The organism is Saccharopolyspora sp. NPDC049426, from assembly GCF_040676935.1.
Lineage (GTDB): Bacteria > Actinomycetota > Actinomycetes > Mycobacteriales > Pseudonocardiaceae > Saccharopolyspora.
In genome coordinates, this window is record NZ_JBFAPZ010000013.1 from 162,630 (window position 1) to 209,627 (window position 46,998).

Consider the following 46,998-nt stretch of genomic DNA (forward strand, 5'->3'; position numbering starts at 1 on the left):
CGCCCGCGGGCAGCGTGGAACCGACCGGAAGCGGGGCCTCGTCGAGCGCGGAGGCCGGGTTGAGGTTGTGGGTGTGACCGGTGCTGGCGTTCTGCACCGTCTCGACGACCGGCTTGAGCAGGCCCGCGGCGGGGGTGCCGCCGACGACCTGGCTGACCGGGTCGCCGGAGCGGCCGGTGAGGTGCTCTTCGAGCGGAACCACGTCACCGACGGTCTTCTGCGCCGAGGCGAGGGTTCCGGCGGCGTGGAACGCGGTGTTCGCCGCGCCGTTGTCGGTGGGCAGCGATGCCGGCAGCTGCGGGGTCTCGGCAGCTGTGGCCGTGGCTGCGAAGCCGACGGCGCCGGCGCCACCGACCAGTACGGCGGCCGCCGCGGTAAAGGTGCGCTTCATCGCAATGCTCCTCTCTGCACAGGCCGAGTCCTGTGCGCCCGGCGGAGATTACGGAAGAACGACCTGACACTATTCAGCGATCACGCCAGTAGGAAATATCAACAACCGGTGATCGCCTTGCGCGGCATTCTTTTCACGATCGAGGGATGGCCCACCGATCTTGATTACTGCATGAGCCCGTCGTTGACTCCCGACGGCAATCGCCGAGCCCGTTCGGCGCGCAAAGCCTCGACGGCTTCGGCGAATTCGGCGTACGCCTCGCGCTCGGAACCGAATCGGCGGTAGCGCCCCACTCGCAGTTCCACGGACTCGTACTCGCGCTCCAGCGCGTCGGCCGTCTCCTGCCAGGAGGCGGCGCGGTCGCGGTGCTTGGTGTAGCCCGCGTACGCCGCGGAGACCGCCACCAGCAGGCTCAGCCCGATGGCGAACCAGCGGAGCTCCGGAACCGCGGCCGCGATCGCCGTCGCCGTGGCGGCGACGATCGATCCGCCGATGACGACGGCCTGCAGCGCGCTGTCCTTCCAGCGGTCGCTGCGCGCCTCGTGCCGGTAGCGCTCGATCAGCTCCGGCAGCTGCGCCCGGTAGCGCCGGTGCGCGTCTAGCAGGTCGCCGGTCCCCAGTTCGTCCAACAGCATGTCGCGGTGCGCGCCTTCGAGCGCGCGCAGGTCGGTGTCCACCGCGCGAACCTTAAAGTGCTGCCGGTAGACGTAGACCGCCGCCACGCCCGCGGACGCGGTGGCGATCACGAACGTCACCGCGGCGGGCACCACCGAGGTCGATAACGCCAGCAGCGTTGCCCCCACCGCGGCGAGCAGCAGGTTTCCCGGGACGGCCCACACGAGCAGCAACCGCTGCACGATGCGCTCCCGGTAGAGCTCCTCGGAGCGCTGGGCGATTCGACGCTCCCAGTCCCCCTGCCGGCGGTCCTCGGCGAGCACCCCACCGCCGACGATCCCGGCCGTATCCACTCGCTCCATCACATGTCCTTCCAGCGCGTTAGTGCGATCGAAGTAGCTCCCGGAGTTCCACGACAATCGGCCAGGAGGGTGACTCTCGACTAGCCCTTTGGGTCCATCATCGATTGCGCCGAGTGATCACCGCTGGCCTCGAACGCCGCGAACCTCGCAATACCCGGCAGTGATAACAGTGAGTGGCGCGATGCCGGAGAGTGCTGGGCGGTTCCGGGTCAGGACACTGTGGCAGCGCCGCCGGATCACCGTTCAACCGGGTGGCAGAACGGTGATCCGGCGGCGCGCCGATGCGATGGAGCTACTTCACCAGGGTTAACGCGCTGGACGCTCGCGTTCCTATTCCGCGGGCCAATGGGTCAGCAACCGCGGCTCCCCGTAGAACGAGACGGGGTCGACCGCTTGCCCTTTGATCTCGATCTGGAAGTGCAGGTGCGGTCCGGTGGATTGACCTCGGTTGCCCATGGCGGCGATGAGATCACCGGATTGAACCTTTCGGCCCACCGGCACGTAGGCCGAATCGATGTGGCCGTAGGTGGAAACGGTGTCGTTTGGATGCGCGATCCGGATCCACAGCCCGTAGCCGCTGGCAGGACCGGAATCGATGACCGTGCCCGCGGAGGCGGCCCTGATGGGGGTGCCGACGTCGTTGGCGATGTCGACGCCCTTGTGCATCTCGCCCCACCGCATCTCGAACCCGCTGCTGATCACGCCGCGCGTGGGGGCCAGCCAGGGGTCGGGTCGGGGAGCTGGTGGTCCGGATTCGATCGGGGGGACGGCCGCGGTGTGCGCGACCTCGCGCACGGCCGGGATATTCCGCTCGGGGTGGGCATCCTGCACAGCGACCGTCGCTGCGGTTATTCCACCGGCGCAGAGTCCGGCGGTGATCAGGAAACCAAGAACATCATTGAGTACGGGTCTTCTTCGCAATGCCATTGTGTTTTCACTCCTGGCGCCATCGGCGCCCTGCGCCTCCGGCTCGGTGAATCCTGTTGGCATACGCCGGACGAATTCATCCGGCGTCGGGGCAGCCCGGAAAAGATTGAAGCGGAGCGAGGCATTCAGCGCATTCCCGAATAACCGTTCTCCGGAGCCCGACTTGTGTTCATCGACAATGGGTGGACCGGTCCGCGCATCCACCACAAGAATCGATTCGAGCACCCAGGGTCCACTGTGGTCGCGATTACCGGTGAACGGTGCGACGCCCGTCCCGCTCGGTTCGGGGAGGGGCCACGCAGGGTGCACGGCGGTGAAGGAATTTCCGGTTCAGCGCCCGGAACGCCTTACCACCCAACCGAGAGTCACCCGATCAGGTCAAACCCGGTGGGCTTTCCGGCGCGTCGACGCGTTCCTAGGCTGACGAGCAGGTCGCGCACGGGAGGGGTCGAGCATGGACGAGGACCGCATCGAGACGCTGGCGGTGCACGGCGGAGAACGCCGGCCAGGCCCCGAAGGATCGGTGGTGTACCCGATCTACCAGGGCACGGTGTACTCGGTGCCGAGCGGAACCGACTACCACGACCTGCGCTACATCCGGTTGAACTCGACCCCGTCGCAGTCCTACCTGCACGACAAGCTCGCCGCCCTGGAGGGCGCCGAAGCGGGGCTGGCCACCGCGTCCGGGATGGCCGCGATCTCCACCGCGCTGCACAGCGTCTTGCGCAGCGGCGACCACCTGCTCGTCGGCGACTGCCTCTACGGCGGCACGCACGACTTCCTCACCCACCACGCAGCCGACTTCGGCTGGAGCTACACCTTCATCGACCCGCAGCGCCCCGACACCTGGGAGGCCGCGCGCACCCCGCGGACCAAGGCGGTGCTGGTCGAGAGCATCACGAACCCGCTGGTCCGGGTCGGCAGGCTGCCCGAGATCGCGGCGTTCGCGCGGGCGAACGGGCTGATCAGCCTGATCGACAACACCTTCGCCACACCGGTGAACTTCCGCCCGCTGACCGTCGGTTTCGACCTGGTGCTGCACAGCGCGACGAAGTACCTCAACGGGCACTCCGACATCGTGGCCGGCGCGATCGTCGGAGGCACCGAGCACGTCGAGCGCGCCCGCACCACCGCCAACCACTTCGGCGGCAGCCTCGACCCGCACGCCGGGTTCCTGCTGGCCAGGGGCCTGAAAACGCTGGCGCTGCGCGTGCGCGCGCAGAACGAGAACGCGCTGCGGCTGGCCGAGCTCCTCGCAGCGCGGCCCGAGATCGAGCAGGTCAACCACCCAGGTCTGGACTCCCACCCCGACCACGCGCGCGCCGCGGAGCTGTTCGACGGCTTCGGCGGAATGCTCAGCATCCGCCCGACGGGCGGGGTCGCGGCGGCGCAGAAGCTCATCGACGCCCTTCGGCTGCCGTTCGACGCGCCCAGCCTCGGCGGGGTGGAATCGCTGATCACGCGACCGGCCGCCACCTCCCACGCGGGCATGAGCCCGCAGGACCGCCTCGCCCTGGGAGTCACCGACGACCTGATCCGCATCAGCGTCGGCGTGGAAGCCCCCGAAGACCTCATCGACGACTTCGAACGAGCCCTCGCGGCGTCGTGAAAGATCGCGTGATCAGCCCCGTTGGCAAGTTGTCGCAGATGGCGGCTTCGCCCGATGGCGCTGAGTAAGTTCGTGCCCGTGACTCCTCCGCTCGGCGGGGCTTCTGGCCCGTACTACACCGTGGGTGAGGTCGACGACCACGACGAGATCGTCCCGATCATCCCCAAGGACCAACCGTTCGTTCCGCCGACCGCAGTCGAAAGAGCGCTCTGCTCAGCCATCCTCGACGAAGATCCCTGGTCCTACCTGTGCGTGGTGGCCGCGACCGGCGTGTACCACCCGGTGGCGCTGGTGCACGCGCACAGCAACCCGGCGAAGCGGCAGATGGTGACCTCGACGCTGGGCGACGGGCGCATCGCGACCTTCGTCTACACCCAGGACATGCTGCCGCGGCCGCATCCCTACCTGGTGTACGAGTTCGTCTCGCTGCGCGCGCTGTCGGAGATCATCCCGGACGAGGTCGACGTGCTGGCGGTCAACGCGAACACCCCGTGCGAGCTGTACCTGGAGGTCACCGACGAGGAGCGGGAGCGCTGGCAGGCCGCCTACGAGCGCTTCGGCGCACCGGGTTTCAGCGGCAACCGGCTGGTGACCCGGTTGAGCGGGGGCGCGGAGCCGACCGAGCTGCTGCACGGCCTGGCCTGCGGCGCGCACCTGTGCTTCCTCAACGGCGAGGCGTGGAACAACCTGGACTGGCACGGGCTCGGCTACAGCGGCGAGGTGGAGCGGCTGTCCGAGGGCTGGGGCGTGAAGGTGCGCCAGGACTGGATCAACCTGCAGAACCGGCTGCTCAACTGCGATGTCAGCACCTCGGACTGGGATTTCGTGCTGGGCGCGCGGAACTTCCTGGTCAGCACCGAGGGCCCGCAGGTGGATCCGCAGCGGTGGCGGGAGTGCGTGGACGCCACGATCCGCAACAACATCGCGGCCAACGTCCCGGGCGCGTCGGCCGAGCGCGGCGGGAGCCCGGAGGTCGACTCCTACGCGGACTTCCTGTGCGGGCTGGTCGGCAAGATCATCCGGTACGAGGCGCGGTTCCGCGCCGACGAGCTGCTGCCGCCGAGCGGCCACGTGCGCACGGTCGCCGCCTGGGACCTGGGCAGGGCGTCGAAGATGGCCCGCTGGGGGCGCGGTGCCCGGTACGCCACGCAGGCCGAGATGTACGAGGCGCTGGACCTGGTCGGGCAGGAGGTGCGGTCCCGCTACTCGTCGTGGGCGGAGTTCTCGGTCGGCTACGTCCTGGGCCGTTGCCTGCACTTCGACGACGAGGCGTTCGGCGCCACCTACACCGACGTGCTGGAGGCGCACCGCGCGCTGCTGACCGAGCACGGCAGCCCGTGGCTCACGGTCCCGTTCCGGACCGAGAGGTGAGCTCCGGATCACTCCAGTTCTTCGCAACTGCGATCTGATCGCTCTGAACTGGGGTGTTCGTGGTCTTGGCGAGAAGTCGCCAATAACAATGCATGCCGAGCGCTCTGGTGTTGTCACCTGATCGAGTGGTGTTTGTCTACCATCAGCGGGTCCCGCGATGACCCGGCTGCATTGGACCGACGTTGAGCGAGCAACCGAGTACGAGATCCGGCCACGGGCTCTGGCTTTCCCGCGCCGCCCTGGGGTTCGTCGCCCTCGCCGCGCTCATGGGCTGGGGTGCGAGCTTCGTCGGCCTGCACGCCTACGGCCAAGACCAGATGGTCGGCTTCAGCTACTGGACCGCCTGGCTGATCCCGGCGACCTTCGACGGCGCCGCCTTCGGCGCCACGCTGATCACCTACCGCGCCTCGATCTACGGCCGCAGCGCCGTGCGCGGCCGGCTCCTGATGTGGACCTTCACGGCGATCTCGTCGTGGATCAACTGGATCCACCAGCTCACCCCGGAAGCGCGCATCGTCGCCGCCGGTCTGCCGGTCGCCGCCGTCGCGGTCTTCGACGTCGTGCTCGCCGAGCTGCGCGCGGACTTCGAGGAACGCCACGGCAAGCGCCGCCTGCGTCTGCGCCCGGGACTGCTCGTGCTGCGCTGGCTGGTCGACCGCGACGGCACCTCCGGGGCCTTCCGCCGCCAGGTCACCGACATCCCGGTCTCGGAGATCGCCGGTCTCGGCAAGCAGGACGAGGCCATGCGGCCCGCGGCGATCGCCTCCACCTCCCCGGAACCAGCACCGGTTCCGGCCGAGCGCGCGCCCGCTCCGCCTCGACCGACCCAGGAGCTCCCGCCGCAGGCCGCCGAGACCCGCCCGGAACCCGCCGCGCGCGAACCCGCCGCGCGCGAACCCGTCGTGCGCGAGTCCGTCGTCCGCGACGTCGGGCCCCCGCCCGAGGAGCGCGAAACCACCGCAGCGGAACCGGAGACGGCCGAGCGCGACGACGAGTTCGACGAAAATCGCTCGGAGGACACCACTTCCACCGAGTCGCACGAGCGACCGCACCTCTCGGAGCAGACCCTCACGCTGCCACCGGTTCCCGCGGACCCGCTCAGCGACGAGGACAAGCGGACCTTCGCGCGCCGCGACTACCGGCTCTCGCTGGAGATCGGCGAGCCGATCACCGGCGCCCAGCTCGGCAACCGCTACGGCTTCTCGGAACGCTGGGGACGCCGTCAGATCGCCGCGGTCCGGGTCGAGATGGAGCAGGACGAAGAGGCCCGCGACCTCGTCGCGGTCCACTGAGCGGCGGCGCTCACGCCCCCGCGGTGAGCGCCTCCACCAGCGCCTTGCGGTGCTGCCGGGTCTGCTTGGGCATGTTCCAGCCCAGAACGCCGACGGCCCGGCCACCGCGGTGGTGCAGCTCGACGAAACGCCGCTCGGCGCGGTCGCCTTCCACCACGGTCACCTCGTCATCGGGCGAGAGCACCCCGTGGACGTGGATCTTCGCGTCGAACTGGTCTGTCCAGAAGTACGGGACCGGCCGGTACGCGCGGTCCCCGCCGAGGATGTTGTCGGCGACGGCCATCGCCTGCTCGCTCGCGTTGGTCCGGTTCTCCAACCGGATGACCCCGAACTCCGGGTGGTCCCACCGGGCCACGTCACCGACGGCGTAGATCCCGTCGGCCGCGCGGCACCGGGAGTCGCAGACCACCCCGCGGTCGAGGCTCAGCCCGCTGCCCTCCAGCCAGCCGGTCACCGGATCAGCGCCGATGGCCACCACCACGACGTCCGCGGGCAGCACCTCGTCGCCGGCCAACCGGACCCCGCTGACCTGACCGCCGTCGCCGACCAGGCCGTCGACGGCGGCACCCAGCCGCAGCCGGACGCCCTGATCGCTGTGCAGCGCTCCCAGCGCGGCGGCGGCTCCCGGGCCGAGCTGGGCCGCCATCGGCGCGGCGAGCGGGCCGGTCAGCGTCACGTCCAGCCCCATCCCGCTCGCGGTCGCGGCGATCTCGCTGCCGAGCACGCCCTCCCCGACCACGACCAGCCGCTTCGCGGCCAGCAGGTCGGCGCGCAACGCGACGCTGTCGTCCAGCGTGCGCAGCACGTGCACCCCGGCGAGCCCGTCCTGACCGGGCAGCCTGCGCGGGCGGACTCCGGTGGCGACCACGACCGAATCCGCTCGCAGCTCGCGTCCGGACTCGGTGCGCACGGTGCGCGCGGCGACGTCCAGCGCCACGGCCGGATCACCCAGCACGAACTCCGCGTCGAGCTTTTCCAACACCTCGGGGCTGCGCAGGCTGGTCCGTTCGGCCTCCCACTGCCCTGCCAGCACCTGCTTGGACAGCGGCGGCCGGTCGTAGGGGGGGGTGGGATTCAGCGCCCAGCACCGTCATCGATCCGTCGAAACCCTTGCGCCGCAAGGCGTCCGCGGTGGTCAACCCGGCTGCCGCAGCACCCACGACGAGAACTTCGCTCACGTTCGGTGTCCTCTTCCGGCTCACTCGGTGACGGGCGCCAGCCAGAGGCCGGTGAGCGCGTCGATCACATTCTGGGCGGTTTCTTCCCAGGTCAGCCGGGCCGAACCCTCGGCGAGGGCACGTTCCTGCTCGGCCATCATGTGCACCAGCACGTGCCGGGTCATGTCGTTGCGCACGATCTTGGCGCGCAGTGGGAGGTCCGGCTGGCAGTTGTTGAGACCGTCCATCACGCGCATGAGCGTCGGCCCGGACAACGCCTCGGCGACGACGAGTTCGCGCAGCGCCGGGTCGCTCATCAGCTGGGCCGAGAAGCGCGCGAGCGTCGAGCCGCGCAGCGAGGCGTGGTGCTCGACCGAGGGCAGCACCAGGCAGGTCAGCCAGTCGCGCACGTCGCGGGAGTCGCCGATCTCACCGAGCAGCCGCTCGCGGTTGGCCTCGACGGGTTCTGCGTGCCTGCGCACGATGGCGCGCAGCAGGTCGGCCTTGGTCCCGAAGTGGTAGCCCACGGCGGCGTTGTTACCCTGACCTGCGGCTTCGCTGATCTGCCTGTTGGACACGGCGAAGACGCCCTGCTCGGCGAAGAGCCGTTCAGCGACGTCGAGGATGCGCTCCTTGGTGGCACTTGCCCGGGAGGTCGCGGCACTCATGCGCGCCAGCTTAAGTCACGTGACTGATTATTAGCTACCCAGCAGATCCGCATAGCGCTCCAGGTCGACGTTGCCGCCACTGATGATCACACCGATCCGCTTGCCCTCGAACTCCGGCGCGGCGGCTCGGGCGGCGGCGAACCCGAGGCACCCGGTGGGCTCGACGACGATCTTCAGGTAGGTCGCGAACAGCTTCATCGCCTCGACGAGCTGGTCATCGCTCGCGGTCAGGATGTCGTCGACGTCCCGCCGGATGATCTCGAAGGTGTGCGCGCCGAGGTGCTGCGTCTGCGCGCCGTCGGCGATGGTCCGGGGCGTGTCGATGTGCACGATCTCCCCGCTGCGCAACGACCGGAGCCCGTCGTCGCCGGCCTCCGGCTCGACCCCGTGCAACCGGCACCCGGGAGACGAAGCCCTGGTGGCCAAGGCCGTCCCGGACAGCAGCCCACCTCCGCCGAGCGGCACGAACAACGCGTCGAGGTCCCCGACGTCCTCGAAGAGCTCCTTGGCCGCGGTCCCCTGCCCGGCGATCACGTCCGGGTGGTCGTAGGGCGGGATGAGCGTCAGCCCCTGCTCGCGGGCCAGGGCGCCCCCGATCTCCTCGCGGTCCTCGGAGTAGCGGTCGTAGCGCACGATCTTGCCGCCATAACCGCTGGTGGCGGCCACCTTCGAGGCCGGAGCGTCATGCGGCATCACGATCGTCGCGGGCACCCCCAGCAGCTGAGCGGCCAACGAGATCGCCTGGGCGTGGTTCCCGGACGAGTAGGTCACCACGCCGGCCCGCCGCTGCTCCTCGGACAGCTTCGACACGGCGTTGAAGGCCCCGCGGAACTTGAAAGCCCCCATCCGCTGGAAGTTCTCGGCCTTGAAGAAGACCTCGGCCCCGAGCTGCTCATCGATCAACCGGGACCGCAGCACGGGAGTCCGGTGGGCGACCCCCTCCAACCGCTCCGCGGCGGCGACGACGTCCTCGAACCCCACGACCATCCCGACCTCCACGGTTGCCACCCCGAGCCCTCCCGGGCACCGGGCGTCACACGATAGCCGCTCGTCCACCAGATGCGGATCCGTCGACCGCACCGCACCCGCGATGCGCGCACCCGAGGAGAAATCTCGTTCCGTGCGAACAACCTTCGGCGTGGCCGCTGCGTCGTACGGACGAAGACCGTCGCGGCCCCGGCTTTTCACCGGCGGTTGTCTCGACGCCGCCGGCACGACCACGCCGCAGGCCGTCGAGGCCCGCTCGGCGAAGGCGGCGGCGAGGGGGTCCAGAACCTCGGGATCGAGCAGCCGCAGGTCCCACAACAGCGAAGACCGCAGGTCACTGGGGGTGACCTGCGGTCTTCTGCCGCTTCGGGATCAGCTGGGGCGGCTGGTGGCCATCTTGACGGCGAAGAAGCCCAGCAGGGTGCCGGAGGCGACGCGCTGCGCGCGGAGCACGCGGGGGTGTCGGGCCAGGTACCCGGCGAGCGCGGCGGCGGTGAGCACGATGAGGCCGTTGACGGTCACGGCGACGACGATCTGCGCCATGCCGAGCTGGAGGAACTGCCACCACGTCGCACCGAGCGCGGGATCGACGAACTGCGGGATCAGCGCGGTGTACAGCAGCGCGATCTTGGGGTTCAGGAGGTTCGTCAGCAGGCCCGTGCCGAACAGACGAGCAGGCGAGTGCGGCACCAGATCGCGCAGTTCGAACGGCGACGCACCGCCGGGGCGCAGGATCTGCCACGCCATCCACGCGAGGTAGGCGGCGCCCAGCAGCTTCACCACGTGGTAGGCCTCCGGCACCGCCACGAACAGCGCCGACAGACCCGCAGCGGCGGCGACCAGGTAGACGAGGAACCCCAGCCCCACCCCGGCCAAGGAAACGAGCCCGGCGCGCCGTCCCTGCGAGGTCGCACGCGATGCGAGGTAGACCATGTTGGGACCGGGAGTCAGCACCATGCCCAACTCCACGATCACGACACCGAGCAACGAGGCGAGCGGCACGAATTCCACCCGCCGAACCTACCGGAGGGGCGAAACGAAACCGGCCACCTCCCGATTTCTCGGAAAGTGGCCGGTCGCGGTGGAGCCGCCTGGGGGAATCGAACCCCCGACCTACGCATTACGAGTGCGTCGCTCTGGCCGACTGAGCTAAGGCGGCAGTGCGCGGACAAGTGTAGCTGGCCTGATCCGGAGCTCAGCGGGACCCCCCGGGCTCGGATTTGACATCGATGTCCGAACTGTATCGAAAAAGCTTTGACATCGATGTCCAGCACCCTGTTCAGTGGCCTCCGAGAGCGGCGGAGCGGCCGCGCGACCAGCGAGGAGGTGCCGGGGTGGGCTTCGCGACGACCGAGGCGGTCGTGGGCGTCGACGTGGGAAGCACCGAGATCAAGGCGCTCGTCGCCGATCTGAGCGGTGTGACGCTGAGCGTCCAACGAACGGCCACCGACTGGCACCGATGCGCGGGCGGCGGCAGCGAACTGCCCGTCGACGTGCTCCTCGATCGCGTGCTGTCCGCGCTGTCAGGAGCCGTGCGGGTGGCCGAGGAATCCGCGCGGCGGCTGACCGTCGTCGGAGTCGCCGTCACCGGCATGGCCGAGTCCGGCGTGCTGCTCGACCGCGGCGGAGACCCGCTGCACCCCGTCATCGCGTGGTTCGACCAGCGCGGTGCCGAGGAGCTGGCGCTGCTCCCCGACGAGCTCGTCGACACCTTCAGCGGGCGCACCGGTCTGCCGCTGAGCCCGCTGTGCTCGTTCGCGAAGCTGAACTGGCTTTCCGCGCGCGAGATTTCGCCACGCCTCGCCGAGAAGTGGCTCAACGTACCGGAACTCGTCGCGTCGGCGCTGGGCGGCGAGGCCGTCACCGAACCCTCGCTGGCCTCCCGGACCGGGCTGCTCGACCAGGGCGCGCGCGGACCGTGGGAACCGGCGTTCCAGCAGCTCGGCCTGCGGACCTCCGCGCTCCCGCCGCTGACCACCGCGGGCACCCCGATCGGCCGGGTCGACCACCCGGGCGTCCCGGACGCGGTCCGGGGAGCGGTGCTCACCGTCGCCGGGCACGACCACCCGGTCGCCTCGGTCGCCAGCGGCGTCTGGCACGGGGAGCACCTCTTCGACTCCTGCGGCACCTCCGAGGCGCTGCTGCGCGTCGTGTCCGCTCCGCTGCGCGACGACCAGCGCCGACGGCTCACGGCGAACGGCGTCGCGCAGGGCGCGCACGTGCTGCCGGACCGCTGGATCCTGCTCGGCGGCACCCGCGGCGGGCTGCTGCTGGACCGGGTCCTCGCGCTGCTGGGACGCCAGGACCAGCGGGCGCGTGCGGAGCTCGACGAGCAGGCCGTCGCGAGTCCCGGCTCGACGGGCTCGGTCGTGATCAGCGGTGCGCACGCGCGCAGCGAGCACGTCTCGGTCCAGCTCGTCGGATCCGACGTCACGCCCCTGACGACCTGGTCGGCGGCCCTGGGCCACGCGATGGCCGAGACGGACGCGGTGATCGAGCTGATGTCCGCCGAGGCCGGGCCGCACGAGCACGTCACCGCCGCAGGCGGGTGGACCCGGATGCGCAGCTTCCGCGCGGCCAAGCAGCGCAGCCTGCCCGCCGTCGAGTACGCGCGAGTCGACCAGCCCAGCGCCTACGGCGCCGCCCTCTTCGCCGCGCAGGCCGCCCGGCTCGCCGCAGGCGAGACCGGGGTGTCCGCAGTGGACATCGCCCGCGAATTCACCGGAAACACCCTCACAACCACAGGAGTTCAGCTGTGACCCTCGCCGACATCGCGCGATCCGACGGCACCTTCGCCATCGTGGCCCTCGACCAGCGCAACACCCTGCGCCGCATGTTCACCGCCGCCGACCAGCCGGTCGACGACGACGTGCTGCGCACCTTCAAGGGAGACGTCATCGCCGGGCTCTCCCCGAGCGCCAGCGGCCTGCTCGTCGACCCCGACTTCGGCGTTCCCGCAGCGATCGCGGACGGCAACCTCGCCCCCGGCGCCGGGCTGGCCGTGGCCGCGGAACCGTCCGAGCGCGGCAAGTTCGGCGACGAACCGCTCACCCGCCGCGAACCCGCGCAGAACGCCGCGTGGGTGCGCGACATGGGCGGCCACGCGGTGAAGTTCCTCGTCCAGCTGCGCGCCGACCGGGACCGCTCGCTCGGCGGGCGGGACGTGTCCGCCGAGGCGCTGGACGCCACCGCGCAGGTCGTCGCCGACTGCCGCGCGGACGGGGTGCCCTCCGTGGTGGAGAACCTGATCTACCGGCTGCCAGGCGAAACCGAGCTCACCCCCGAGGCCCGCGCCGACGCGATCATCGAGGCCGCCCGCGCGCTCAACGACCTCAAGCCCGACCTGCTGAAGCTGGAGTACCCGGGCTCGGCCGAGGCCTGCCGCCGGATCGCCGAAGCGGTCACCGTGCCGTGGGTCGTGCTCTCCGCCGGTGTCGGGTTCGAGGAGTTCCAGGAGGTGCTGCGCATCTCGTGCGACGAGGGCGGCGCCTCGGGATTCATCGCGGGCCGCGCGTTCTGGAAGGACGCGGTGGCGTTGGAGCCGTCCGAGCGGCGCCCCTTCCTCTCCGACACCGCCAGGCGCCGGCTGGACGCCTGCGCGTCCGTCATCGACGGCAGGGCCACGCCCTGGACCGCGATCGCCGACGACTGAGCCGCTCCCGAAAACCCTCAGGAACAGGAACTTCACCGGCAACGAAGCCGGAGAGATGAGGTCCGACCGTGGTCTCCACACCGGTCACCCCACCCACCCCCGCCCCCGCGAGACGAGCCGTCGTCGGCGCGACCGCGGTCGCCGCGCTCGGCGGCCTGCTGTTCGGCTACGACACCGGTGTCATCTCCGCAGCGCTGCTCTACATCGCCCCGGCGTTCCAGCTCTCCGAGATGTGGCAGCAGATCGTCGTGGCGTCGCTGCTCGTCGGTGCGATCGTCGGCGTCGCGGTCGGCGGCATCGTCGCGGACAACCTCGGCCGCCGCCGGACGCTGTCGATCACCAGCCTGGTCTTCACCGTCGGCGCGGTGATCTCGGCGGTGGCGCCGAACCTGCCGACGCTGCTGGGTTCTCGATTGCTGCTCGGCTTCGCGATCGGCACCGCCTCGTTGTCGGTGCCCGCCTACATCGCGGAGATCGCACCACCGGAGAGCCGCGGGCGGCTGGTCTCGATCAACCAGATCATGATCAGCTCCGGCATCCTGTTCTCCTACCTGGCCGGTTTTCTGCTCGCGGAGGCCGCGGCCTGGCGGTGGATGCTGGGGCTGGCGGCCGTGCCGTCGCTGCTGATGTTCGTCGGTCTGCTGAGGCTGCCGGAGAGCCCGCGCTGGCTGGTCTCCCGAGGCCGCCTGGACGACGCGAGAGCCGTGCTCCGCAAGGTGGTCGGCGCCGACCGCGTCGAGTCGGAGCTGACCGCGCTGTCCTCAGCGGTGACCGCCGAGCGGAACGTGACCTACCGCGACGTGCTCCGGCCCTCGCTGCGACCCGCGATCTACCTCGGCATCGGGGTGGCCGCGGTGAACCAGCTGGTCGGCGTCAACGCGATCACCTACTACGCGCCGACGCTGCTGACCAAGGCCGGCTTCGGTGAATCGGCGGCGATCCTGTCGTCGGTGGGCATCGGCGTCGCCAACGTCGCGTTCACGCTGGTCGGCCTGCTGCTGATCGACCGGGTCGGGCGGCGCCCGCTGCTGCTGGTCGGACTCGGCGGCGTGGTGGTGTCGCTGGTCGTCATCGGACTGCTCTACGCCGTCACCGACCTCAGCGGCATCTGGGCCGTGGCGCTGGTGGCCTTCCTGATCATCTACGAGGCGATGTTCTCCGCCAGCATCGGTCTGGCGATGTGGCTGATCAACAGCGAGATCTTCCCGACCGCGCTGCGCGGCAAGGCGGGCAGCTTCGGGATGTTCACGCACTGGGGCCTGAACCTGATCATCTCGCTGACGGTGCTGAGCGCGTTCGAGGCGTTCACCCCCAGCGGCCTGTTCTGGCTCTACGCGGCCTTCGGCCTGATCGGCTTCTTCTACCTGAAGAAGTACCTGCCGGAGACCCGCAACCGCACGCTGGAAGAGGTCGAGGAGATCCTGCGGGCGAGGGCGCGGAAGTGACACCGGTCGCGCTCCTGATCTCCGGTGAGCCGGCCAGCGGCAAGACCACGTTGGGCGCAGCGGCGGCCGAGCGGTACTCGGCCGCCCTGCTCGACCTCGACGTGATCACCGGCCCGCTCACCGAGCGGTTCGGCGCCCGCCTGGACGACCCGGAGGTGCGGGAAGCCCGCTACGCGGCGCTCCTCGACACCGCCGTGGACACGCTGCGGGTCGGCACCTCGGCGGTGCTCGTCGCCCCGTTCACCGCCGAGCGCACCGACCCGGGCAGGTGGTCCGCCGTCGCCGGGCGGCTCCGCGCGGCAGGTGCCGAACCGCTGCTGGTGTGGGTGGACTGCCCGCCGGAACTGATCCTGGCCAGGATGCGCGAGCGGGCCGCCTCGCGCGATTCCGCCAAGCTGAACGATCCGGCGAAACTGCTGGCCACGCGGCCGATCGAGCCGGTCGCGCAGCACGTTAGAGTCGATGCGACAACTCCGATGGCCGAACAACTCGCCGAGCTCGACCGGCACTGCCCGAGCGGAAGGGAGCAGGCGTGCGCACAGGCAACGCCACGCTCTACGACGTGGCCGCTGCGGCCGGAGTGAGCCCGAAGACCGTCTCCCGCGTGATCAACGGAGCCGCCGGGGTCTCCGAGGCCACCCGCCAACAGGTGCAGACCGCCATCGACGAGCTCAACTACCGGCCGAACTTCCATGCCCGCTCGCTGCGCGTCGGACGCGACGAAGCCATCGGCGTGGTGCTGGAATCGCTGTCCGACCCGTTCTTCGCCACGATGGCCAGCGTCATCGAGGAGCACGCCCTGCAACGCGGCCACGTCGTGCTGGCCTCCAGCGTCGGTGGCGACCCGGAGCGGGAGCACAAGCTCGTGCAGAGCCTGCTCCAGCGCCAAGTCTCCGGCCTGATCATGGTTCCGGTCAGCGGTGACCAGAGCTACCTGCGGGCGGCGGCCGGGCAGACCCCGGTGGTGTTCGTCGATCGCCCCGCCCGATCCGCCGACGGGCTCGGCGCCACCGTGCTGGGCGACGACTTCGGTGCCGCGCAGGCCGCGACCAAGCACCTGCTGCACTCGGGTCACACCGAGATCGCGCTGATCGGGGACCGGCCCGACGTCTACACCACCGCCGAGCGGGTTCGCGGATATCGCAGCGCCATGGAGGAATCCCGCGTCGGAGTGCGCGAAGACCTCGTCAAGACCGGCATTTCCAGCGCGACGGAAGCGCGCAGCGCGCTGGACGAGCTGCTGCGCTCGGAGCACCCGCCGACCGCGGTGTTCTCCTCCAACGCTCGCTGCTCCCTCGGCGTCGTGCCCGCGCTGCACGCTCGCGGGCGGACCGACATCGCGTTCGTCAGCTTCGGCGACTTCCCGATGGCCGACTCGCTCTACCCGGCGGTCACGGTCGTCGACCAGGACCCGGCCGCGGTCGCCCGGACCGCGACCGAGGAGCTGTTCAAGCAGATCGACGGATCGGCGGCCACCGAGGCTCCGCTGTCCCTGCCGTTGCGGCTGGTCCCGCGGGGTTCCGGCGAGATCCCGCTCGCCGCCGTCAGCCGGGTGTGACTCAGGCGTCACCGAACGCTGCTGTGATCGTTGATACATCCACCGAGGCAGTGACGCCTATCACGGAGGATGTCGGATGCGCGCCTTTCGTCGGCTGTGCGCCTGCGCGGCGATCACCATGGCGATCGCCGGGATGTCGATGCCCGCAGCGATCGCGCAGAGCGCGTACCCCACGACACCGACGCCGCGGCCGCAGGACCCGAACCAACCTCCCGGGCGCGTTCAGGAGGACATCCCGCGGCCGGTCATCGGTGATGCCGGGACGATGCTCGGGATCGTGCGCCTGCTGCCCGAGACCGCGCCCGGCGACGCGTTCTTCAACGACCCGGAGTTCGAGAGCAAGCTGCCCAAGCAGGCCGTGCTCGAAGCCGGCATGGGCCGCGCCCTGGCGCAGGTGAACTCCGAGGCCTACCTCGCCCACGAGCACTCCGTCGCCGAGGCCTCGCCGTTCGGCGTCGGCATCATGGGCTACGTCCCGCAGGTCCCGGGCGGTCTCTCGCAGAACGCGCTGTCCGACCACGATGCGCCGACCACCAGCGCCCTGACTCCGCCGTCGTCCCCCGCCGACCAGCTGGTCAGGCTCAGCGGGTTGAACGGCACCGTGCACGCGCGGTGGAACCAGGAGACCGGGCCGTGCGGGGTGGCTCCGCTGTCCGAGGCGCGCTACTCGATGGCCTCCGGTTCGGCGCTCGACCAGGTCCCCGGGCTGGGCGGTTCCGTGCTGGAGGTCCCGTCGATCGCCGAGGCGCGCTCCAGCGTGCGGCTCGCCGACGTCCCCGGGCAGACCGGCAAGGCCGTGACCTCGACGTCGGAGCTGCAGATCTCGCAGGTGAAGCTGTTCAGCGGTTCGCCGCAGGAGATCTCGGTCGACGTCGTGGGACGGCCGGTGGTGGTCGCCACCGCGACCGGCGATCCCGCCACCACCCGCGTCGACCACTCCGCCCCGGTGCTGCGCATCAGCCAGGGCGGCCGGGAGATCGCCGTGCTCGACGCGGCGAACCCGACCGCGGACGTGCCGATCCCCGCGATCCCCGGCCTGGACCAACGGGTTCTGGACCTCGGCGTGCTGCGGCTGAGCCTCGGCGAGCTCAAGCGGGAGGCGATGGGCAACGAGATCCGCGGCACCGCCAGGCTCTTCGACCTCAAGCTGCTCGACGGCACCAAGCTGGGACTGCCCACCGCACTTGCCCAGATCTCCTTCGGCGAGCAGGTCGCGCGGGCCGCGGCTCCCGCGGGCGGGGTCAACTGCGATCCCCCCGTCGCCGGCGCCGCGGGCGGAGCGGAGGCCACACCGGCCGCCTACCACCAGGCGCGCACCGAACCGCTCGCGCTGACCAGCGGCAGCTACTTCGCGGTCCCGATCTTCTGGACCGGCGCGGGACTGCTGCTCCTCGGCTCGATCCTCGTCGCAGCACTGCCCCGCCGGAACGCCAAGCACTGACCGGACGGATCACCCGGTGAACAGGGTGGCGAGCATGGCCTCGACCGCGATCAGCGGTTTGACGTTCTGGGTCAGGGCCGTGCGGCATTCCAGGACCGCCTCCAGCCGGCGCAAGGTGGACTCCGACGTCCACTCCGCAGCCGCCTTCGCCGACGCGCGGGCGAAATCCGGGTGGTTGAGGACCGCCTGCGAACCGGTGCGGGTCACCAGGACGTCCCGGTAGAAACCAGCCAGGTCCACCAGGGCGAGGTCCAGGGCGTCCCGCTGGGAGCGGGTGGTGCGGGACTTCTGGCGCTTCTCCAGCTCCTTCAACGCCGCGTTGGCGCCCCGGGTCGCCGACGCCGTGCCCTTGCCGGTCCCGCCCGCGCCCATCGCGGTCTTGAGCTCCTCGCGCTCGGACTCGTTGCGATCCTCGTTCGCCGTGACCGCCTCGGTCTCGGCCAGCTTGACCAGTCCGGACGCCGCCGTGAACACGTCGGCGAAGCGCTGCAGGCCCAGCGGGATGCGCAGCACCGACTCGCGGCGCTCGCGGGCCAGCTCGTCGGTGGCCAGCCGACGGGCGCGACCGATGTGCCCGCCGCAGACCTCCGCCGCCCACTCCGCCAGCTGCGGCTCGATGTCGTCGCGCTCGCGCAGCACCTCGGCGATCGCGCCGGACAGGGGCGTGCGCAACTGCAGGACGCGACACCGAGAGCGGATCGTCACCGAGACGTCCTCGGGGTGGTCGGACGGCGCGCACAGCAGGAACACCGTGCGCGGCGGCGGCTCCTCGACCGCCTTGAGCAGCGCGTTCGCCGCGCCCTCGGTGAGCCGGTCGGAGTCCTCGATGAGCACCACGCGCCACTGCCCGGTGCTCGGGCGCCGCGCGGCGGCCTGCACCAGGGCGCGCATCTCGGCCACCGAGATCGACAGGCCCTCCGGCACCACCAGCTTCACGTCCGCGTGGGTGCCGTGCAGGACCGTGCGGCAGGCGGTGCACTTCCCGCATCCGGGAGTCTCGGGATCCTCGCACTCCAGGGCGGCGGCGAAGGCACGAGCGGCGATCGAACGACCGGAACCCGGCGGGCCCGTGAACAACCACGCGTGCGTCATCGCACCAGGCGGCACCGGCTCACCCCGGACCTGCCGACGCGCCGCGTCGGCCGCCGCGTGCAGGGTGCCGACGGCGTCGGGCTGGCCGACGACCTCCGCCCAGACCCCGGTCGCGGGTACCTCCGGAGCGCCGGTGCGCATCGCGTCAACTCCCTCGTGCCGAGCTATCGGGTCACGACTCTACGATGCCGCACCGACTCCGCGGTCAGGACTTCGAGGTGGTCGACTTCGACGACGTCGACTTCTTGGCCGCCGTCTTGGTGCCCGTCGACTTCGACGCCGCGGTCTTGGTGCCGGTGGACTTCGACGCGGTGGTCTTCTTCGCCGCCGTGCTCTTGGACGCGGTCGACTTGGAGGCGGTCGACTTGGAGGCGGTCGACTTGGACGCCGTGGACTTCTTCGCCGGAGCCTTCTTCTTCGCCGGAGCCTTGGCCCGGCGCTCCGCCAGCAGCTCCACGGCGCGGTCCATCGACAGCTCCTCCACCGCGTCGCCCTTGCGCAGCGACGCGTTGGTCTCGCCGTCGGTGACGTACGGGCCGAACCGGCCGTCCTTGATCACCAGGGCCTTGCCGGTGTCAGGAGCCTCGCCCAGCTCGCGCAGCGGCGCGGCGGCGGCCCGACGGCCCCGCTGCTTGGGCTGCGCGTAGATCTTGAGCGCCTCGTCGAGGGTGATCGAGAAGATCTGGTCCTCGGTCTCCAGCGACCGCGAGTCCGTGCCCTTCTTCAGGTACGGGCCGTAGCGGCCGTTCTGCGCGGTGATCTCGTTGCCCGACTCCGGGTCGGTGCCCACCACGCGCGGCAGCGACAGCAGCTTCAGCGCGTCGTCGAGCGTCACGGTGTCCAGCGACATCGACTTGAGCAGGCTGCCCGTGCGCGGCTTGGACTTGTCGCCCTCCGGCAGCACCTCGGTCACGTACGGACCGAAGCGCCCTTCCTTGGCGACGACCTCGTGACCGCTCTCCGGGTCGGTGCCCAGGCTGCGGCCCTCCATCGGAGTGGCGAACAGCTTCTCGGCGATCTGCACGGTCAGCTCGTCCGGCGGCAGGTCGTCGGGCAGGTTCGCCCGCTGCGCCGTCTCGTCCTCCAGCGTCCGCTCCAGGTAGGGCCCGTAGCGGCCGACGCGGACGTAGATGGTCCGCCCGTCCTCGTCGTCGAACATCGGGATCGAGTTGATCGCGCGCGGGTCGATCTCCTCCACCGACGAACCGACCAGCTTCTTGAGCCCGCCGGCACGGCCGATCGAGTCCTCCGGACCCACTTCGCCGCCGAAGTAGAAGCCGGCCAGCCAGCGGGTGCGCTCCTCGCGCCCCTCCGCGATGCCGTCCAGCTCGTCCTCCAGGGCGGCGGTGAAGTCGTAGTCCACCAACCTGCCGAAGTGCTGCTCCATCAGCCCCACCACGGCGAACGCGATCCACGAGGGAACGAGGGCCGAGCCCTTCTTCCACACGTAGCCGCGCTCCTGCACGGTGCTGATGATCGACGCGTACGTCGACGGGCGGCCGATGCCCAGCTCTTCGAGCGTCTTGACCAGGCTCGCTTCGGTGAAGCGCGGCGGCGGGTTGGTGGTGTGCCCGTCGGGCTCCAGCTCCGGCGCCGTGATCGACTGGTCCTGGGCGAGCTGCGGCAGCCGCGACTCGGCGTCGTCGGCGACCCCACCCGCCTCGGAGTCCACGGCCTCGACGTAGGCCTTGAGGAAGCCGGGAAAGGTGATGGTGCGACCGGACGCGGCGAAGGTGCACTCCTCACCGCTGGTGGCGGTGCCGCTGATGCGCACCGACAGAGTGGTGCCCTTCGCGTCGGCCATCTGGGAGGCGATGGTGCGCTGCCAGATCAGCTCGTAGAGCTTGAAGCCGTCGACGTCGTTGGACAGCTCGTTGGCGACCTCGCCGGGCGTGCGGAAGCTCTCCCCCGCCGGGCGGATCGCCTCGTGCGCCTCCTGCGCGTTCTTGACCTTGCGGTTGTACTGCCGCGGCTGCGGCGAGAGGTACTGCTCGCCGTAGAGGTCGCGCGCCTGGTTGCGCGACGCCGCGAGCGCCGTCTCCGACAGCGTCGTGGAGTCGGTACGCATGTAGGTGATGTAACCGTTCTCGTACAGCCGCTGCGCCGTGCGCATCGTGCGGTCCGCCGAGAAGCGCAGCTTGCGGCTGGCCTCCTGCTGCAGCGTGGAGGTCATGAACGGCGCGTACGGCTTACGCGTGTAGGGCTTCTCCTCGACGCTGGAGACGCGCAGCTGGGCGTCGGTCAGCGCCCCGGCGAGCTGCCGGGCCTCGGCCTCGGTGAGGACCTTGGTGTCGGAGTTCTTCAGCCGCCCGTCCGGACCGAAGTCGCGGCCGGTGGCGAGCTTGGAGCCGTCCACCGAGACCAGGCGGGCTCCGAAGCGACGCGGCGAGGCGTCCGGGCCGGCGTCCATGGTCGCGGCGATGTCCCAGTACTCGGCGGAGACGAAGCGGATGCGCTCCCGCTCCCGCTCGACGACCACGCGGGTCGCCACGGACTGCACGCGGCCCGCCGAGAGCTTCGGCATGACCTTCTTCCACAGCACCGGGCTGACCTCGTAGCCGTAGAGGCGGTCCAGGATGCGGCGGGTCTCCTGGGCGTCGACGAGGTCCTGGTCGAGGTCGCGCGGGTTGGCGGCGGCGGCCTGGATGGCGGACTCGGTGATCTCGTGGAAGACCATCCGGCGGACCGGGACCTTCGGCTTGAGGGTCTCCAGCAGGTGCCAGGCGATGGCCTCGCCCTCGCGGTCACCATCCGTGGCGAGGTAGAGCTCGTCGACCTGCTTGAGGGCGTCCTTGAGCTCGGTGACCGTCGACTTCTTGTCGGCACTCACCAGGTACAGCGGCTCGAAGTCGTTCTCGACGTCGACACCCAGTCGCGCCCACGCCTGGCCCTTGTACTTCTCGGGCACGTCCTTGGCGTTGCGCGGCAGATCGCGGATGTGCCCACGCGAGGACTCCACGATGAAGTTAGAGCCGAGGTAGGAGGCGATCTTCTTGGCCTTCGCCGGTGACTCGACGATCACCAAGCGCCGGGTAGCGGAGCCGTTCCCGTTGGGAGACCCCGAAGCCCGACCGGCCCCGCCGCCGGCCTTCTTCGTTCGTGTCGACCCAGCCAACGCTTACCTGCTCTCTTCTTCCGGAAGCATCCCTTGCACCCGGCGCCCATCCGTTCGTGTCCCTGGAGTGTGCGCGCCGCACGGTTGGCCGTGCCGCACCGGGAAGGCACAGGGTTGCATATAACACGTCGATATTCGTCGACGTCCTGTTGTACGAACGTATCGGGTTACTTAGGTGTTCCGTTTCGTGACCTGGCGTGATGTGCGTCAACCCGCTCAGGAGACGAGCGGGATCATTCCCTCGATCGCACCATCGGGCAGCGGTCCTACCAGCTCGGCGAGCCTGGCCAGGCGTCTGCGACCGGTCACCCGCAGGGCCGGTCCGCCCGCCCTGACGCCGACGGTCTTGGTCGGCAGGCCGCAGCCGCGCAGGGCCGCTGCGAGCGGCTCGTGCGTGTCGGGAGCGTGCGGGTCGAGCCCGAGGCGGTAGCCGTTGTGGTCCGCCGTGCCCGCCGCGAGCGCCCAGATGCGCAGCGCCCAACCGTCCGGCACGAATCCCGACGGTACAGACTTCACGGCGCCGCGCAGCCAGTGCGCGGCCAAGCCGGTGAGGTCGGAGCGGAACGCGGTGCGGACCAGCGGCCGTCCTTCGTCGGACCGGCCGAGCTCGGCCTGCACTCCCCGCTCGGAGCAGGCGGCGAGCAGGCAGCGGGCGCGCCACTCGGCGTCCACGACCACCGACAGCCGCGCCGCGGTCCCGCGGCCGAACCCCACGGCCTGACCGGGTCCGCACAGCATGCCCGCGAGGTCGGCGACGTCCGCCCGCCGAGCCTCTGCCGAGTAGAAGGACAGCTGGTCCACGATCGGGATGCTAGAACAGCAGTTCGAGATTATCCACCAACGTAACCCGATCGATTGAGTCCCGACGCCTGGTGGACACGATTTCAATGGAAATCGGTGCACCGAATTCCACTGAACTCCGGTTCCTGATTTCCATTGAAATCGTGACGTCCACGCAGGTCAGGAGAGTTACTGGGGTTGGCCTGGTTGGGCCGGGGCGGGTTGGCCTGGGGCCGGTTGGGCTGGGGCCGGGTTGAAGAACGGTTTGCAGCCCGGGGCCTGCTTGGCCGCGCCGGCGAGCTGCTGGTTCTTCTCCAAGGCGCCGAACTTGCTGTTGAGGTCCACCTGAGAGCTCTTCTGGAGCTCCGTCTGCAGGGCGGTCATGCCCTCGGTGAACTTCTGCTTGTCGTTCGGGTCGACCTGGTCGGCCTTGGCGCGGGCGCCCACCAGGACGTCGCGGATCTGGACGAAGCCGTCGCGGATGCCCTGGTTGACCTGGTCACCGCCCTCGATCGGGGACGGCGGCAGCTCCTGCAGCCCGCGGACCGTGTCATCGGCGGTCTTGCTCGCCGTGTCGAGCCGGGCGACCACGGAGTTCTTCATCGCCTGGGTGTTGCTCTTGTCCACCGCGGGCAAGTTCTTCTGGGACGCGGAGAAGTCGTTGACCAGCCCGCACAACCGGCCTGCCCACTCGATGCCTTCCGGGCCTGCCGCCTTCGGCGGAGCCGGGGCGGGCGCGGGCGCTGGTGCCGCACCGCAGGCGCTCAGGGCCAGCGGGATGGCCGCGAGCGCCGCGAGGGACGTCGCACGGAACCTCATTGCGAACTCCTCACATGGATCGGAGTAGCTCTCGCTGTGCGCTCGGACTCTCTCGTACCGCCACACCTCCCGGTGAACCCGGGGTCACCCGTCGCAGCGATCGTCCTGCTCACAGCGATGGGCGCCACCCGGATCGGGTGACGCCCATCGTGGAGGCCGATCTAGGCGGGAGCGCCGTTGATCGTCTTGTCGTCCGCGGGCTCGTCCGCGATCGCGGTCGAACGCCGCTTGGAGATCACCACGGCCGCGACGATCACCGCGAGCGCCACCACCGCGATGCCGATCCGCACCGCCGGGTTGGCCGCTTCGCCGACGGCGAAGTAGACCACGGCCGGCGCGATCAGCACCGACACCAGGTTCATCACCTTCAGCAGCGGGTTGATCGCCGGACCGGCGGTGTCCTTGAACGGGTCGCCGACGGTGTCACCGATGACCGTGGCCGAGTGCGCCTCGGACCCCTTGCCGCCGTAGTAGCCGTCCTCCACCAGCTTCTTGGAGTTGTCCCAGGCACCACCCGAGTTGGCCAGGAAGATGGCCATCAGGGTGCCGGTGGCGATGGCACCGGCCAGGTACCCGGCCAGCGGGCCGACGCCCAGGCCGAACCCGACCGCGATCGGCGCCAGCACCGCCAGCAGACCCGGAGTCGCCAGCTCCCGCAGCGAGTCGCGGGTGCAGATGTCGACCACCCGGCCGTACTCCGGGCGCTCCGAGCCGTCCATGATCCCGGGCTTGTCCTTGAACTGGCGCCGCACCTCGTAGACCACGGCACCGGCCGCGCGGGACACGGCGTTGATCGCCAGACCGGAGAACAGGAACACGACCGCGGCACCGATGACCACGCCCACCAGGACGTTCGGCGCGTAGACGAGGAACTCCGATGCAGACAGCTCGCCGGCCACGTCGGCCAGCGCGGCGCCGATGGCGTCGGTGTAGGAACCGAACAGCGCCGTCGCCGCCAGCACCGCCGTGGCGATGGCGATGCCCTTGGTGATCGCCTTCGTCGTGTTGCCCACCGCGTCCAGCTCGGTGAGGATCTTCGCGCCCTCGCCCTCGACGTCACCGGACATCTCCGCGATGCCCTGCGCGTTGTCGCTGACCGGACCGAAGGTGTCCATCGCGACGATGACGCCGACGGTGGTCAGCAGACCGCAACCGGCCAGCGCGATCGCGAACAGCGCCACCGGCAGCGAACCGGACAGCAGGAACGCGCCGAACACGGCCGCGGCGATGACCGCCGCGGTGTAGACGGCGGACTCGAAGCCGACCGACAGACCGGTCAGGATCACCGTGGCCGCACCGGTCAGCGACGACTTGCCGACGTCCTGGACCGGGCGGTGCTCGGTGGCGGTGAAGTAGCCGGTCAGCTTCAGGATGACCACGGCCAGCAGGATGCCGATGACCACGGCCATCAGCGCGACCAGCGCGGGGCTGCCCGGGGTGGCTCGCACCTCCTCCGACACGCCGGTGAGCTCGGCGAAGGTGCTGGGCAGGTACAGCATCGCGGCGATCGCGCACAGCACCGCCGAGATCCCCGCCGAGATGTAGAAGGAGCGGTTGATCGCGGTCAGCGCGCTCTCACCCGTGCGGGCCTTGGTGATGTAGACGCCGACGACCGCGGTGAGCACACCGATCGCGGGCACGATCAGCGGGAACAGCAGCCCGTGCGCGCCGAACGCGGCGGTGCCCAGGATCAGCGAGGCGACCAGCGTGACCGCGTAGGACTCGAACAGGTCCGCCGCCATGCCTGCGCAGTCGCCCACGTTGTCGCCGACGTTGTCGGCGATGGTGGCGGCGTTGCGCGGGTCGTCCTCGGGGATGTTCTGCTCGACCTTGCCGACCAGGTCGGCACCGACGTCGGCGGCCTTGGTGAAGATGCCGCCGCCGACTCGCATGAACATCGCCAGCAGCGCGGCGCCGAAGCCGAAGCCCTCCAGCACGCGCGGAGCGCCGCCCGCGTAGACCAGCACCACCAGGGCGGCGCCGAACAGGCCGAGGCCGACGGTCATCATGCCGACCACGCCACCGGTGCGGAACGCCACGCGCATCGCCTTCTCGCGGCCCTCACCGGGCTCGCGGGCGGCGGCGGCCACGCGCACGTTCGCGCGGGTGGACAGCCACATGCCGAGGTAACCGATGGTGGCCGAGAACGCGGCGCCGAACAGGAAGAACAGAGATCGGCCGATGCGCTCGCCGATGGTCTCGGCGGGCAGCGCGAACAGCACGAGGAACACCACGACCGCGAAGATCGCCAAGGTGCGGAACTGCCTGTTCAGGTACGCCGACGCGCCTTCCTGCACGCCCTTGGCGATGTCCTGCATCTTCGCGGTGCCCTGCCCTGCGGCGAGCACCTCCTTGATCAGGACGTAGCCGAAGGCCAGTGCGGCGAGGGCGATGACCATCACGGCACCGACCACTGCGTAGTCGATGCCTGCGAGCTCGATTCCGGTGGCTTGCTGGGCGAGGTCCATCCGGGACTGCGAGCTCGGTGGTGCAGCGCCCTGGGCCCAGCCATGCTGGACCGGGGTGAGCAGGGACATCCGTCCTCCTGGGTTGTGCTCGGTTCTCACACCGGCGGCCCCGCACGCTCTTACCGGGCCCCGATGCGCGGTAGGCGGCCCCGCCCGGTACGGCCCGTGATCGTTCGCTGGCCGTCCGTGGCGACGTCGTGAACCGGGAGTCTATTCAGACCCCGAGTGGCTTACCTCACGGTGTGATACGCAACTCTCCTCGACGTGCAGATCTGTTACCGAATAATCGATCCAGAAGGGACTTGATCCCCTGTTCGGACATATTTCGATTTGGACCGATCGGGTGACATGAGGTATGGCGTGTCGCAGCGGGATCCGCGAGGACGCGTCCATCCCCCGGAAACACGCTCCGAAGTTGCCCCGAAGGTGGAACATGAGCCGACTCGCGGAGGGGAACACCTGTGCGGGCGCCGATCAGAGCTGTGCAAGGCTGAACGACGTGCGCGAGGAGGACAAGGGACAGCGGCTGCTCCGCCGCGTCCTCGCCGGGATCCCGGCCGACGAGTCACCAGTGACGCACGTCGAGCACCGCCCGGCCCGGCCCGCCCAGACCGCCGACTGGCCGAAGTGGGCACCGCCCCGGCTCGTCGAGGCGTTCCAGGCGCGCGGCGCGGACGAACCGTGGATCCACCAGGTCGAGGGCGCCGAAGCGGTGCACGACGGCGAGAACGTCGTCGTCGCCACCGGCACCGCGTCCGGGAAATCGCTGGTCTACCAGCTGCCGGTGATCTCGCAGCTGCTGGCCGACCCCAAGGCCACCGCGCTGTACCTCTCCCCCACCAAGGCGCTGGCCGCCGACCAGCTGCGCAGCATCTCCGAGCTGGAGCTCCCCGAGCTCCGCGCGGTGAGCTACGACGGCGACACCCCGCAGGCCGAGCGGGACTGGGTGCGCCAGCACGGCCGGTGGATCTTCACCAACCCCGACATGCTGCACTTCGGCGTGCTGCCGTCGCACGGGCGCTGGGCGCACTTCTTCCGCAGGCTCACCCACGTCGTGATCGACGAGTGCCACACCTACCGGGGCGTGTTCGGCTCGCACGTCGCGCTGCTGCTGCGCAGGCTCCGGCGGATAGCCAACCGCTACGGCTCGGACCCGGTGTTCGTGCTTGCCTCGGCCACCGTGTCGGACCCGGCGGAGCTCGCCGAACGGCTCACCGGCGCGCGCTGCCGGGCGATCACCGAGGACGGTTCGCCGCGCGGGGCGCGCACTGTCGCGCTCTGGGAACCGCCGCTGCTGGACGACCTCGTCGGCGAGAACGGCGCCCCGGTCCGCCGGCACGCCGGCACGGAGGCCGCGCGGATCCTGACCGAGCTGGTCATCGAGGACGCCCGCACGCTGGCCTTCATCCGCTCCCGGCGCGGTGTCGAACTCGCCGCGCTCGCCGCGCGACGCGCGCTGTCCGAAGTGGACTCCTCGTTGCCGGACCGGGTCTCCGCCTACCGCGGCGGGTACCTGCCCGAGGATCGCCGCGAGCTGGAACGGTCGCTGCTGACCGGGGAACTGCGAGCCGTGGCCACCACCAACGCGCTGGAGCTCGGGGTCGACATCTCCGGCCTCGACGCCGTCGTCGTCGCCGGGTACCCGGGCACCCTCGCCTCGTTCTGGCAGCAGGCCGGACGCGCAGGGCGCGACGGGGACGGCGCGCTGGTGGTCTTCGTGGCGCGTGACGACCCGCTGGACACCTACCTCGTGCACCACCCGCCCGCCGTGCTGTCCCGGCCGGTCGAGGCGACCGTGCTCGACCCCGCCAACCCGTACGTGCTGGAGCCGCACCTGGCCTGCGCCGCGGCCGAGCTGCCGCTGACCGAGGAGTCGTTCGAGGTCTTCGGCGGCGAACCCGCGCGACGAGCGGTCGAGGCGCTGACCGCAAACGGCGTGCTGCGGCGACGCCCCCACGGCTGGTTCTGGACCGCCCGGGAACGCCCGCACCGCAACGTCGAGCTGCGCGGCTCCGGCGGCCCGCCGATCGCCGTCGTCGAGGGCGAATCCGGGCGCATGCTCGGCACGGTGGATCCCGATTCCGCCTGCTCGACGGTGCATCCGGGAGCGGTGTACCTGCATCGCGGCGAGTCCTTCGTCGTCGACGAGCTCGACCTCGACGCGGCCATCACGCTGGTCCACGAGGAGAGCCCGGACTGGACCACCTCGCCGCGCAACGACGTGGACATCTCCGTGCTGCGCACCGTCGAGAGCCACGACACCGGCGCCGGGGTCACGGTGCACTTGGGCGAGGTGGAGGTGACCTCGCAGGTCATCGGTTACCTGCGGAAACGCCCGACCGGCGAGGTGCTGGACCAGGTTCCGCTGGACCTGCCCGCGCAGACGCTGCGCACGCGCGCCGTCTGGTACACGGTGGGTCAGGACTTGTTGATGGGCAGCGCGCCGGGGGGCGCCGGGCTGGAACCGGCGCGCATCCCCGGCGCGCTGCATGCCGCCGAGCACGCGGCGATCGGCCTGCTACCGCTGTTCGCGACCTGCGATCGATGGGACATCGGCGGGGTCTCAACCGCTCTGCACGCTGACACCGGGGAGGCAACGGTGTTCGTGCACGACGGCCATCCGGGTGGAGCCGGATTCGCCGACCGCGGTTTCGCCTCATTGGTCCCATGGCTGGCCGCGACGCGGGAAGCGATCGCTTCCTGCGACTGCCCGGCCGGATGCCCGTCCTGCGTTCAGTCACCAAAGTGCGGGAATGGCAACGAACCGCTGGACAAGGCAGGGGCGGTGGCTGTTCTCGATGCGGTTTCGGCCGTGCTTCGGGGGTAGCACCGGCGGTCCGGGTGGGCCGCCCGACCGGGCACGATGAGCACTTGGTCTGGCTGGTGCGTGCTCGCGGGAATCTCGTGACCGGTCGGGCCGGGGCCCTGGGCGCGGAAAACCGGACCAGTTCGGTGCATCACGGCCGCAGGATCACCTGCTCGCTGCGAGAACCTCCGCCACGTTCTCCGGTTGGTCATCGATCTCGATTGCGGTCCGGAGCGCGTCCTGGACGAACTCCGGGCTGGGCAGCTGCCAGGCGCACACATCGGGCTTGACCCTCCAGTGCACCGCACCGCCGGGGTAGACCGACGGTGGCAGCGGAACCCAACTCCCCTTGCTGTGCAAGCGGATTCCGCTCTGCTCGGCCAGCTCGCCGTTGAGCCGACCCCCAGGGGACATCAGGAAGAACCAGCTGCCGGTCGGGGTCGCCACGATCGGCACCGGGAATCCGCCTGCGCGCAGCGCCTTCGCCGCCCGCCTGCCGATCGCGATGTCGACCTCGATGGCCTCGGCCTGGAAACCGGTGGCGAGCAGCAGGTTGTAGGGGTGCTCGTCCCACCAGGCCAGGACCTCGTGCAGGTCCGCCCCCAGGCCGTCCTGCCAGTCGGCCCGCACGGGGGTCGGGCCGTGCAGCCGGCGGCCTCGGCGACCGAGCCACTCACCATCTCGGGGGAAGGTTCCGGGCAACACCGACCAACCACGCGACGCGAAGTCGATTGCCTGCACTCGCAGGTCGATCCGGCTGCTGGTCAGCCCGGCCGGGTGGGCCGGGACGCCGCGGAAGGAGCTCTGCCACCTCTCCGCAGACCATTGCATGTGTCTCCGCCTCCTCGTTCAGCGGTGAACGACCTCGCGCCCTGAGGTCGACCGGCCGGATTTCGGGGTTCCGGCCGATCCCCCGACCTCCTTGTCGGGTGGACCTCGGTTCGTGGCGAACCTGGGCTCGCCGCTCACACATTCAAAGAAACGTCATCCAGCCCCGGGGCGTACAGACCCGGTGCGACGACCGGTCGTTCGGCGACGACGAACGTGAAAGATCCAACACACGCGCTGAAAGATCCATGGCAGTGACGGTGACGCTTCGCCGACCGCTCCGCTGCCGGCCGGACCGCTCGCCGACCGCTCGTCGCACTGCCCGCGTAATACACGCGGCTCAACCGGGGACCGGTCCGGCGCGAGCCCGTGCGCTCGGCGGTTGCCGTCCGGCCAGCGGTCCGGGCAGCTCCCCGGCCACCTCGACGCGAACCTCTCGACCGGTCAGGGTGCACGTGAGCAGGCGCGTCCGCATCCCGCCGGTCACCCGCCGGGCCTGCGCGCAGGCGAGTTCGGGTCCACCGATCACGTGAACCGCAGCCGCCAGCGCGGCGAGATCGGCGGCGCCTTCGGCCCGCTGCCGGGCGGCGATGGCGGTGCCCAACTGCACGAGCCACCCCAGCAGCACCAGCACGACCAGCGACAGGACCGCCGCGAGCACCGTCGCCGAACCGCGATCGTTCATCCGGCCTCCCCCGGTTCGAGGATCGCGACGGCGTCGGCGCGCGACCAGTGCGCGCTGACGAGCACCTCGACCTGGTCACCGCGGACCACGTGGGCGTAGTGGGCGCCGACGGGCGCGATGGCGCGCACCGCCTGCTCCGCCCGGGGCGCGTCTCCCCGGGCGAGCAGGCGGGCGGCCTCGACGGCGGCGTCCTGGCAGCGCAGCTGGCCCAGGACCGCCATCCCGCCGAGCAGCAGCAACCCGAACACGGCGACCAGGGAGCAGATGCCCAGCGCCGCCTCCACGGTCACCGATCCCCGGTCGTTCACGTTCCGGCTCCCTGCAGCCCCCGCTGGATGAGGCCGGTCAGCGCCTCTTCGACCGAACCGCTGGTCACCACGGCGTAGAGCGTGGTCGCGAACGCCACGGCCGCGAGCGTGCCGACGGCGTACTCCGCCGTGGACATGCCGTCGTCACCGGTCAGCGCGGCCCGCAGCCGCCGGATGAGATTCCGCATCGTCTTCTCCTCGTGTCTACAGTGGATTGATCGGGATCCGGTCGAACATGCCGAGCACGACCGGGAGCACTCCCAAGCACAGGAACGCGGGCAGGAAGCACAGCCCCAGCGGCGCCGAGATCCACACGGCACCGCGCTGAGCGCGCACCTCGGCCAGCTCGGAGCTGCGCGCCCGCGCGCGGTCGGCGAGCTCGGCCGCCACGTCGGCGAGCGCGCTGCCGGTGCGCGCGGTTCTCCGCGCCGCGCGGGCGAGCTCGGCCGTGTCCGGGTCGCGCAGCGCCGGTTCCCACCCGGCAGCGGCGTCCGAGCCGAGAGCGAGGTGGTCGGCGACCTCGTTCAGCGTCCGCCGGGCGGTGCCGCCGACCTCGACCGCCACGGCGCGCACGATCACCGGCACCGGCAGCCCCGCCCGCATTCCCGCCGCCAGCAGGTCCCATCCGCCGGCGAGCACCAGCGGATCGGCCCGTTCCTCGCGCCGGGGGCGCGGTACCGCCGGTGGGCTACGACGCCGACCCAGCCGGTGGCGGGTCGTGTCGACGGGGACCAGCAGCACGGCCACAGCGGCGGTGAGCAGCGCGCACACCTGGCTCATGTCCGCACCACCGACCTCGTCAGCCGGGAGCTCCACAGCACCCCGGCGATCAGCAGGGCGACCCCGACGAGCAGGAGCAGCTGCCCGGCGGGACCGCTGCCGAACACCGCGAGCGGCGCCGCACCGGCGGCCTGCCCGAAGCCCAGGCCCAGCACCGGCAAGCCGGTGAGCACTCCCGCCGTGGCGCGCGGACCGGCCATCTTCGCGGCCACCGCGCGGCGGAAGCCGGTGCGCCGCTCGACGTCGCGGCGCAGGCAGTCCAGCAGTTCCGCCAGCGCCACACCGTGCCGTTCGGCCAGGTCCCAGGCCCGGGTCAGCCGTCGCACCGGCGCCCGTGGTCGTCCAGCCAGCGCGGACACGTCGCCGCCGAGCCGAGCGGTCGCCGCCAGGTCCCGGAAGAGCGCGGCGACGCCGGGACCGGCTTCGGCCGCCGCGCCCTCCGCCGCGTTCGCCGGGTGCGCGCCCGCGCGCAGCTGTGCGACCAGCAGCCGCATCGCCTCGGCGAACTCGTCGTCGAGCGCGAGTTCCCGCCGCTCGTCGCGGCTTTCGCGGAAGTACCTGCCCGCGAGCAGCGCCAGCGCGATCGCCGCGCACGAGCCCGCCGGGCCCGCGACGGCGAATCCAGCGACACCGGTCGCCAGCGGCAGCAGGCGTTTCGGCCTCGGCAGCCTCAGCGGTGCGCGCCCGAGTCCTGGAAGCCGGTGGCGAGTGGTGATCGCGGGCCAGCACAGCAGGCCGGTCGCGGCGAGCAGGGCGCTCGTGATCAGCACGGCAGCGCACCTCCCCTGGACTCCAGCAACGCCGCCAGCTCCGCGCGGCCCACGTCCCAACCGGTTTCGCGCTCCCAGGCCGGTCGCACGGTCACCTGATCACCCGACCGGTGGAGCACTCCGATCGCGGCGAGGCGTCTGCGGCGCACCTGCAGCACGACCTGCACGGCGGCGGCGAGCTGGCTGTGCAGGGCATCGCGGGACAGCCCGCCGAGCGCGGCCAGCGCCTCCATCCGGGCGGGCACCTCGCGCGGCGAGTTGGCGTGCAGCGTGCCGCCGCCTCCGTCGTGCCCGGTGTTGAGCGCGGCGAGCAGCTCGCGTACCTCCGCACCGCGCACCTCGCCGACGACCAGGCGGTCCGGCCGCATCCGGAGCGCCTGCCGCACCAGTTCGCGGACGCCGATCTCACCCGCGCCTTCCACGTTCGGCGGCCTGGTCAGCAGTCGCACCACGTGCGGGTGCCGGGGACGCAGCTCGGCCGCCTCCTCGACGCAGACGATCCGCTCGCGGTCCCCGACCTCGCCGAGCATCGCCGCGAGCAGCGTCGTCTTGCCGCTGCCGGTTCCGCCGGTGATCAGGAACGCGAGCCTGCGCACCACGATCTCGCGCAGCACGGCGGCGCTGCGCTCGTCGAAGGTCCCCGCGCGCTGCAACGCGGCGAGGTCGTGCGCGGCCGGGCGCAGCACCCGCAGCGAGATGCAGGTCCCGTCCCCGGCGACCGGTGGCAGCACCGCGTGCAGCCGGACCGCGCGGGTGCCGCGCTGCGGCATCCAGGCGTCGACCCACGGCTGGGCGTCGTCGAGCCGACGCCCGGTGGACATCGCCAGGCGCTGCGCGAGTCGGCGCACGGAGTCCTCGTCGGCGAAGCGCACCGGCGCGGGCCGCAGCCCGTCCCCCCGATCGACCCACACCTTCTCCGGCGCGGTGACCAGCACGTCGCAGGTCGCCGGATCGTCCAGCAGCGGGTCCAGCACTCCCGCACCGGAGAACTCCTGCTGGACGACGCGCAGAGCGGCGAGGACGTCGGCATCGGCGACCAGTCCGCCGGATTCGGCGCGGACCGCCTCGGCGACGGCTGCCGGGCTCAGCGGCGAGCCGTTGCCCACCAGTCGATTTCGCACCCGCGCGAGCAGTTCCCGATCCACGGACATCACGGACCTTCCCTTCACCGGCCGGAAAGCGGCAGGACGGCATGGCCGATCGAGCGAGATCGGCCTGGGTTCAACGGGGGTTCAGCGCGGTACCGGCGACTCCGCCGAGGCGAGCTCGGCCAGCACCGCACCGGCCGCCGCGGCGAGCGGACTGCGGCGGTGCAGCGCGGTGACGAGATCACCGCGGTCGACGACGGCGGGCAGGCGCGGCTGTGGTCGCATCGTGGCGAGCACCGGCGCGCCGGCGGCGCGTGCGACGTCACGCGGTCGCAAGCCGCCCGGGGACGGTCCGCGCACCACCAGTCGCACCCGGCGTCCCGCGCGTTCGGTCACCGAGGCGACGACCCGCGCCGCCGCCGCGCACGCGCGCACCTCCGCGGGCACCACGACGACCACGAGCTCGGCGTCGCCGAGCACCGACTCGTCGGAGTCGCCCGGTGCCGGGCAGCGCGGCAGGTCGCACACCACGGTCGCGCCGGAGCGGCGACCGGCTCCGAGCACCGCGCGCACGCCTTCCGGTGTCAGTCCGCTCGGCGTCCGGTCCCGGTCGCAGGCGAGCACGGCCAGTTCTCCGCGTCCGACCCGCTTCTTCGGCAGCGCCTCGCGCAGCGCTCCGGCACCGAGCCGCCCGGTGCCGACCGACAGGCCCGACCAGCGCACGCCTTCGTCGCGCTCCATGCCCGCGGCGAGGTCCAGACCGCCGCCGAACGGGTCGCAGTCGACCAGCAGCGACCGGCCGCCGGAGCGGGCGGCGACCACCGAGGCGGCGGTGGCCAGCGCCGAAGCGCCCGCACCACCACATCCGCCGAGCACGGCCAGGACACGCCCCTCGCCGACGGGTGCGTCCGCGGCGTCGGCCAGCAGCTCGATCAGCTCGTGCTCGTCCGAGGGCAGGGTCAGCACCCGCTCGGCACCGATGTCGAACGCGGTCCGCCACAGCCGCTCACCGGTCGTCCGGCAGAGCAGCGCGACGCCGCGTCTGCGCGGCAGGCCGTGGGTGGCGCACGCGGCGGCGGTCGGCTCGTCGAGCAGCACCAGCGGCGCCACGCGCCACGCGGCGGGCAGCAGCCGTGGCGCGCGCTCGATCGTTCCGGCGGAGGCCGCGGCCAGCCGCGAGACCTCCTCCGCCAGCTCGGCGTCGCGCACCACCAGCAGCGGGCGCGCGGTCTCCGGGGTGGGCGATTGGGCTGCCGCGGGCATGACGAGCTCCCTGGATCAGGACTTTTCGGAGGAAAACCACTTCCGCATGGGCCGGAAGAAGGAGCGTTGTGCCGCGAATGGCCGCTCGTTATCCAAAGTGACGGAGCCCCTGTCGGCTGCCAAGCGATTTCCGAAATCTGTGGATGAACCCGTTCGCTGTGGATAACTCGTCTTCCCTGAAAGAGTTGCACCAGGGCCGCATAAGAAATGAAGTGAATTCACATTTCGCTCGACCGAAGACTGTTGCGCGAGCACGAACTCCGCGCAGGTGGGAGCATCCGAATACGAGACGACCCCCGCCAGGGGGGAGGGGCGGGGGCCGTCGTAGTTCAGCTCCGGGGGGTCGAGCTGAACTGGTCCGGTCTTGCCGGACTCCCCACACTGTATCCCGCAGATCGCTAGTAATGCCTCCCGTCCATTTGAGGGAACGTCTTTGCTCTCAGTGCCCGACAAACTGGCCCGACCCATTCATTCGTGGCAGAAAAACCAACCCGGACGGCGACCAACCTTCCGACAACCACACGGTGTGTGAAAAATCGCTCTCTCAAAGCACCCCACCGGACAAACAGCCCAGGATCGTGCGCACATGACCGGAACCAGCCTGGAAATGACACGTCGACGCGACTCGTATGCTGTCGGCGTGACTGAGCCCGCGAACCCCGCCGCCGCTTCCGGACGCCGGGTGGCCGCGTTCTTCGACCTGGACAAGACCATCATCGCCAAGTCGAGCACGCTCGCCTTCAGCCGCCCGTTCTTCCAAGAAGGGCTGATCAACCGCCGAGCGGTGCTCAAGAGCGCCTACGCACAGTTCGTCTTCATGCTCGCCGGCGCCGACGCCGACCAGATGGACCGGATGCGCGCGCACATCACGTCGCTGTGCACCGGCTGGGACATCGACCAGGTCAACGCGATCGTCGAGGAGACCCTCCACGACATCGTCGACCCGCTCGTCTACAAGGAAGCCACCCAGCTCATCACCGACCACCAGGACCAGGGCCACGAGATCGTCGTGCTGTCGGCCTCCGGCCAGGAGGTCGTCGCCCCCATCGCCAAGCTCCTCGGCGCCGACCACTGGTCCGGCACGCGCATGGTCGTCTCCGAGGGCCGCTACACCGGCGAGGTCGACTTCTACTGCTCGGCCGAGAACAAGGCGGTCGCCGCCCGCGAACTCGCCGACAAGTACGACTACGACCTCGGCGAGTGCTACGCCTACTCCGACTCGGTCACCGACATGCCGCTGCTAGAAGCCGTCGGAAACCCGACCGTCGTCAACCCCGACCGGGGCCTGCGCAAGGAAGCGGTCCAGCGCGGCTGGCCCTCGCTGGCCTTCGAGCACCCCGTCTCGCTGCGCGCCCGCATCCCCACCCCGTCCCGCGCCGCCGTCACGGCCGCAGGCGTCGGGCTCAGCGCCGTGGCGGCCGCCGGCGCGACCTGGTGGGGCGTGCGCGCCTGGCGTCGCCGACGGTGACCGAAACGCAGGTAGATCGCTCCCCGGTTCGCCCTGAAGGACCCTTGCAGTGACGGGCATCACGGTCTACAAAGGAAGTGCGGACCCTGTTTGGCCAGGGACGTTGTGGAGGAGAAACAGCGTCCACCCCTCTCAGGCTCCGCGCGCGAGACTTGGAGCACCCACGCGTCGCCGCACATAAGGCTGTCGTGCACAGGGTTGCGTCACGGGACGCCGGACGCCTAGCCCGAAAGTTACGACGAACAGCACGCTTGGTAACCCAAGAGCTCGCGCAGAGAGGGCGGCGCCCAGCACGGGCGCCGCTCTTTTGTGCGCTCCAGGCCGCCGACCCAGGCCGGGTGAGCGACGAAATCGCTTTCCGCTCGCCGCATCTCACCGAGGATCGCCGCAGCGCCATGCGCAATCCAGGAAGCAAGAATCAACGATTGGATCAGTCCTCATCGTTGACCTCCCCTTTTCCTGTGAGTAATTTCCTCATTTGTCCGCGTTTGTGGTGAACAGTTTCCGCCTGGTGCAGGGAGGCCGACGTGGCCCTGAAGAGCCGAACCCGACGCGCCGTCGTCGCGTTGAGCGCGTTGGCCGTGGGAGCTGCCGCTCTGACCACCACCGGGAGCGCTTTGGAACCTCGGGCCCAGACCGCCGACGAGCTGCTCAGCGAGATGACCCTGGAGGAGAAGGTCGGGCAGCTGTTCGTCACCTACGCCTACGGCCGCACCGCGGACACGCCCGACCCGGTCAACCGGGAGGAGTTCGGCGTCGACACCCCGGCGCAGGTGGTGCAGAAGTACCACCTGGGCGGGATCATCCACTTCACCTGGTCCAACAGCCTCTACGACCCGAAGCAGATCGCCGAGCTGTCCAACGGGCTGCAGACCGCGGCGACGAGTTCGGGCGCGCAGGTGCCGCTGCTGATCTCCACCGACCAGGAGCAGGGCCAGGTCACCCGGATCACCGAGCCCGTCACCCAGCTGCCCGGCAACATGGCGCTCGGCGCCGGCCGCAGCCCGCAGGACGCCGAGCGCGCGGCGGCCATCACCGGCCAGGAACTGCGCGCCATGGGCCTGAACATGAACTTCGCGCCCAGCGGTGACGTCAACGTCAACCCTGCCAACCCGGTGATCGGCGTCCGCTCGTTCTCCTCCGACCCCGCGCTGGCCGCGCAGTTCACCGCTGCCCAGGTACGCGGCTACGAAGACGCCCAAGCCGCCGGTGAAGGCGTTTCGGCCTCGGTGAAGCACTTCCCGGGGCACGGCGACACCAACACCGACAGCCACACCGCGCTGCCCGTCATCGAGCACGACCGGCAGCAGTGGGAGCAGCTGGACGCGCCGCCGTTCAAGGAAGCGATCGCGGCCAACGCCGACTCGGTGATGAGCGGGCACATCGTGGTCCCCAAGCTCGACGACTCCGGGCAGCCGGCCACGCTGGCTCCGAAGGTGCTCACCGGGATGCTGCGCCAGGAGCTCGGCTACCAGGGCGTGGTGTTCACCGACTCGCTGCAGATGGAGGGCGTCCGCCAGCAGCACCCGGATTCCGAGATCCCGGTGCTGGCGCTGCAGGCCGGCGCCGACGTGATGCTGATGCCGCAGAACCTGCAGGTCGCCATCGACGGCGTGATCGCGGCCGTCCGCGACGGCCGGCTCACCGAGCAGCGCATCGACGAGAGCGTCTCGCGGGTGCTCAAGCTCAAGGAAGGCCGGGGCGTGCTGGCCAACCCGTTCGTCGACGTGTCCGAGGTGGACTCGGTCGTCGGCAACCAGCAGCACCTCGCCGACGCCCAGCGGATCACCGACCGCAGCACGACGCTGCTGCGCAACGACGCCGCGCTGCCGCTGAAGTCGCCGGGCAAGGTGTTCGTGACCGGCGCGAGCGAGCGGGGCGCGAAGGCGCTGTCCGACTCGGTGCGGGCGCGCGGGCCGCAGAGCTCCGCGCTGGCCACCGGCACCAAGCCGACGCAGGAGCAGATCGGCCAGGCCGTCGAGCAGGCCAAGGCCCACGACGTCGCGGTGGTGCTGACCAGCGCCGCCTGGAACCCCGACAACGCGGGGCAGCTGGACCTCGTGCGCGCGCTGCAGGCGACCGGCAAGCCGGTCGTGGCCGTGGCCGTGCGCGACCCCTACGACGCCGCCCACGTCGACGTGCCCGCCTGGATCGCCAGCTACTCCGACAAGCCGGTCGCCATGGAATCGGTCGCCAAGGTCCTCTTCGGCGAGGCCACGCCCGCGGGCAAGCTGCCGGTCCCGGTGCCCGAGCCTGGTAAGCCTGGAACCGACAGGTATCCCTTCGGCTTCGGTTTGGCCTGGTGAACAGCATGAGCGGAATCGGCAGGCGGCGCTTCCTCGCCGCCTCGGCCCTGGCGGTCCCGACCGTCGGCGTGGCGTCCAGTTCGGCCTGCGCGGCCAAGCCGGCGCAGATCGCGCCCGGAGCGGTGCGCACCGGCGCGGACGTGCTGGCGAGCAGGGACTTCTCGGACCTCGCCGGACACCGCCTCGGCATCGTCACCAACCCGACGGGCGTGCTGTCCTCGCTGGATCACCTGGTGGACGTGATGCACGCGGGCGGCAAGGTCGACATCGCGGCGGTCTTCGGGCCCGAGCACGGGTTCCGCGGCACGTCGCAGGCCGGCGGGTCCGAGGGCGACTACCGAGATCCGCGCACCGGGTTGCCGGTCTACGACGCCTACGGCGCCGACGCGGCCAAGCTCGCCGAGCTGTTCCGCAAGGCCGGTGTCGAGCAGGTCGTCTTCGACATCGCCGACGTCGGCGCGCGCTTCTACACCTACATCTGGACGATGTACACGGCGATGCAGGCCGCCCAGCAGCTCGGCCTGGGGTTCACCGTCCTGGACCGGCCGAACCCCGTCGGTCCGCTGGTCGCCGGGCCGCAGCTGGACCCGCGGTTCGCCTCCGGCGTCGGTGAGCTGCCGATCGTGCAGCAGCACGGCATGACCGTCGGCGAGCTGGCGCGGATGTTCGACCGCGTCCACCTGCCCTCGCCGCTGCCGCAGCTCAACGTGATCCGGGTCGAGGGCTGGCAGGGACGCACCGCCGACACCGGCCTGCCGTGGGTTCCGCCGAGCCCCAACATGCCGACCCCGGACACCGCCGCGGTGTACCCGGGAACCGGGTTGTTCGAGGGCACGACGTGGTCCGAGGGGCGCGGCACGACGCGTCCGTTCGAGATCATCGGGGCGCCCGGGATCGACTGGAAGTGGGCCGAGGAGCTCAACGAGCTGGGCATCGAGGGCGTCCGGTTCCGCGAGACCTACTTCGTCCCGACGTTCTCCAAGCACGCCGAGCAGCCCTGCGGTGGCGTGCAGCTGCACCGCACGGGTGATCTCGACCCGATCCACCTCACCGTTGCGATGTTGGTCACAGCCCGACGGCTCTATCCTCAGCTCTTCGCCTGGCGAGAGGATGGGATGGTCGACAAGTTGTCCGGCTCGGACCGGCTGCGCGGCATGGTGGATGCGGGCGCCGACGTGAGCGAGATCACCGATTCCTGGCGGCAGGACGTCGTCGACTTCCGCCGGCATCGCGATCCCTACCTGCTGTACCGCTGAGGGGGCCTTGGATGGGCAAGACCGCGCTGGCGGCCGTGGCGCTGCTGTCGCTGACCGCGCTGGGCGGCTCGGCCGTGGCCGCGCAGGGCCGGGCGGCAGGGCACTTCGACCGTCCCCAGGACGGCTTCGCGCCCGCCGAAACGCTGCTGCAGGACGGCACGCCCTCGGGCATCGGACTCGACCCGAAGCCGATCGACGACGCGTGGCGGCAGCTCGCGGCGTGGACCGAGAAGACGCCCGAGCTCGAACACCCGATGTACGCCGGTGCTGTGGGCCTGCTCGCGCACGACGGCGTGGTCGTCAGCCGCACCGCCGCCGGTGAGCAGCTGCGCTACGCCGACGACAAGGGCACGGAGCTCCCCGCGCAGGACCAGGAACCGATGCGCGCCGACACGATCTTCGACGTCGCCTCGATCAGCAAGCTGTTCACCTCGATCACCGCGCTGCAGCTGGTGGATGACGGCACGATCTCGCTGGACGATCCGGTCGCCGAGCACCTGCCGGAGTTCGCCGTCAACGGCAAGCAGGGCATCACCGTCGAGCAGCTGCTCACCCACACCTCCGGGCTGCAGGCCGAGGTGCAGCTGTGGAAGCTGCCGCCGGAGCAGCGCATCCCGTCGGTCATGGCGCTGACCCCGGAGCACCCGCCGGGCACGAACTACGAGTACTCCGACCCGAACATGATCACCCTCGGCGTGCTGGTCGAGCGGGTCACCGGGCACCCGCTGGACCAGGTCGTCCAGGAGTGGATCACCAAGCCGCTGGGCATGCGCGACACCGGCTACAACCCGCCGGAGTCCCAGCTGCACCGCATCGCGGCCACCGAGTTCCAGACCGACCCGCCGCGCGGCATGGTGCGCGGCCAGGTGCACGACGAGAACGCCTGGTCGCTGGGCGGCGTGGCCGGTCAAGCCGGTGTCTTCTCGACCGCCGACGACCTCGCGAAGCTCGGGCAGACGCTGCTCAACGGCGGGACCTACGGCGGCACCCGGATCCTCTCCGAGCGCACCGTCGAGAAGATGCTGACCGACTTCAACACCGAGTTCCCCGGGAACTCGCACGGTCTCGGGTTCGAGCTCGACCAGCGCTGGTACATGGCCGGGCTCAGCGCTCCGCGCACCGCCGGGCACACCGGCTACACCGGGACGTCGCTGGTCATCGACCCGGCGTCGCGGTCAGTGGCGGTGCTGCTGACCAACCGCGTGCACCCGTCGCGCGAGTGGGGCTCCAACAACCGCGCGCGCCAGACCCTCGCGCAGGGTATGGCCCGCGCGCTGGCGGTCTTCCCCCGCCACGGCCGCGCATCGTTCCACGCGCCCCGGGCGGCGACGCTGACCAGCGCGCCGCTGGGCCCGGCGAACGGGCCGCTGGAGGTGTCCTTCGACGCCTTCGTCGACACCCAGCAGGACGCCGACGGCACGGACGCCCTCACCGTCGAGTCGAGCTCGGACGGGGTGAACTGGCGGCCGGTGCCGCTGACCGCGTCCGGTCCCGGCGCCCCGGAGGGCCCGCAGCCGGCGCTGGCAGGTTCGGGGCACCGCGCCTGGTGGAAGGTCAACGGCGAGGTTCCCGCAGATCCGGGCAAGAAGGTCCAGCTGCGCTGGCGCTACACCGTCGACGCCCAGTACGAGGGCCGCGGGGTCAACGTCGACGGCCTCAAGGCCGCCGACGGCGACCGCACCCTCCTGGACTCCGAGCGAGACTCCACCGAGCTGCACCTCGACGGCTGGAACCCCGCTGCGCGCTGACTCAGGACGCCGGTAGCACCAGAGCTCCGGTCTTGTCCGTCGTCACGCACAACGAGCAGATGATCTTGCCCGGCTCCGCGCTGGCCAGCACGTCCGGCCGCTCGAACTCCTGCGAGCAGTAGTCGCAGGTGTAGATCGTCGCGACGGGCGTGCCGTCGACGTCGAAGCGGGGTTCGGGAATGCCGTCATCGGTGCGGCGCAAGGCGAACCGGCCGCGGGTCGCGATCGCCATCACCGGGGTGAGCACGACCGCGATCACCACCGCCGCGATCGGCGAGTACGGCGCGACCGCCTCGCCGAAGGCGCCGAAGTACATCGCGATCGAGACGATCGCCGAGGTCAGGAAGGCCGTGACGCCCACGGGGTTGACGGCGTGGAGCATGCCGCGCCGGAACTCCGGTTCCTTCGGCGACAGCTTCAGCACGAACTTGTTGATCATGATGTCGGCGGCGACCGTGCACACCCACGCGATCGCGCAGTTGGCGTAGAAGCTCAGCACCGAGTTCAGGAAGGCGAACATGTCCGCCTCCATCAGGATCAGCGCGACCGCCAGGTTCGCCAGCACGAACACGATCCGGCCCGGGTAGTGCTTGGTGATCCGGGTGAAGGAGTTCGTCCAGGTCAGCGAGCCCGAGTACGCGTTGGTGACGTTGATCTTGACCTGGCTGAGCACCACCAGCACGACGGCCAGCGGGATCGCCAGCCACGCGGGCAGGAACAGCTCGTAGACGCCCAGGAACTGCTGCACCGGCTCGGTCGCCGCGGCCCCGGCGACACCCATGATGAAGAACGCCAGGAAAGCCCCCGTGGCCTGCTTGATGGCGCCGAACACGACCCACCCCGGGCCCGCGACCAGCGTCGACAGCCACCAGGAGCGCTTGTTGGCCTCCGTGCGCGGCGGCATGAACCGCAGGTAGTCGATCTGCTCGCCGATCTGAGCCATCAGCGACAGCGCCACGCCCGCGCCGAGCATGACCGACGCCGCGTTGAGCCCACCGCCCTCCTCGCCTGCGAAGGCCAGCCAGTCGCTCACCGAGCTCGGGTCGACGACCACCAGGTAGCCGATAGGTCCGACCATCAGCAGCAACCACAGCGGCGTCGTCCACACCTGGAGCTTGCTGAGCGCCTTCATGCCGTAGATGACCAGCGGCACGACGACCAGCGTGGTGATCAGGTAGCCGAGCCACAGCGGAACACCCAGCCCGACGTGCAGCCCCTGGGCCATGATCGCGCCTTCGGTGGCGAAGAAGATGAACGTGAAGCTGCCGAAGATCACGCTGGTCAGCACGGATCCGTAGTAGCCGAACCCAGCGCCTCGGGTGATCAGGTCGAGGTCGATGTTGTAGCGGGCGCCGTAGTAGGCCAGCGGCACACCGGTCACGAAGATGATCAACGCGGCTACCAGGATCGCCACCAGCGCGTTGAGCGTGCCGTAGCTCAGGCCGATGCCCGCGCCGATCGAGAAGTCCGCCAGGTAGGCGATGCCGCCCAGCGCGGTCGTGGCCACCACGCCAGGCTTCCAGCGCCGGTAACTGCGCGGCGCGAAGCGGAGCGTGTAGTCCTCCAGCGTTTCGCGCACCGCCTGATCTCGCGCCACGTCCTCCCGTGGTGAACCGACGACCATCGAACCCCTCCTCTGCCGAGCGCGCGTGCAGCCGGGAGTGTTCGCGCCGGATGTTTCAGGCGGTCGCGAGGCGGGTTCCGGTCAGATGACGAGATCGCGCGGCGGGCAGCGGCCGAGCAGGTGTACAAGTCGATCTCGAGGACCGGGTACTTAGCCCTCATCGAATTGCGCGGCGGAGATGCAACCTGGACCCGTGCGTGAACCGTCTTCCCGACGGATACGTGAGATATGCATTGACCTGCACAAGAAACGGTTAGTAAGTTTCCCACATGGCCATTACGGAAATCTCCGCTGAATCGAACGAGGGCAGTCCCCTCGTCAAGATTCGCTCGCTGCTGCCCGGACTCGCGCGGGCCGAGCAGCGCGTGGCCAACATCGTGCTCGCCGACCCCGCCTCGATCTCGCGCCGCAGCATCACCGAGGTCGCCGAGGCGGCCGGGACCAGTGAAACGACCGTCACCCGGTTCTGCAAGGCGATCGGCGTCGGAGGATACCCGGACCTGCGGATCGCCCTGGCCGCCGACACCGCGCGCACCTCGACGCGCGATCGGGAGCTGGGCGGCGACATCGGCCCGGACGACGGCCTCGGCGACATCATCTCCAAGGTCGGCTACGCCGACGCCAAGGCCGTCGAGGAGACCGCGGGCCAGCTCGACGCCGCATCGCTGAACGCGCTGGTCGACGCGGTCGCCACCGCGCGCCGCATCGACGTCTACGGCGTCGGGGCCAGCGCATTCGTCGCCCTCGACCTCCAGCAGAAGCTGCACCGCATCGGACTGGTCAGCTTCGCCTGGTCGGACACGCACAACGCGCTGACCTCGGCCGCCGTGCTCGAACCCGGCGACGTCGCGATCGGCATCTCGCACACCGGCGCGACCACCGAGACGGTCGAGGCGCTGCGCGAGGCCAAGCGGCACGGCGCCACGACCGGAGCGATCACCAACTTCGCGCGCTCCCCGATCACCGAGATCACCGACCACGTGCTGACCACGGCGGTGCGCGAGACGACGTACCGGTCCGGGGCGATGGCCAGCCGGATCGGGCAGCTGACCGTGATCGACTGCTTGTTCATCGGTGTCGCCCAGCGGCATCTGGAGCAGACCAAAACGGCGCTGGAAGCGACGCGCGAGGCCGTCTCCGGACACCGCCTCGGCAGTCGCCCCGATCGGCGTCGGCACAAAGAGGCGTGATGCATCGCGCCACGGCCGGCCTCGAACAACCGAACAGGAGGCATGGATGACCCGGGATCACGCGATCCGCGTCGCATCGCCGACCGAGCAGACCAACCCCAACACCCGCGACATCGACCTGCTGCCCACGCTGGACGTCCTGCAGCTGTTCAACAGCGAGGACCGCACGGTGCCGGAGGCCGTCGGCCGCGTGCTGCCGGAGCTGGCGGAGGCGGTCGACCTCGCGGTGGCGGCGCTGCGGTCGGGTGGCCGGGTGCACTACGTGGGCGCGGGAACGTCGGGGCGGCTGGCCGTGCTCGACGCCGCCGAGCTGATCCCGACCTTCAACGCCCCGCCGGACTGGTTCATCGCGCACCAGGCAGGCGGCCCGGAGGCCTACCAGCAGGCGGTGGAGAACGCCGAGGACGACGAGGACGCGGGCGCCCGCGAGATCCGCGCGCAGGGCTCCGACAAGGACTTCGTGTTCGGCCTGGCGGCCTCCGGCCGCACCCCGTACGTGCTCTCGGCGCTGACGGCCGCGAAGGAGATCGGCGCCACCACCGCGCTGCTGACCTCGAACCCGGACCCCGGCGAGGTCCCGGCCGACGTGGTCATCGCCGCCGACACCGGCCCGGAGCCGATCAGCGGCTCGACCCGGATGAAGGCCGGAACCGCGCAGAAGCTGGTGCTCACCTCGTTCTCGACCGCGGTGATGATCAAGCTGGGCCGGGTCTACTCGAACTTCATGGTCAGCATGCTCGCGACCAACGCCAAGCTGCGCGGACGCACGATCAACATCCTGCAGGAGTCGACCGGCGAGTCCGAGCAGGCGTGCGCCGACGCGCTCACCGCGGCGGGCGACGACCTCAAGACGGCCCTGGTCCACCTGCTCTCCGGCGCCGACGTCGAGCGCTCGGCGGCGGCCCTCGCCGTGGCCGACGGCCAGGTCCGAGACGCCCTCCGGAGCCTGGAGGGCTGAAGACGCCCGCAGGCGGTGCGAGCCGCGAGGTTCCAGACCTCGGCGCCCGCGCCGCCCGTCAGGCCATCGACTTGGCGACGACTTCGAACGCCTCGGTCATCAGACCCCAGAAGCGCCCCTGGTCCAGCGTGGTCGGGACCAGGGCGTTCCTGAACTCCGGCGGGGCCTTGAAGTCGGTGACGGTCATCCCCGAGGTGAACCGGCCCTGCGTCTCGACGTCGACCCGCGCGGGCACGGCGTCCATCAGGGTCGGGTCGATCAGGTAGGCGATCGCGCAGGCGTCGTGGATCGCCGGGCCGAGCTCCTGGTAGTCCGGGAACCGGCCGTAGAAGTCCAGGCACGGCGTGAGCAGCTCGGATTCGAGCCGTCCGAGACCGGCGAAGCGGGTGCGGACCTCGGCGTTCGCGCGGGCCTGGTGGGTCAGGTCGAGCCCGACCATGACCGTCGTCCAGCCCGCTTCGAAGACCACTGCGGCGGCTTCGGGATCGGCCATGACGTTGAACTCGGCCGCCGGAGTCCGGTTGCCGCGCGTGTAGGCGCCGCCCATGATCACGAACTCGGCGGCCCACTCGACGATCCGCGGCTCCTTGCGCACCGCGAGCGCGATGTTGGTCAGCGGACCCGTCGCGACCAGGCTGATCTCGCCAGGAGCGGCGGCCAGCGTCTCGATGATCAGGTCGACCGCGTGGCGCGGGTCCAGCTCGGTCGCGGTCTCCGGCAGCACGACCTCGCCGAGACCCATCACGCCGTGCACGTTCCCGGCGTTGATGCCCTCGCGCACCAGGGGCCGACCGGCACCGCGCGCGACCGGCGCGGTCATTCCGTAGAAGTCGCGCAGTCGAAGCGAGTTCTCGGTGGTGAACTCCAGCGGCACGTTCCCGCCGACGGCGGTGATGCCCACGACGTCCAGCCGCGGATCGCCGTGCGCGAGCGCGAGCGCCAGCGCGTCGTCGATGCCGGGATCGCAGTCGATCAGGACCTTCTTCACCGTCAGCCCTCCTGAACGGCGTCGGCGATGGAGGCGGCCTCGCGGGCACCCGCTTCCAGCGCGGAGCAGCAGTGGACGATCCAGGCCGCGACCGCGTCGGGGTCACCGGTGGCGAAGCCCAGCGCGCGCTCGGTGTAGTCCTCCTGCCTGCGGAAGTAGGCGACCTCGGGGACGACGAGGCCCTTGGGGTCCAGACCGCTGCCGATGACGGCGAGCCGGGCCGCGGCGCGGGCGATGACGCCGTCGGCGTGACCGAACGGGGTCAGCGCGAGCAGCTCTCCGTGCACCACCGCGGCCAGCACGGGCCCGGCGCCGTGCGCCTTGGGTTCGGTGATGATCTCGCTGAGCAGGTCGAGCCGTTCGGCGATCACCGGGTCGGCGTGCGGACGGCCGAGCTGGTCGGGGTCGTCGACGAGGTCGCTCGCGGCGAGCACGTGCATCCGCGCCAGGGCCTGCCGGGGCGCGCGCTGCCAGGTGGGCAGCAGGGTGCCCATGGCCTCAGCGACGCGCAGCGATCCGGCCAGCAGCGGGTCGCTGACCTCTCCGGACTCGGGGATCTCGGTGGCACCGCCCGCGACCGCGGCCGACGCGCGGGCCGCGCGCACGGAGGCTTCGGCGGCGGTCGCGGGCCAGCCGCGCCGGTTGGCCGGGTGCCGGTGCACCTCGTCGATGGCGGCGCGTGCGGCGGCCACCGCGTCTGTGACCCCGTCGAGTTCCAGCAGCGGTGCCAGCGATGGCTTGTCGTTCACGGGTCAAGACGCTACCGGCCGGTACCGGAAACCCCGGTGAGCGGCCCGTGTGCGAGTTGTGCCACAGTTGCAGCCACGTTGCACGTGTTCGACTCTGCGTTACCGCAGGACAACGCAGCGGAAGCATTTCGGAACCGGAGAGTGACGGTAGGAATTCGGTCCGTTGCGACCGAATGGTCTGAACCAATCAAGCGAAACCTCTGTTGCAGTGAACCAGATCGCACTACGGTTCCCCCCAGCACTGCATTCACATCTCCAGGGAGGTTCTGGGCAATGAGTCAGCCCGACGGGCAGAGCAACACGCTCGACAACCTGCTGACGGAAAGCAGGACGTTCCCGCCGTCCGAGGATTTCGCGGCGCAGGCCAACGCCACGTCGGCGCTCTACGGCCAGGCCGATGCGGACCGCGAGGCGTTCTGGGCCGAGCAGGCATC

At 70.7% G+C, this 46,998-nt stretch carries 37 protein-coding genes, 1 tRNA gene and 2 pseudogenes; 16 read left to right on the forward strand and 24 right to left on the reverse strand.

The window, feature by feature from the left end:
* The 3 genes and pseudogenes from AB0J78_RS26405 to AB0J78_RS26415 all read right to left on the reverse strand — a co-directional run.
* Positions 1-391, reverse strand: a pseudogene (locus AB0J78_RS26405) (hypothetical protein); the annotation flags it as partial.
* A gap of 164 nt (positions 392-555) precedes the next feature.
* Positions 556-1,368, reverse strand: a complete 813-nt coding sequence (locus AB0J78_RS26410) for an SLATT domain-containing protein (RefSeq protein WP_363793493.1) — start codon at positions 1,366-1,368, stop codon at positions 556-558.
* A gap of 330 nt (positions 1,369-1,698) precedes the next feature.
* Positions 1,699-2,520 (reverse strand): M23 family metallopeptidase, encoded by an 822-nt coding sequence (locus tag AB0J78_RS26415; protein ID WP_363793495.1) that lies wholly within the window; start codon positions 2,518-2,520, stop codon positions 1,699-1,701.
* 229 nt (positions 2,521-2,749) lie between these two features.
* Between AB0J78_RS26415 and AB0J78_RS26420 the strand changes: the two genes are divergently transcribed.
* The 3 genes from AB0J78_RS26420 (at position 2,750) to AB0J78_RS26430 (ending at position 6,567) form a co-directional block, all read left to right on the forward strand.
* Positions 2,750-3,904 (forward strand): PLP-dependent transferase, encoded by a 1,155-nt coding sequence (locus tag AB0J78_RS26420; RefSeq protein ID WP_363793497.1) that lies wholly within the window; start codon positions 2,750-2,752, stop codon positions 3,902-3,904.
* A 78-nt stretch (positions 3,905-3,982) separates the two neighbouring features.
* The gene (locus tag AB0J78_RS26425; RefSeq protein WP_363793499.1) at positions 3,983-5,275 is read left to right on the forward strand and encodes a DUF1266 domain-containing protein; all 1,293 of its coding nucleotides are present in this window, start codon (positions 3,983-3,985) and stop codon (positions 5,273-5,275) included.
* A 182-nt stretch (positions 5,276-5,457) separates the two neighbouring features.
* Positions 5,458-6,567, forward strand: a complete 1,110-nt coding sequence (locus AB0J78_RS26430) for a DUF2637 domain-containing protein (RefSeq protein WP_363793501.1) — start codon at positions 5,458-5,460, stop codon at positions 6,565-6,567.
* Positions 6,568-6,577: 10 nt separating this feature from the next.
* Here the strand turns inward: AB0J78_RS26430 and AB0J78_RS26435 are convergent.
* The 5 genes and pseudogenes from AB0J78_RS26435 to AB0J78_RS26455 form a co-directional block, all read right to left on the reverse strand.
* Positions 6,578-7,661, reverse strand: a pseudogene (locus tag AB0J78_RS26435) (FAD-dependent oxidoreductase).
* A 104-nt stretch (positions 7,662-7,765) separates the two neighbouring features.
* Positions 7,766-8,392 carry a helix-turn-helix domain-containing protein gene (locus tag AB0J78_RS26440; RefSeq protein ID WP_363793502.1) on the reverse strand — a complete coding sequence of 209 codons (627 nt, stop codon included), beginning with the start codon at positions 8,390-8,392 and terminating at the stop codon, positions 7,766-7,768.
* A 30-nt stretch (positions 8,393-8,422) separates the two neighbouring features.
* Positions 8,423-9,379, reverse strand: coding sequence for a threo-3-hydroxy-L-aspartate ammonia-lyase (locus tag AB0J78_RS26445; RefSeq protein WP_363793576.1), 957 nt, complete (start codon positions 9,377-9,379; stop codon positions 8,423-8,425).
* Positions 9,380-9,751: 372 nt separating this feature from the next.
* Positions 9,752-10,390 carry a LysE family translocator gene (locus AB0J78_RS26450; protein ID WP_363793504.1) on the reverse strand — a complete coding sequence of 213 codons (639 nt, stop codon included), beginning with the start codon at positions 10,388-10,390 and terminating at the stop codon, positions 9,752-9,754.
* A gap of 71 nt (positions 10,391-10,461) precedes the next feature.
* A tRNA-Thr gene (locus tag AB0J78_RS26455) sits at positions 10,462-10,538 on the reverse strand.
* A 175-nt stretch (positions 10,539-10,713) separates the two neighbouring features.
* Here AB0J78_RS26455 and AB0J78_RS26460 point away from each other — a divergent pair.
* The 6 genes from AB0J78_RS26460 to AB0J78_RS26485 all read left to right on the forward strand — a co-directional run bounded on the left by AB0J78_RS26460 (position 10,714) and on the right by AB0J78_RS26485 (position 17,475).
* Positions 10,714-12,138, forward strand: coding sequence for an FGGY family carbohydrate kinase (locus AB0J78_RS26460; protein ID WP_363793506.1), 1,425 nt, complete (start codon positions 10,714-10,716; stop codon positions 12,136-12,138).
* Complete coding sequence (locus tag AB0J78_RS26465) at positions 12,135-13,031, forward strand: hypothetical protein (protein WP_363793508.1); 897 nt, start codon at positions 12,135-12,137, stop codon at positions 13,029-13,031. Before AB0J78_RS26460 ends, AB0J78_RS26465 begins: the two co-directional genes overlap by 4 nt.
* Before the next feature lie 68 nt (positions 13,032-13,099).
* Complete coding sequence (locus AB0J78_RS26470; protein WP_363793510.1) at positions 13,100-14,476, forward strand: sugar porter family MFS transporter; 1,377 nt, start codon at positions 13,100-13,102, stop codon at positions 14,474-14,476.
* Positions 14,473-15,060: an AAA family ATPase gene (locus AB0J78_RS26475; RefSeq protein ID WP_363793512.1), complete on the forward strand. Its 588-nt coding sequence runs from the start codon at positions 14,473-14,475 to the stop codon at positions 15,058-15,060. The genes AB0J78_RS26470 and AB0J78_RS26475 overlap by 4 nt, the downstream gene beginning before the upstream one ends.
* Positions 15,009-16,034 carry a LacI family DNA-binding transcriptional regulator gene (locus tag AB0J78_RS26480; RefSeq protein WP_363793515.1) on the forward strand — a complete coding sequence of 342 codons (1,026 nt, stop codon included), beginning with the start codon at positions 15,009-15,011 and terminating at the stop codon, positions 16,032-16,034. The genes AB0J78_RS26475 and AB0J78_RS26480 overlap by 52 nt, the downstream gene beginning before the upstream one ends.
* 76 nt (positions 16,035-16,110) lie before the next feature.
* A complete protein-coding gene (locus tag AB0J78_RS26485) occupies positions 16,111-17,475 on the forward strand; it encodes a hypothetical protein (RefSeq protein ID WP_363793516.1) in 1,365 nt (454 codons plus the stop codon).
* Positions 17,476-17,484: 9 nt separating this feature from the next.
* Here AB0J78_RS26485 and AB0J78_RS26490 read toward each other — a convergent pair whose 3' ends face one another.
* From AB0J78_RS26490 to AB0J78_RS26510, 5 genes are all read right to left on the reverse strand, one after another.
* Positions 17,485-18,708 (reverse strand): DNA polymerase III subunit delta', encoded by a 1,224-nt coding sequence (locus AB0J78_RS26490; RefSeq protein ID WP_363793518.1) that lies wholly within the window; start codon positions 18,706-18,708, stop codon positions 17,485-17,487.
* 64 nt (positions 18,709-18,772) lie between these two features.
* Entirely contained in the window at positions 18,773-21,592 is a 2,820-nt protein-coding gene (gene topA / locus AB0J78_RS26495; protein WP_363793520.1) for a type I DNA topoisomerase, read from the reverse strand.
* A gap of 306 nt (positions 21,593-21,898) precedes the next feature.
* Positions 21,899-22,483, reverse strand: a complete 585-nt coding sequence (locus tag AB0J78_RS26500) for a hypothetical protein (RefSeq protein WP_363793522.1) — start codon at positions 22,481-22,483, stop codon at positions 21,899-21,901.
* 168 nt (positions 22,484-22,651) lie between these two features.
* Positions 22,652-23,281, reverse strand: a complete 630-nt coding sequence (locus AB0J78_RS26505; RefSeq protein WP_363793524.1) for a hypothetical protein — start codon at positions 23,279-23,281, stop codon at positions 22,652-22,654.
* A gap of 161 nt (positions 23,282-23,442) precedes the next feature.
* Positions 23,443-25,818, reverse strand: coding sequence for a sodium-translocating pyrophosphatase (locus AB0J78_RS26510; protein ID WP_363793526.1), 2,376 nt, complete (start codon positions 25,816-25,818; stop codon positions 23,443-23,445).
* Positions 25,819-26,182: 364 nt separating this feature from the next.
* Here AB0J78_RS26510 and AB0J78_RS26515 point away from each other — a divergent pair, with 364 nt between their 5' ends.
* Positions 26,183-28,576, forward strand: a complete 2,394-nt coding sequence (locus AB0J78_RS26515; protein WP_363793528.1) for a DEAD/DEAH box helicase — start codon at positions 26,183-26,185, stop codon at positions 28,574-28,576.
* Positions 28,577-28,720: 144 nt separating this feature from the next.
* On the opposite strand, the gene AB0J78_RS26520 is transcribed toward AB0J78_RS26515, so the two are convergent.
* The 8 genes from AB0J78_RS26520 to ssd form a co-directional block, all read right to left on the reverse strand.
* Entirely contained in the window at positions 28,721-29,386 is a 666-nt protein-coding gene (locus tag AB0J78_RS26520) for a bifunctional DNA primase/polymerase (protein ID WP_363793530.1), read from the reverse strand.
* A gap of 337 nt (positions 29,387-29,723) precedes the next feature.
* Positions 29,724-30,068: an Rv3654c family TadE-like protein gene (locus AB0J78_RS26525; protein ID WP_363793532.1), complete on the reverse strand. Its 345-nt coding sequence runs from the start codon at positions 30,066-30,068 to the stop codon at positions 29,724-29,726.
* Positions 30,065-30,376: a TadE family type IV pilus minor pilin gene (locus AB0J78_RS26530; protein ID WP_363793534.1), complete on the reverse strand. Its 312-nt coding sequence runs from the start codon at positions 30,374-30,376 to the stop codon at positions 30,065-30,067. The genes AB0J78_RS26525 and AB0J78_RS26530 overlap by 4 nt, the downstream gene beginning before the upstream one ends.
* Positions 30,373-30,564, reverse strand: coding sequence for a DUF4244 domain-containing protein (locus AB0J78_RS26535; protein WP_132626413.1), 192 nt, complete (start codon positions 30,562-30,564; stop codon positions 30,373-30,375). The genes AB0J78_RS26530 and AB0J78_RS26535 overlap by 4 nt, the downstream gene beginning before the upstream one ends.
* 16 nt (positions 30,565-30,580) lie before the next feature.
* A complete protein-coding gene (locus AB0J78_RS26540; RefSeq protein ID WP_363793536.1) occupies positions 30,581-31,156 on the reverse strand; it encodes a type II secretion system F family protein in 576 nt (191 codons plus the stop codon).
* A complete protein-coding gene (locus tag AB0J78_RS26545) occupies positions 31,153-31,926 on the reverse strand; it encodes a type II secretion system F family protein (RefSeq protein ID WP_363793538.1) in 774 nt (257 codons plus the stop codon). The genes AB0J78_RS26540 and AB0J78_RS26545 overlap by 4 nt, the downstream gene beginning before the upstream one ends.
* Positions 31,920-33,071, reverse strand: a complete 1,152-nt coding sequence (locus AB0J78_RS26550) for a TadA family conjugal transfer-associated ATPase (protein ID WP_363793578.1) — start codon at positions 33,069-33,071, stop codon at positions 31,920-31,922. The genes AB0J78_RS26545 and AB0J78_RS26550 overlap by 7 nt, the downstream gene beginning before the upstream one ends.
* Before the next feature lie 87 nt (positions 33,072-33,158).
* Complete coding sequence (ssd, locus tag AB0J78_RS26555) at positions 33,159-34,277, reverse strand: septum site-determining protein Ssd (protein WP_363793540.1); 1,119 nt, start codon at positions 34,275-34,277, stop codon at positions 33,159-33,161.
* A 640-nt stretch (positions 34,278-34,917) separates the two neighbouring features.
* Here ssd and AB0J78_RS26560 point away from each other — a divergent pair.
* The 4 genes from AB0J78_RS26560 to AB0J78_RS26575 all read left to right on the forward strand — a co-directional run bounded on the left by AB0J78_RS26560 (position 34,918) and on the right by AB0J78_RS26575 (position 41,055).
* Positions 34,918-35,745: an HAD-IB family hydrolase gene (locus tag AB0J78_RS26560; protein WP_363793542.1), complete on the forward strand. Its 828-nt coding sequence runs from the start codon at positions 34,918-34,920 to the stop codon at positions 35,743-35,745.
* Positions 35,746-36,272: 527 nt separating this feature from the next.
* Complete coding sequence (locus tag AB0J78_RS26565; protein WP_363793544.1) at positions 36,273-38,051, forward strand: glycoside hydrolase family 3 protein; 1,779 nt, start codon at positions 36,273-36,275, stop codon at positions 38,049-38,051.
* A gap of 5 nt (positions 38,052-38,056) precedes the next feature.
* Positions 38,057-39,307 (forward strand): DUF1343 domain-containing protein, encoded by a 1,251-nt coding sequence (locus AB0J78_RS26570; protein ID WP_363793546.1) that lies wholly within the window; start codon positions 38,057-38,059, stop codon positions 39,305-39,307.
* 11 nt (positions 39,308-39,318) lie between these two features.
* Complete coding sequence (locus AB0J78_RS26575; protein ID WP_363793547.1) at positions 39,319-41,055, forward strand: serine hydrolase domain-containing protein; 1,737 nt, start codon at positions 39,319-39,321, stop codon at positions 41,053-41,055.
* 1 nt (position 41,056) lies between these two features.
* Here AB0J78_RS26575 and AB0J78_RS26580 read toward each other — a convergent pair whose 3' ends face one another.
* Positions 41,057-42,679 carry an allantoin permease gene (locus tag AB0J78_RS26580; RefSeq protein WP_363793549.1) on the reverse strand — a complete coding sequence of 541 codons (1,623 nt, stop codon included), beginning with the start codon at positions 42,677-42,679 and terminating at the stop codon, positions 41,057-41,059.
* 269 nt (positions 42,680-42,948) lie between these two features.
* On the opposite strand from AB0J78_RS26580, the gene AB0J78_RS26585 reads away from it, so the two are divergent.
* On the forward strand, positions 42,949-43,869 hold the full coding sequence (locus AB0J78_RS26585; RefSeq protein ID WP_363793551.1) for a MurR/RpiR family transcriptional regulator: 921 nt from the start codon (positions 42,949-42,951) through the stop codon (positions 43,867-43,869).
* A 46-nt stretch (positions 43,870-43,915) separates the two neighbouring features.
* A complete protein-coding gene (locus AB0J78_RS26590; protein WP_363793553.1) occupies positions 43,916-44,827 on the forward strand; it encodes an N-acetylmuramic acid 6-phosphate etherase in 912 nt (303 codons plus the stop codon).
* A 58-nt stretch (positions 44,828-44,885) separates the two neighbouring features.
* On the opposite strand, the gene AB0J78_RS26595 is transcribed toward AB0J78_RS26590, so the two are convergent.
* Together AB0J78_RS26595 and AB0J78_RS26600 are read right to left on the reverse strand one after the other, a co-directional pair.
* On the reverse strand, positions 44,886-45,815 hold the full coding sequence (locus tag AB0J78_RS26595) for a nucleoside hydrolase (RefSeq protein WP_363793555.1): 930 nt from the start codon (positions 45,813-45,815) through the stop codon (positions 44,886-44,888).
* 2 nt (positions 45,816-45,817) lie between these two features.
* Positions 45,818-46,564 (reverse strand): oxidoreductase, encoded by a 747-nt coding sequence (locus tag AB0J78_RS26600; RefSeq protein ID WP_363793557.1) that lies wholly within the window; start codon positions 46,562-46,564, stop codon positions 45,818-45,820.
* Positions 46,565-46,998: the final 434 nt, after the last annotated feature.

What these genes read in the sequence shown, in the direction of transcription:
- AB0J78_RS26440 (WP_363793502.1), bottom strand. Translation starts at nt 8,392, where the DNA reads ATGAGTGCCGCGACCTCCCGGGCAAGTGCCACCAAGGAGCGCATCCTC.
- AB0J78_RS26520 (WP_363793530.1), bottom strand. Translation starts at nt 29,386, where the DNA reads ATGCAATGGTCTGCGGAGAGGTGGCAGAGCTCCTTCCGCGGCGTCCCG.
- AB0J78_RS26515 (WP_363793528.1), top strand. Translation starts at nt 26,183, where the DNA reads ATGAGCCGACTCGCGGAGGGGAACACCTGTGCGGGCGCCGATCAGAGC.
- AB0J78_RS26510 (WP_363793526.1), bottom strand. Translation starts at nt 25,818, where the DNA reads ATGTCCCTGCTCACCCCGGTCCAGCATGGCTGGGCCCAGGGCGCTGCA.
- AB0J78_RS26525 (WP_363793532.1), bottom strand. Translation starts at nt 30,068, where the DNA reads ATGAACGATCGCGGTTCGGCGACGGTGCTCGCGGCGGTCCTGTCGCTG.
- ssd (WP_363793540.1), bottom strand. Translation starts at nt 34,277, where the DNA reads ATGCCCGCGGCAGCCCAATCGCCCACCCCGGAGACCGCGCGCCCGCTG.
- AB0J78_RS26505 (WP_363793524.1), bottom strand. Translation starts at nt 23,281, where the DNA reads ATGAGGTTCCGTGCGACGTCCCTCGCGGCGCTCGCGGCCATCCCGCTG.
- AB0J78_RS26410 (WP_363793493.1), bottom strand. Translation starts at nt 1,368, where the DNA reads ATGGAGCGAGTGGATACGGCCGGGATCGTCGGCGGTGGGGTGCTCGCC.
- AB0J78_RS26580 (WP_363793549.1), bottom strand. Translation starts at nt 42,679, where the DNA reads ATGGTCGTCGGTTCACCACGGGAGGACGTGGCGCGAGATCAGGCGGTG.
- AB0J78_RS26585 (WP_363793551.1), top strand. Translation starts at nt 42,949, where the DNA reads ATGGCCATTACGGAAATCTCCGCTGAATCGAACGAGGGCAGTCCCCTC.
- AB0J78_RS26485 (WP_363793516.1), top strand. Translation starts at nt 16,111, where the DNA reads ATGCGCGCCTTTCGTCGGCTGTGCGCCTGCGCGGCGATCACCATGGCG.
- AB0J78_RS26420 (WP_363793497.1), top strand. Translation starts at nt 2,750, where the DNA reads ATGGACGAGGACCGCATCGAGACGCTGGCGGTGCACGGCGGAGAACGC.
- AB0J78_RS26570 (WP_363793546.1), top strand. Translation starts at nt 38,057, where the DNA reads ATGAGCGGAATCGGCAGGCGGCGCTTCCTCGCCGCCTCGGCCCTGGCG.
- AB0J78_RS26540 (WP_363793536.1), bottom strand. Translation starts at nt 31,156, where the DNA reads ATGAGCCAGGTGTGCGCGCTGCTCACCGCCGCTGTGGCCGTGCTGCTG.
- AB0J78_RS26490 (WP_363793518.1), bottom strand. Translation starts at nt 18,708, where the DNA reads ATGCGCACCGGCGCTCCGGAGGTACCCGCGACCGGGGTCTGGGCGGAG.
- AB0J78_RS26590 (WP_363793553.1), top strand. Translation starts at nt 43,916, where the DNA reads ATGACCCGGGATCACGCGATCCGCGTCGCATCGCCGACCGAGCAGACC.
- AB0J78_RS26575 (WP_363793547.1), top strand. Translation starts at nt 39,319, where the DNA reads ATGGGCAAGACCGCGCTGGCGGCCGTGGCGCTGCTGTCGCTGACCGCG.
- AB0J78_RS26535 (WP_132626413.1), bottom strand. Translation starts at nt 30,564, where the DNA reads ATGCGGAATCTCATCCGGCGGCTGCGGGCCGCGCTGACCGGTGACGAC.
- AB0J78_RS26445 (WP_363793576.1), bottom strand. Translation starts at nt 9,379, where the DNA reads ATGGTCGTGGGGTTCGAGGACGTCGTCGCCGCCGCGGAGCGGTTGGAG.